This window comes from Paenibacillus rhizolycopersici, assembly GCF_014947195.2.
Lineage (GTDB): Bacteria > Bacillota > Bacilli > Paenibacillales > Paenibacillaceae > Fontibacillus > Fontibacillus rhizolycopersici.
In genome coordinates this window covers 57,672-115,342 of the sequence record NZ_JADCNN020000003.1, presented here as the reverse complement: position 1 = coordinate 115,342, position 57,671 = coordinate 57,672, and the positions used below count along the sequence as shown (strand labels likewise).

The window sequence follows — 57,671 nt, the reverse complement described above, 5'->3', positions numbered from 1 at the left end:
ATGCGTGAGCATCAGCGTTATTTCCCGGTGCTGAACGAACAAGGAAACCTGCTTCCTTACTTCGTGACCGTGCGCAACGGCAACAACACCTCGCTGGATGTGATCGCCCGCGGCAACGAGAAGGTGCTCCGTGCCCGCTTGTCCGACGCGAAGTTCTTCTATGAAGAAGATCAGAAGCTGGCGATCAAGGACGCGTTGTCCAAGCTCGAGAGCATCGTGTTCCATGACGAGCTCGGCACGATCGGGGACAAGGTGCGCCGTATTCGCCGCAATACGGAGAAGCTGGCGGCGATGCTTGGCGCCGATACCGGGACGGCGGAGGCTGCCGCGCGTATTGCGGAAATTTGCAAGTTCGACCTGGTGACGCAAATGGTTTATGAATTCCCCGAATTGCAAGGGGTGATGGGTGAGGATTATGCCCGCAAAGCCGGCGAGCCCGAAGCCGTTGCACGAGGCGTCTTCGAGCATTATCAGCCGCGTTTTGCGGACGATGCCGTGCCGGCTTCTTCCGTAGGCTCGATCGTCAGCATCGCCGACAAAATCGACACGATCGCCGGGTGCTTCTCGATCGGTATCATCCCAACCGGTTCCCAGGATCCGTACGGACTGCGCCGTCAAGCGGCGGGCATTGTCCAGATTATTGTCGAACACCAGCTGTCCGTTTCATTGACCGATATCTTCAAGCTGGCGCTGGAAACCCATCAGCAATTCCGCGGACTTAAACGCAGCGAAGAGGAAGTGCTGAAGGATCTGATGGAATTCTTCGGACTTCGCGTCAGAAAGACGCTTTCGGACGAAGGTCTCCGTTATGACGTCGTGGACGCCGTCCTGTCGGCCGGTTATAACGATGTCGTCTCCTCGGTGGCTCGTGGCAAGGCGCTGATGGATGCTGTTAACGGGAAAGAAGACTTCAAGGCGACGGTTGAATCGTTTGGACGCGTGAGTAACCTCGCAGCAAAAGCCACCGGCGAGAAGGTTCGTTCTGATTTGCTCTCCGAACCGGCGGAACAAACGCTCTACGAGGCATGGCGTTCGGTATCTGAGAAGTACCGGGAGACGCTGGCTTCCCGCGACGCTGCGGGTGCGCTGGAGCTGATTGGCGGCTTGAAGGAAGCGATCACGGTCTTCTTTGAAGCGGTTATGGTTATGGCCGAGGACGATGCCATCCGGACAAACCGCTTGGCACTGCTGGCCGCGATTGATGAAGATCTCAAGTCGTTTGCCGATTTTGGCAAACTGGTTTGGGCATAATAGAAGAAGGAAAGTAAAGCGAATGTGTGGCTGACGGCAAACGAAGGGCTTGCCGTCAGCCATCCATCGCTTATCGGCATAAATCGATAAGATTCGGCGTAACGCTTGTTTAGATTAGGCCATTTCGAGGTTATATTGTATTACATGGAGGCATGGAGGATGCGAATCGTCGTCGATGGGGACTCCTGTCCGGTAAAGGCGGAAATTGCCGAAACTGCAGGCAGGTTCGGCGTGCCGGTGTTGATGGTGGCTTCATATGATCATGTCTTACAACCGGGGCCGGGTGTAAATATCGTTCAGGTTGATCGAAGCGGACAAAGCGCTGATTTGTATATCGCCGCCCATGTGGAGAAGGGCGATATCGTTGTGACCCAGGACTACGGTCTGGCGGCTTTGGTCATCGCGAGAGCTTGCTACGGTTTATCCCCCCGCGGCGACGTCTACCATGCGGATAATATCGACTATTTGCTAGAACGCCGCCACCACCAAGCGAAGGCAAGGCGGGCAGGGCATCACAGCAAAGGGCCGAAGCCGTTTACCGGCGAAGACCGCGAACGGTTTACGGACGCTTTGTCAAAACTTTTGTCACGTTTGCAGGAGAATGTATAGTTTTAGCGAATTACTATTTACGTGTCACCCGAGAACATCAAAATGTCGGTGATTTTGACATTTTGGATGATTCTCACGCGTGAAAGATGAAGGTGATTTGGATGAGTACCGGGCGTGGCATTCCGGAGGAAGTCATCGAGGCGGTTCTGCGTCAGCACGATATCGTCGACACGGTCAGCAAGCACGTTCATCTAACGAAACAGGGGAAGTACATGAAGGGGTTATGCCCGTTCCATTCGGAGAAAACCCCGTCGTTTACGGTAACGCCCGAACGGCAAATCTTCCATTGTTATGGCTGCGGCAAAGGCGGGAACGCCATCAAATTCAGGATGGAAATCGAAGGATTAACCTTTCCCGAGGCAGTCAGAATCATGGCGGAAGAGGCGCACATCCCTTATGAGGATAAGGGGAGAGGTTACGGTGATTCACCGCGTAACCAAGAGTTGGAGCAACTGCTGCAGGCCCATGAATGGTCCTCCAAGCTTTATCATTACTTGCTGAAGAACACCGAATACGGCAAGCCGGCGATGGAGTATTTGAAATCCCGCGGCTTTACCGACAAAGCCATCGATACGTTCCAGATTGGTTACGCACCCGCTAGATGGGATACGCTCGTCCAGTTTTTGGACAAACGATCTTTTGAACTGGAAGCGATGGAGAAGGGTGGATTGCTCTCGTCCAGGCAAGACGGTTCCGGTTTCGTGGATCGTTTCCGTGACCGGGTGATTTTTCCGTTGCACAATCGAAGCGGGAAAGTAATCGCGTTTGCGGGAAGAGTGCTTGGCGACGGACAACCGAAATATTTGAACTCGCCAGAAAGCAAGCTGTTTACCAAAAGCCGAGTTCTCTACAATTTGCATCAAGCGAAAAATGAGATCCGCAAAACAGGTCAAGTTGTCCTGTTCGAAGGTTACGGCGACGTCATTAGCGCGTGGGAGGCCGGGGTTCATAACGGCGTGGCTACGATGGGGACCGCATTAACGGAAAGTCATGCGGCTATCTTGCGTGGCATGGCCGAGGAAGTGTTGGTCTGCTATGACGGCGATTCCGCCGGACAAGCTGCGGCGTTGAAGAGCATTCCGATTCTTGAAGGCGCAGGTTTTTTTCAGGTAAAAATCGCATTGCTCAGCGAAGGGCTGGATCCCGACGAATTCATCCAAAAGTACGGGGCCGAGCGGTTCCGCCATCAAGTTTTGGACGGCGCGGTTTCTTCCGTCAAATTTAGGCTTATATATCTGAGAAAAAACCATATACTGCTAGAAGAAGATGGGAAAGTCGCTTATATCAAAGAGGCGATGCCGATTATTGCGGCGCTTTCCTCCCCAAGCGAACGCGAGATTTATCTAAAGGAACTCTCCGCCGATTTGCAAGTCTCCTTCGACAGCTTAAAGCAGGAATGCAACGAACTGAGAACGGTTATGCAAAAAAAGGCAGATGCCGGGGATAATAAGCCCGAAAGGTGGAATAATGGTAGGCATAAAAAAGGGCAGGCATCCATGCCAACGTTGCTGCCCGCTTTTCATGCGGCGGAACGAAGACTGCTGTCTTTCATGCTGCAGGACGAAGAGGTGTCCCGTTATGTAGGCGAACGCCTAGGGACGAACTTTAACATCGAAGATCATGTGGCGATTGCCGCTTATCTATACGCCTATTACGCACAAGGGAAGAACCCGGATGCTAGTCATTTCATTTCCTCACTTCAAGATGAGCGATTGGAGCAGACGGTCATTTCGATCGCGATGATGGATACGCCAGCCGAATGGACGACGCAGGAGCTGGACGATTGTATTCGTGAAATTCAGAAGGTGCCTTTGCTCGAACAGATCAAGCGCAAGAAAGAGGAAATGGTATCGGCCGAACGAGCCGGAGATTTTATGCGTGCGGCACAAATTGCAAGTGAGATTATTGCCCTAGAGAGACAGTAAGACGAACGGACTTTCGGTGATGTTTCTAGGGAGGAGGGAGCCAGATATGACGAATGACCAACATACTGAACTAGAAACGGAATTAACGCTGGATCAGGTAAGGGATCAATTGATCGAACAAGGGAAGAAAAGGTCATCCTTAACTTACAAAGAAATTATGGAGAAGCTTTCGCCTTTCGATCAAGATCCTGAGCAGATGGACGAGTTTTTTGAGCAATTAGCCGATCTTGGCATTGATGTAACAGGCGACGGCGACGAGGATCACCGGCGCGGCGATGGAGACAACTCGCATGAGGGCGACGATTTCAACTACGATGACGACCTCTCGCTTCCTCCGGGGATCAAGATCAATGACCCTGTACGGATGTATCTGAAAGAGATCGGGCGGGTACCGTTGTTGTCGGCGGACGACGAGATGGAGCTTGCCAAACGGATCGAAAACGGGGATGAAGAGGCGAAACGCCGTTTGGCCGAAGCCAATCTGCGTCTGGTCGTCAGCATCGCCAAGCGTTATGTCGGTCGCGGCATGCTGTTCCTGGATTTGATTCAAGAAGGAAACATGGGATTGATTAAAGCCGTGGAGAAGTTTGACCACAAGAAAGGCTTCAAATTCAGTACCTATGCCACCTGGTGGATCCGTCAGGCGATTACCCGCGCGATTGCCGACCAGGCGAGAACGATTCGAATCCCGGTTCATATGGTCGAAACGATCAATAAGCTGATTCGGGTATCCCGGCAGCTGCTACAAGAGCTGGGACGCGAACCTACGCCGGAGGAAATCGCTGCGGAGATGGAGCTTAGCGTAGAGAAGGTCCGGGAGATCATGAAGATCGCCCAAGAGCCGGTTTCGCTGGAAACGCCGATCGGGGAAGAAGATGATTCCCATCTCGGTGACTTTATCGAAGATCAGGAAGCCTTGGCTCCGGCGGACGCAGCGGCTTATGAGTTGCTGAAAGAACAGCTGGAAGATGTGCTGGACACGCTCACCGAACGCGAAGAGAACGTGCTCCGATTACGCTTTGGACTCGATGACGGACGCACAAGAACCCTCGAAGAAGTGGGGAAGGTATTTGGCGTAACGCGGGAGAGAATCCGGCAAATCGAAGCGAAAGCGCTCCGTAAGCTGCGCCATCCCAGCCGCAGCAAGCGGCTGAAGGACTTCCTCGAATAGGCGTGATCGCCTGCAACCTTGACCTTCTGCAGCTAAGCAGTAAGGTCATTTTTGTTGTATGAGGTGTCCGTTTCTTCTATAGGGCGCCAGTTGCTAGCTTGTAGCCGTTAACGGACCGTAAAGACCTTATTTGCCGATTTCCCGGCAATTTCTCGCTGTAACGGACTCAAAAAGCCTTATTGGGCTTTCCTTACGGTTATTTAACTGATTATGACCGAAATAAGGTCTCTACAGTCCGTTAGAGTTCGGAATTGCCTGGAATCAGGTTAATAACGGCTCTAGTGTCCGTTAGCCGTCGCATCTGTGCTTCTGCTTCGTGATCTAAAGTTGACTAAGTGAACAACCATATGGGAGAAGGTGTTCTGTTGGATCAGGATAAACGCAAGATCATCCTGAAGGAAATCGATCATTGGCGGAGAAGTCGGCTGCTGCCCGAGCAATATTGCGATTTCCTGGAAAACTTATATAAAGATCAGACCGAGGGATCGTCACCCCGCTCAGGCTTCACGCTAAATACACTGATTCAACAGGGAAGCTTGAAACTTTGGTCCCTTTCATTTGGAATAATTTCCTTCTTTTTCTTTATTGTTTTTTATTTTAACGTTTTTCCCTGGGGTTTGCAAATCGCCATAACGCTGTTGCTTTCTGCGGCTTGCTATGCCCTTGCGGCTTATCATCGGCGTGATAAAGCGCTGTTCTCCATGTCGATGGCCGGACTTGGCAGTTTAATGCTGCTAGGCTTCGGCAGTTGGATCATTGCCATCCAGGGTTGGCCGCCCGGTATCGGTACGACGCTGCTAATCGCTTTCTGCGGGTTCGTCTGGCTTGTCTTGGGATACGCGCTGCGGTTTGGTATCATCAGTTACTGCGGATTTGCTTGCGGTATGCTGCTATATGCCTTTTTGCTCGGGCAACTAAATCCGGATGCATCTTGGGGAATGCTGCAAGTGTTTTGGCTGCCGTTGGCAGCAATCTTCTTCTGGCTGAGCTGGCTGGGTTATCATCGGCTTAAAGCGATGGCTCCCGTGTTCTTTGCCGTATCCGTGTCATTATGGTGTATGCCGGAAGCGGATGCTCTCCTACTGCGGGACGCCGAGATAGCAGCTATGCCGGCGCTGATCCTAATGAAGATCGTTGCGGCTTTTCTCCTCTTGTTTGGACTACGTAAAAAATGGGTGGTGTGGATTACTTCATGAAATTGTCAGCTAGATTACAGCATATTGCCGACTGGCTCCCGGCCGGTTGCCGATTCGCCGATATCGGATCGGATCACGCGCTGCTGCCCGTGGCTGCGGTACGCAGCGGGCGGGCGGCCTTCGCTATCGCCGGTGAAGTGAATGACGGCCCGCTCGAGGCGGCTCGCCGTCAGGTGGCCGAAGCCGGAGAGACGGGGCGCATCTCCGTTCGCAAGGGAGACGGACTTGCTGTCATTGCCCCGGGCGAAGTGGACGCGATCACGATCGCCGGTATGGGTGGGGCGTTGATCGCTTCGATTCTAGACGAAGGCCAAGCGAAGCTGGTTGGCGTAAAGCAGCTCGTGCTGCAACCGAACGTCGGCGGAGAATTTGTCCGCCGCTGGCTGCTTAAGCACGATTGGTATTTGGTCGAAGAGGCTATCCTGGAGGAAGACGGCAAAATATACGAGGTGATGAAGGCCGAAGCGCGGACCGATGCGGGCGAACAAAACAACGAGCTGTATCGCGAACGCGAACTGGAGGGGTGTCAGGTCAAATTGACCCGCGAGCTTCAGTTATTGATGGGGCCGAGATTAATGGCGGCTCCGAATGAAGTCTTTTTCGCAAAATGGGAATCGGAGCTGCGCAAGCTGGAGAGTATTCGTCAATCGGTTGCTACGTCGGCACTGGAGACGTCCCGTCAGAAGGAAGCGGAGCTTACCCGGCTATCGGAACAGTTGAAGGAGGTTCTGGCATGTTTGCCAAAGGACAAACCGTAGTGCAGTACATGGAGCTATTGGCTCCCAAGCATGTAGCGATGGAGGGAGACAAAATCGGACTCCAGCTGGGCAGCCTGCAAAAGGAGATTCGGAACGTCCTGGTAGCGCTTGACGTTAATGAAGAAGTCGTAGATGAGGCGATCTCCCTGGAAGCAGATCTGATTATTGCCCATCATGCGATCATTTATCGTCCGCTGCCTCATTTGCAAAGCGATACCCCGATGGGGAAGGTGTACGAAAAACTGATCAAAAACGATATCGCCGTTTATATCGCCCATACGAACCTCGACGTCACAGACGGCGGGATGAACGATTGGATGGCGGAGGTCTTGGGAATCGAAAGCTCCGGTTCGCTCGAAGATGTGCATACGGACAACCTTTATAAGCTTGTCGTCTTTGTGCCGAAGGACCACCATGAGCAGGTACTGAAGGCTATGCTGAACGCGGGCGCAGGCCATATCGGCAACTACAGCCATTGCAGCTTCAACTTGGAGGGCTATGGCACGTTTAAGCCCGGGGAAGGCACTGATCCCTATATCGGGACCGAGGGTAAGCTCGAACGGGTGGAGGAGATCCGCATCGAAACGGTCGTTCCTCATAGCCTGCGTAGTAAGGTCGTCCAAGCGATGCTGAAGCAGCATCCTTATGAAGAAGTAGCTTATGACTTGTACTCGATGGACCTGAAGGGGCGCACTTTCGGACTCGGGCGGGTTGGCAAGCTGTCGGAGCCGGTTACGCTGCGGGACTTCGTGGAGCGCGTCAAAACGCGGCTGGATGTGCCGATGGTTCGGGTCGTCGGCGATCTGGACCGGCCGGTTCGCAAAGCGGCTGTCCTTGGCGGTTCGGGAGGACGATATTGGAAAAGCGCTCAGTTCCGTGGAGCGGACGTGCTCGTGACCGGGGATGTGGATTACCATACCGCGCAGGATGCCTGGATGGCCGGGGTCGCGATCGTCGATCCGGGACACAATGCCGAGAAGATCATGAAGCCTCGCGTTGCGGCTTGGCTGACCGAGAAACTAACAGAGGACAAATACGCAACTCTCGTGCACGTATCCCAGGTCAACACCGAACCGTTCAGATTCATGTAGAGTATCGAAAGCAGCGAGAAAATACGCGACAGAAGCTGGTAGGATACGTCAGGTTTACCGTCAAATCGCTCTTGTCAGCAGGCAGCAATGCCTGTATACTATCAAGTGTTGCCTTTCGAAAGTTTGACAGACAATCGCCGGCGGCTGAAGAGCCGCGGGAGGAAAGTCCGGGCTCCATAGGGCAGGGTGCTGGATAACGTCCAGTCAGCGCGAGCTGAAGGATAGTGCCACAGAAATGGACCGCCGATGGACGACTTCTCACTTAGTGGGAAGGAGTCACAGGCAAGGATGGAACCGAGGTGTAAGAGACCCCGAGGAACGCTGGTGACTTCGTTCCTGGTAAACCCCACTTGGAGCAAGACCTAATGGGACGCAGCTTCTTCGCGAAGCGGCCTTTGCCCGAGGCGCGTCCGGGTTGGTTGCTGGAGCCGCCCAGTAATGTGCGGCCTAGATAGATGATTGTCACTCAACGCGGGAGGGTTGTTCCCGTTCTACCGCAACGAGTACAGAACCCGGCTTACGGCAAACTTTCAACACTAAAGGGAACATGATCTATTTCTATGGATAAAGCCTCCGCATCGCTTGGAATGAATTCCGGCGATGTGGAGGCTTTTGGTTTTAGTGCGTTTATTTGGCGCGGTCCACGGCGCGGTCCATTTTACGCTGAATCGACTGCGGCCAAAACTGCAGCGGCGCCTCGCCGCCTCCGGCGGCTTGCAGCGCAGCGTAAACGTCGATCTGCCCGTATCCGTAATATTTATCGCGTCCGGTATCTCCAAGATCGATGACGTTTTTGCGGATGATGTCCATGACCTCGGTGTTTTTCAGTTCTGGATTCACCGATCGAATCAAGGCGGCAAGGGCTGCAACGTGCGGGCTGGCCATCGACGTGCCGGACAACGCCGCATATTGATTATCCGGATAGGTGCTGGCAATACTTTCGCCTGGTGCCATGACGTCGATGTAATCGCCGTAGTTGGAGAAGGAAGCTTTCTGCAGGTTGTAGTCCGTCGCGGAAACCGACAAGACTTCGGGGTAGGCGGCCGGGTAGCCCGGGCGTTCGGTATTGTCGTTGCCCGTAGCTGCGATCAGCACCACGTCCCGATCATATGCGTACTTGATCGCCTCATGTAAGAACTGGGCGTCTGCGTAGTTGCCCAGACTCATATTGATCACTTTGGCGCCGTGGTCCGTTGCCCAAATGATACCTTGGGCCACCGAATAGGTTGTACCCGAACCTGACTTATCTAGCGCCTTCACAGGCAGGATTTTGCCGCCCCACATCATCCCTGCGATGCCCTCGCCATTGTTCACGTTGGCGGAGATGATGCCAGCCACATGGGTGCCATGCCCAACGTCGTCGGACGGTTCCTTGTCGGGTTCGATGACGTTATAGCCCTTCAGCAACCGACCTTGCAAATCAGGGTGCTTCAAGTCCACGCCGGTGTCGACGATCCCCACGATCACGTCGTTGCTGCCTTTGGACAGCTGCCAGCCGCGGTTCGTTTCGATGATCGGCAGGTTCCACTGGTATTCGGAGAACAGCATGTCGTTCGGAACTTCCGGCGTCTCTTCGGCATAACTCGTATCGTCTTCGTTAAAGAAACTCCCCGGATCGTCCCAATAACTTCCTCCGCTTTCGTTGGTCAAATACAAATAATGCGGCTCGATGTACTTCGGTTGCCATTTATTCAGGAAGTACTGCCGAAGTTGTTTCATGGTCATCGTATCCGAACGAAAAATGTAGGTGCTATTCAGGTTGCGCGGCTCTTTGCCGGAAATCTCCTGCACGATTTGCTTCATTTGCTCCGGAGTCGGCTTGCTGTGGAACGTAACAACGATTTCGTTTTCGTAATAGTGACTCGCTTTTTCGTTATCATGCCCCGTTTTGACGGTGATGTCTTTAAGCGTATCCGCATGCACCGATTCAACCTTGAATTTACCTTCTCTCGGGTAAGGGATCAAACGCAGGTTTTTGTGTTGATGGTCCTGTACCCGTCCTAAGATCCCGATGTCCATCACCGCGATGACCCCTTGCTTCTTATCCTTGGCCGGCTCAGCGGCAACGAAGTATTTCGGCTGCTTCGCCGGGAAAGCAGGCGATTCGTATGCCGTCGATTTGTTCAGCGCTTTTTTGGCATAACTCAAATAAGTGTTCAGCTGCTTCTTCACCGCTGGATCCGGGTTGAAATCTTCTCGCCGAAATTGCTTGGTTTGCCCGCTTGCGGCATCGTACCACAGAATCGCTTGAAACTGCTTATGGTCCTTTTGCAATTCTTGGGCAGAGCCGGGCAGCTTACCGCGCTTACTTTGGCTAAAGTCGGCGGCAAGCGAACGAAGGTGACCCCGGGCGTCCAATCGGGATAACCGTTCGGTTGCGGTCATGTCGCGCTTCAGCATACTCTGCTTCAACTTTTGTTCCTCAGCCGGTTGGGGTACGGAAAGCCGATTTACGGTATTCCGCGGCTTTGCTTTGTCATTGTCCGAGGAAGGGAATAGAAACGAAACCGCGACCACTGTGGCTGCTCCCGCCAGCCCTAAGGCAGCCCATCTGCGCCATTTCATCGGTTAGCCTCCTTTAAGATGTCGATAGCCATAGCGTGAGGTGATGTCCCTGTTTTTATTCCTTGAGGGATACCGTATTCGGTTAAATTGTGTTACGATATTTTCGTTAATGACTATACCGATCATTACAGGTGAAGGAGAATTGTTCGCATGTCACAAGCCAATAACATCAGGCAGTTGTGTGAAGCCACTCGAGAGAATTTGAAACGTGCGGCCGAGAAGCTTGAAGCGTTTTTGAACGAGCATTCGCTGCCGCAGCTTATGGAAGGTCAAGAAGAGGACAGAGCTTTGTTTTACCAAGGATTTTTATCGGATCTCCGGCATCTGCTCGTGTTCAGCGAGGTTTGCTACGAGAAGCTGGGCGTCGCTCTTCGGCGCGGGACCTTTGACGAGGAAGCTGCCGAGAAAGTGCTGTACCATGTATATCATGACTGTGTTAACAATTTCTTCTATCCTAAAAATGAAAGCTATTCCGAAGATGGAAGATATGCTTATACCGGGCAGGATGCGATCCGGTTCCGTAAAAAGCCGGTTCGGGCAGCACGTGATATCGTGTTGGACATTACGGGGATGTTCGAGGAATTACGCGACGACCTGACTTATTATGAAAGCGATTATTTGACCCAACTGCGATTAAATCGTTCCGCCAAATAGAAAATTGAATTAACGACAAGATGCCGAGATCTCGGCATCTTTTTCTTTTGGGAACGATTTGCTAATGGCTTGGCGCATAAGGGGATGGGGGCGAGGAGAAAATGATACGCGAGGTGATCAACATGCCAAATGGGGAAAAACCCATGGTCAAATGTAGCGTATCCAACTGCACCTATTGGGGAGACAAAAATGTATGCAACGCCGACGTCATTATGATCGATGTCGATCAGCATGCGAACAGCCGTTATTCAGCGGAATTTGCCGGCGAAACGTTTGATACGGAACACCGAGACTCCGCCCTGTCGTCCGCCGCTACTTGCTGTCATACGTTTAAGCCTAAATCGAAATCGTCGTAAGTAAAACATTAGTTAACGGAGGTGCTTTTGATGACGGATACCAAATCAGACAAACCGGAACAACTCTCATCCGGCAAAAGCCGCACCGATTATCCGCGCAAAGTTGACCGCGAGTATCACGAGGAGTATGCGGCAGAGGTCACGCCAGCGGGGACGTTTAGCGGTAACGTGGTCCGCGGGGAAAGAGCCGAGAGAACTCGCGATGCAGATCGATCCGATCGTGTCGATGGGGTTCGTACGGCCGGTCGGACGGTAGGCTACGTTGGCGTCGGTCTGGGGATCGCTTCGCTCTTTATGTGGTCGATTATCCTGGGGCCGCTGGCGGCGGTGATGGGCTTTTACGCCTATAGCCAGGGCAACAAAACGTCCGGAGCTTGGGCGATCGGTCTGGGTATCGTATCTACGTTAAGTTATTTCGTGCTCATGCCGTTTACCCGCTAATCCTTCGGCGGTCGTTAACGATGAAATCATGAATGTCATACCCTCAGGCTAACGTCGTCTTACGGACGTTGGCCTTTTTCCCTTTTTGCGAATTTTATCGAAAAAGGGTGGTGCAAGGCGTTGAATGCGTGTAAAATATAGGCATTGAACTAGTTATTCCCGAAAGAGGAGACTTAGAAGGCATGCAAATCGATCCGCGAACGATGGGACAATGGATCCAGCTTCAGTCCTTGAACCCTGTAGACTTGCAAGGAACGTCGGCACAGCGGGCTTCTGGCGATATGGACGGTTCATTGTTTGATATATTGCTGCAAGAAATGATGCTCTCGGAACAGGATTCGCAAGGATCATCCGATTCTGCGGGCGCCAATTCTCGTTCGGTGTTGGAATCGCTTCAGGGGTACCTGTATTCTGGCGGGCTCAATGATACGGACACTTTGGACGGGCTGTTTGCGGAGTTACTTCCTAGTTCCGGGACCGTAGCCGGAATGGGGTCAGCGGAGGATTTCGCGGAAGTGACTTCGGAAGGCACATCGGATTTGCAATCCCTGATTACCCAGGCCAGTGCCAGGTACGGCGTGCCGGAAAGCTTGATCAAAGCCGTGATCGCGACCGAGTCGTCGTTTAACCCGCAGGCGGTTTCGTCCGCCGGTGCCAAAGGGCTGATGCAGCTGATGGACGGGACGGCTAGAGGGCTAGGTGTTAGCGATCCATTTAATCCGGCGCAAAACATAGACGGGGGCACCAAATATTTGTCGTATCAGATCAATCGTTACGGCGGAGACGTTAAAACAGCCCTTGCGGCATATAATGCCGGACCTGGAAGACTGCAACGACTTGGGATCGGCAACGATGAACAATTGATGGAGAAATTCCATTTGTTGCCTCAGGAGACGCAAGGTTATATTGCTAAGATTATGAGAGCACAGGCAAAGTTCGAGGCTTAATGCAGTTTGCAGCTTATCGAATATGGCGTTACATGATAAGAAAGATCAAATGGAAAACGCTCCGACCGCGGTTGTTTCGGGTATACGCGTTTTCAATTTGGTCTTTTTTGAGATGAAGGTGAAAAGATGATTTATTTCGACCACGCAGCAACGACACCCCCTTATGAGGATGTTGCCAAGACCGTAGCGGAAGTGATGGCTCGGCATTATGGGAATCCGTCGTCACTGCATCGGCTTGGCGAGGAAAGCTCGAAGCTGTTGGATAAAGCAAGGGACGTTAGCGCCGCGGCATTGGGAGTTCGACCGCGGGAAATCGTATTTACCGGCGGGGCCACGGAAAGCAACAATATGGCGATTAAAGGCGCGGCCCTTCAGTTTGCCGGACGAGGCAAGCATTTGATCACAACCGAAACGGAGCATCCGTCCGTGCTGGAGAGCGTGAAGCAACTGGTGTCCTGGGGCTGGGAGGCGACCGTTCTTCCGGTTGACGGGAATGGAAACGTAACTGCTGAACAGGTGCGGGAAGCGCTGCGTCCGGATACCGTTCTTGTGTCGGTGATGCATGTCAACAATGAAACAGGAGCCGTACAGCCTGTGGAGGACATTGGTCGACTGCTGAAATCCGCGGCGCCCCGAGTCCTGTTTCATGTGGACGGTGTTCAAGGCTTTGGCAAACTGCCGTTATCCTTGACGGATGGCGGCATTGATTTATACAGCTTGTCTGCGCACAAACTAAGAGGGCCCAAAGGCGTCGGATTGCTGTATGTTCGCGAGGGACTACAGCTTGCACCGCTGCTGGCGGGCGGAGGTCAGGAGGGGGGCTACCGTTCCGGAACGGAGAACATTCCTTATATCGTGGCCTTCTCCAAAGCTTTGCGTTTGGCGGCGGAAGGCCGGGACGCCCGGGCAACCGTGATGTACCGCTTGCGGGAGCAGTTGATCCAAGGGCTAGCGGAGCTCCCGGAGCTAGCGGTAAATTCATCTGCGCAGGGAGCCCCGCACATCGTGCATTTTTCTTATCCCGGTATGAAAGCGGAAGCGTTGCTGCACATGCTGGAGGAGGAAGGATTTTACGTATCGACCCGCTCGGCTTGCTCTTCCAAACGGAGTGAACCAAGCCGCATTCTGCTGGCTATGGGTAAATCCAAGGAAATCGCCTCGTCGGGCATTCGGATCAGTATGGGCGATGAACACGAAGAGCGAGACATAGATGCCTTGCTCGCTGCGTTGAAGCAATCGGTCAAGCGGCTGCAGGCTTTACGATAGGAGAGAAATGTCAAGATGCTGGAATATGATATGCTGTTGCTCCGTTTTGGAGAAATTATTCTTAAAGGGCGGAACCGGTCTCGTTTCGAGAAGGTGGCCCACAAGCACGTTAAGGCGCTGCTGCACCCTTTTCCCCGCGCGGAGATCATCAAGGAATATGGACGGATCTATATTGCCTTAAACGGAGAGCCGCTAGAGCCAATCGTCGCAGCGATGAAGAATGTGTTCGGCGTTGCCTCGATCTCGCCGATCCGGGTTACGCCGTCCCGGCTGGAGGATATCATCCCAACCGCTGTAAATTTCGTTAAGGAGCTTGGCGTCGCACCTGGCACGAGATTTAAAGTAAGCGCCCGCCGGGTCTGGAAGCCATTTCCCCATTCGACGCATGAAATGAATAAGCTGGTCAGCGGCCCGATCCTAAACGCCTGTCCCGAGCTGAAAGTGGACGTACATGACCCCGAATTGGAGCTTCGCGTGGAGATCCGGGAACAGGGCACCTATTTGTTCAGTGAAGTGATTCCCGGTGCGGGGGGATTCCCGCTCGGAACCAACGGTAAAGCGATGTTGCTGCTATCCGGCGGTATCGACAGCCCTGTCGCCGGTTGGTCGGCGCTGCGGCGTGGTTTGGAAATCGAATGCGTTCATTTTCACAGCTATCCGTTTACGAGCAAAAAAGCCGAACAAAAGGTCATCGACCTGGCCACTGTCTTGGCGGGGTTTGCAGGCTCGATCAAGATGCATCTCGTCCCGTTTACCGAGATCCAAACCACATTGGCGCAATCCGGTCAAGAGAACCTGATCATCACTTTGATGCGAAGATCGATGCTGCGCATCGCCACCAAGCTGGCTGAACGTAATGGAGCCTTGGCCTTGGTAACGGGAGATAGTCTAGGCCAGGTGGCCAGCCAAACGTTGTCCAGCATGAATGCGATCGGACGGGTGACCGATCTGCCGTTGCTGCGGCCGTTGGTCATGACGGATAAGGTGGATATTATCGCGATGGCACAGCAGATCGGCACGTATGACTTGTCGATTTTGCCTTACGAGGATTGCTGTACCTTGTTCGTGCCGAAGTCACCGGCAACCAATCCCAATCTGCATGTGCTGGAGAGCGTCGAGCACTCCCTGAAGGATTTGGACCAGATGATTGCCAAGGCGGTGGAGGACACGGAAACCATCGTCATTCGGCCTGGTCGCAGGATCGTGCGGCGGGAATCGACAGAAGCTGACGTCGTCCAGGAAAATTGGTTCTAATGCTACAAAAAAACCGCCAAAGCCATGTTTGAAGGCTGAGGCGGTTTTTACTGCTCTTAACGGGTTGCCGGATGGGTCTGACGGCTATCCGTTTCCTTGCGATGCTGGCGTTTCTTCATGTAACCGGCCAACAGCACGCCGGCGACCACAATCGCGATCAGCAGATAGCGCAGAACCGGATTTTCCTCGAAGAAATGCAAGAAATGGCGTTCCTCGGTAACCATATTGGCGGCAGTGTAAGCCAGTACCGCGGAGCCAAGGTAAGCAATCCAAGGGAACTTGTCCAGCAACTTAATAAAGAGGGTACTTCCCCATACGACGATGGGAACACTGATTAGCAGGCCAATTACGACCAGAACCATATGTTGTTTGGACGCCCCTGCGACCGCGATGACGTTGTCGAGCCCCATCGCCGCGTCGGCAATGATAATGGTACGGACGGCAGGCCACAGTTTGTCCTTGGCTTCGATGTTGTCATGATCGCCTTCATCCGCTAACACCTTGTAAGCGATAAAGACCAACATCAAACCGCCGATGGCCAGCAGCCAGGGGATTTGCAATAACCAGACGACAATAAGGGTCGCGGCGATTCGCAGTACCACAGCTCCGGCTGTCCCGTATAGGATCGCCTTCTTCTGGACCGAGTTGGGCAGCTTTCTTGCCGCCATCCCGATGACGATTGCATTGTCACCCGCCAAAATAAGATCGATAAAAATAATGTTGATCAGGGCGAGAAAAAAAGCAGCACTAAATAAGTCCACGTTATGTCACTTCCTCTATAGACGTATATACGTATTAAATCGCTAAAAGGATTCATTTGTCCAGAGTTGTTTTTGTAAAGTGGCATAGCTTGGCTCCATTCCTCATACAAGTTGTAGGGGAGGGATGAGCTTGGAACAATTGCTGCTGTTGTCGGAAATTCTGATCATCAATTTAGTGCTAAGCGGCGATAATGCCGTTGTTATAGCTATGGCCAGTAAGAACTTGCCGCTTAAGCAACGCAAACGGGCCGTGTGGTGGGGCGCACTGGGAGCTGTGCTGCTGCGCTGCATTTTGACCTGGGTGGCAGTTTTACTGTTGAAAATCCCGTTTATTCATGCGGCAGGAGGCGTGCTGCTAGCGGCCATTGCCTTTAAGCTGCTGCTCCCTCAGGAGGAGCATTCTCGCGTGTCCGGCGCAGGCTCATTGTGGAAGGCGGTGCAGACGATCCTCGCCGCCGACTTCATTATGAGCCTGGATAACGTGCTGGCGATCGCCGCGCTGGCGGAAGGCGACGTATCCATCCTTGTCATCGGGATCGCCATCAGCATTCCGATCGTGGTGTGGGGCAGCAACCTGATCGCCGATTGGCTGCAGCGAATGCCGATCCTCACCTATGCCGGAGCGGGTATCCTCGGATACACTGCAGGGGATATGCTGCTGCAGGACCCTCAACTCGGTCCGGTCCTGGAAGCTGCCATCCCCGCATTGGCACATGCCGTACCTGCGGTGACTGCCGCGGTCGTTATTATGTTCGGCTGGCTGCGAAAATATAACGCTGGACGCGGGTAACTCGCTTCGGCAGTTCCATCCACACGATCCGAAAAAAAACATCCGTCCTAGGCCGTGGGCCGAGTGGTTTTTTGGGCAGATTTCATATAAACTGGAAGGGAAGGGGATGTCGTAATTTGCTGCGTCTTGTCCCTCATTGTCTTCTGGAAGGTGTGTGATGGATATGTCCGACAACAACAAGCTGATGACTGGCGTCTTTATTCTCGCTGCCGGAGTGATTATCCTGCTCGGGAAATTAGGGGTGTTCAGCTTTCTTGGAAAGGCGCTTTGGCCGCTGCTGCTGCTGATTCCGGGGATCGTGCTTCATGTATGGCATTTTTGGCGTAAAGGCCCGGCAGAGCTGTTGCTTCCCGGCGCAATTCTGGTTGTCTACAGCCTCGTGTTTTTCACCGGGGTTATTGGCGGATGGCAAACGCTGAAGTTTACCTGGCCGCTCTTCTTCCTCGGCCTGGCCGTCGGCCTGTTCGAATACGGCTACTTCTCGCCCCAGCGCCAGAACGGAATATTCATCGCCGCTATGATTCTGGGAGCCTTCTCGATCCTTCTGCTCGGCTGGACATTGTTCGCTTCCTCGATTGTATATTTCCTGGCTGCGCTCTTGATTATTGCCGGGATCTGGCTGATCGCCGCCCGCGGCAATCGCCGGAGATCCTGGTAATGTTGGGTTAGTTCTTGAATTATTCAAAATTTCACGTATAATATAAGGGATATGTCAAGCGTCGGCATCTAGTCGACGCTTTGTTTTGTGGTTAATGAGGCTGCACTTGGTCCTGTCGATTAAATACCGTTCGAAGTGCAAACTTTATATATAATTCATTACGCTTGACAACTGCTTGATAATCTATAGAGACGAAAGGATTTGGAGATAAACCTATGCGTGAAGAAAACGAAATTCGCAATATTGCGATTATTGCCCACGTCGACCACGGGAAAACGACGCTAGTCGACAAACTGCTGCAACAATCCGGGATTTTCCGGGAAAACGAGGCCGTACAGGAACGGGCTATGGACTCTAATGATTTGGAACGGGAACGCGGGATTACCATTTTGGCGAAGAATACGGCCATTACGTACAAGGATTACTTGATCAACATCGTGGATACCCCGGGACACGCCGACTTTGGCGGAGAAGTGGAACGGATTATGAAAATGGTCGACGGTGTATTGCTTGTTGTTGATGCCTACGAAGGCTGCATGCCGCAAACCAAATTCGTGCTTCGCAAAGCGCTGGAGCATCACTTGACGCCGATCGTTGTCGTGAACAAAATCGACCGTCCGGCTGCACGCCCGGCCGAAGTCATCGACGAGGTACTGGACTTGTTTATCGAATTGGAAGCCAGCGACGATCAATTGGAGTTCCCGGTTGTTTATGCTTCGGCTTTGAACGGCACATCCAGCCTGGATCCCGAGAAGCAGGACGACAATATGATGGCGTTGTACGAAACGATTATCGATCATATTCCGGCGCCTACGGAGAAGGTAGACGAGCCGCTGCAATTCCTGGTTACGTTGATGGACTATAACGAATATTTAGGCCGGATCGCCATCGGCCGGGTAAACCGCGGCATCATTCGCCAAGGCCAATCCGTGGCGGTTATGACACGCGACGGCGGCAAGAAGACCGCTCGCATCGAGAAGCTGTTCGGATTCCAAGGCCTGCGCCGCGTGGAAATCGAAGAAGCTGGAGCTGGCGATATCGTAGCCATCGCTGGGATCAAGGACATTAATATTGGCGAAACGATTGCCGATCCTAACCAGCCGGAGGCTTTGCCGGTATTGAAGATCGACGAGCCGACGCTGCAGATGACGTTCCTCGTCAATAACAGCCCGTTCGCCGGACGCGAAGGGAAATGGGTGACCTCCCGCAAACTGCGCGAGCGTCTGTTCAAGGAACTTGAAACCGACGTTTCTTTGCGCGTCGAAGAGACGGACAGCCCGGACGCCTTTATCGTATCCGGACGCGGGGAGCTTCACCTGGGCATCCTGATCGAGAATATGCGCCGCGAAGGCTACGAGCTGCAAGTATCCAAACCGGAAGTTATCGTACGGGAAATCGACGGAGTCAAGATGGAGCCGCTTGAACGCCTGCTGATCGACGTGCCCGAAGAAAGCATGGGTGCGGTTATGGAAAGTTTAGGTTCCCGGAAAGCGGAAATGGTCAACATGATCAACAACGGAACCGGTCAAGTTCGCTTGGAGTTCTTGATTCCGGCTCGCGGTTTGATTGGATATACCACGCATTTCCTGACATTGACTCGCGGTTACGGTGTAATGAACCACGCCTTTGACAGCTATGGTCCATTCCTTGGCGGTCAAGTAGGTGGGCGTCATGAAGGGGTATTGGTATCCAGTGAAAACGGCGTTTCGACGCTTTACGGGATTTTGTCGATCGAGGATCGCGGGATTTTGTTCTTGGAGCCTGGTACCGAAATTTACGAAGGGATGATCGTTGGGGAGCATACCCGTGACAACGACATCGTCGTTAACATTTGTAAAGAGAAGCAGTTGACGAACGTGCGCTCGGCCACGAAGGACGACACGGTGAAGATGAAGACGCCACGTCTGTTCTCGCTGGAACAAGCGCTGGAATATTTGAATGATGATGAATATTGCGAAATTACGCCGAAATCGGTTCGCCTCCGCAAGAAGATTTTGAACAAAAGCGAACGTGAACGGGCGGAAAAACATCGCAAAATGTCGGAAGCCAACTTATAATAATTGTAACGTTGCCATTTGAAGGAGGGGTTCGATATGCAGGCCTGGTTTGCTGAGCATCCAGTCGTTTCCTACGTGCTGATCTTCGTGCTGATCGTTTTCGTTTACAATAAAGTATTTCGCGCACAGCAGAAGCTGCCGCTGTTTAAGGAGATCATCCTTTACCTTCTCATGGCGTTGGGTTCGTTCCTGCTGCTCATTTTTCAAATCGACAAACTGCCGATCATTCAATGCTTGCTGGTCGCTGTTGTTCTGATGCTCATGGTACGAATCCGCTATTTTGTCGAGGGACGACGGAACAAGGAGAAAAAGGCAGGTCCGCCGGCTGGAGATAAATCGGCATAATTTGGCTCCCGCCTAAATTCGGTAACTTTTTCGAAACCCGGTACGTCTTTATGGATGCGACAACATTTTTATAGAAATAAGGTGTTTGAGTTCATGAGTTCTAACCGCAGCGGCTTACCTCCTCGGGGGCATAGCCAAAGAGGCTCGGCAAAAGGTGCGAAGAATGGGTCCACCGAAAAAAAGAAGTCCAGCGGCTTTAAACGATTTTTAAAATTTGTCCTGACGCTCCTCATTATCGGGGTGGTTGGGGTTGGCCTTTATGCAGGTTATTTGTTTTATACCGCAGATCAGGTGATCGATGCGACCGGGACCACGGATAAAGTGGCACCGGGAAAATCCGCTAAGGTGAAGCCAATCACGATGCTGCTGCTCGGCACGGATTATCGACCGGAGACCGGCACACATCTTAGCGACGTAATGATGATGATCGCGATGAATCCGGACACGAAGTCCGCTACTGTCGTATCCCTGCCGCGAGACACGAGAGTGAAGATGGACGGATATAAGACAAACAAGATCAACGCGTTTTATCCCAATTTTCTAGCGGCAGAGAAAAAAACGGGTATTTCAGCCACGCAGGAAATGAAAACGATGATGAGCAAGTTTTTTGATATCGATATCGACTATGTTACGGTTCTGAATTTTCAAGGATTCCGTGATGTGGTGGACGCACTAGGTGGCGTCGACGTGAATGTCGATGCAAATATGTGTTACCGCGATACGGCGGACGGTACCGATATCAATTTGAAGCAAGGGGCTCAGCACCTAAACGGGGAAGATGCGCTTGGTTACGTTCGATACCGTAAATCGAACTGCAGCCCTCGAACGAAGGGCTCGGATGACTTTGACCGCAACCGCAGGCAGAATGAAGTGCTGCATGCCCTAATCGACCAAGCGAAGTCGCTTAATGGTGTAATGGGCGCAGGTAAAGTGATCGAGTCCGTCGGCAAGAATATGGATACCGATCTGGAATCGCAGCAGATGAAGAATATGATTCAAGCCTACTGGAGCATTTCCAAGGAAAATGTTGATTTCATGCCGGTAACCGGTGATTGGAAGAGTCCGTACGTTTATTTGCACGAGGATGAACTGGATGCGGCCAAACAAGCCTTAAGGAATCAGATTGCCGGCATCAAAACGTCTGACTCGCAGCAAGGAAATGGCGGGCAAGCGGAAAACGAGCCGGTCAACTGACGATTGAATGCAAGTTTTGCCACATGTTATAATACAATTAACTGACAGGATAGCTGAAGCGTCTTAAGTGGAATCTCATGCAATGCCGTACAGGAGGGCTGGTCGTTATGTCCGAAGTCGTTACCCAATTGTCCGATTCGCTTTATTCGATTTTCCAGTCCGAAACGTTTGTATTGCTGAACACGGTGGATCAGGAATCCGGAGGGCCCACGTCCAGCGCGATCTCTTGGGTTTACGCCGTCGATCATTCGAAGCTGCGGCTCGCTCTGGACCATCGCTCCAGGCTGGTCGGCAATTTGAAGGCCAATCCGCGAGTTACCGTCACGGTATTCGGTCAAGAGACGATTTACTCGATTAATGGCCGTGCTTCCGTTGTGCAAGATCCCCTAGACGGCGTGCCGTTCAATATGTGCTGCTTCGATATTCATATCGATGCCGTACGGAATGCGTTGTTTTATGGTGCGCAACTGGTATCGCCGCCGGAATATGCCAAAGTTTACGACCAGCGTGCTGCGGACATGCTGGATCGTCAAGTGTTTGACGCCATGAAGAAAGCCTAGCGAGGTTATCGCTAGGCTTTTTTTCCATCTTGGGACAAACTTAACGCAAGTTTTGCCGCGTCGTGCCGCCGCCAGGGGCCATTTTCATTTGTTTCGGGTTCACGCCTTCGGGAGGTCGCGTATCGCTCGGGAGCTGAGGAACGATTCGTCCGATGATATCGGCAAGCTCGGTGGCGAAACCGGAAACCGGATGGCCTTCGCGAATTTTCTTGCCGATCTCGGTAATCCGTTGGTTCAAATCCATATCGGCGGTTACGATGGCGCCAGCTCCGTGCGGATCTTTTCGAAGCGCTTCAGCGACTGTATATTTAATGCTCCCAACCCTTGCGCGCTCGAGGCGGCTATCCACATCGATGCCCACGATGGCGGTTTTGCCCATAATGACGCAATGTGCGCCTTTGACGCCGGGAACCTTTTTCACAAGCTGCTCCAAATAGACTTGTCTGTCACGGTCTGACATTGCCCTGTTGCCGTTTGTACCGGTTGTGGCGTAAGGGTCCACGCTTTGCGCTCGGGGCGTATTCTCTGTTTGATTCCTTGGAGAGGGTGATGCCTTTTCAGAACCAGTTCCGCAGCTTGTAAGCAGGGAAGCCGTCACTAACAAACACAGCCATATTCGCATGTTCGATCCGTCCTTTCGGAATTGATCTCTCGTTATCGGAGTTCAGATATCGAGATTAGATTTCCCTGGGCGGAAAAAAATATGTATGAATCACATAAGGCTGCAATGACCGCGGTTGGAGGGGATAATGGTGAAGAAAATCTTTGTATTGGATACGAATGTATTGCTGCATGATCCGGGGGCTGTTTTCGCTTTTGACGAGCATGATGTGGTCATTCCGGCGGTCGTGCTGGAGGAAATCGACACCAAAAAGCGCAATGCTGACGAGATCGGGCGCAACGCGCGAGGCGTATCGCGCTTGCTTGACGGATTGCGGGAAACGGGTCATCTGCACGACGGCGTGCCGCTGGAGGGCGGCGGGCGAATCAAGGTGGAATTAAACCACCGCAGCTTTGTCAAGGTCCAGGAAATGTTCGGGGAGGTCACCAACGATAACCGGATTCTTGCCGTTGCCCTGAACTATCATCTGGAACAGGCGGAGCTGGCTTCGCCGCGTCCGGTCATCCTGGTGAGTAAGGATGTACTCGTTCGGATCAAAGCCGATGTCCTAGGACTGCATGCCGAGGATTACTTGTCGGACCGGACCGTTAGCCCCAGCGATCTGTACGGAGGTTACTCGACCCTCAAGGTTCACCCGTCGGTGATTGATGAATTTTATACGTATCGTTTTTTGCCGATCAAACCGCTTGGACTTAATTATTCCCTTTACCCTCATGAGTTTGTAATATTAAAAGATGAAATGGGCACCGGCAAATCCGCTTTGTTAAAGGTTAACGAAGACGCCACACGCATGGAGCCGCTGTATCTCAGCAACGAGCCGATCTGGGGGATCAGTGCTCGAAATGCCCAGCAACGTATGGCTTTGGAGCTGCTGCTCAATGATGATATCCCGCTGGTTACCATCACCGGTAAGGCGGGTACCGGGAAGACGTTGCTCGCCTTGGCCGCCGGCCTGCTGAAGGTTGAGGACGAACACAAATACAAGAAGCTGCTCATCGCGAGGCCCGTTGTTCCGATGGGGAAGGATATAGGTTACCTGCCCGGGGAAAAAGAAGAAAAGCTGCGTCCTTGGATGCAACCGATTTATGATAACCTGGAGTTCTTGTTCGACACGAAAAAGTCCGGCGATATCGAGAAAATCCTGATGGGACTCGGCAGCATTCAGGTGGAGGCGCTCACGTACATTCGAGGCCGCTCGATCCCGGGGCAGTTCATCATTATCGACGAGGCGCAGAACCTGTCGCGCCATGAAGTCAAAACGATTGTGTCGCGCGTCGGGGAAGGCAGCAAGATCGTCCTGGTCGGCGATCCGGAGCAAATCGACCATCCATATCTCGACGCAACGAGCAACGGCTTGACCAGCTTAGTCGAGCGTTTCCGCGACCAAGGCATCAGCGGGCATATCACGCTGGAGAAAGGCGAACGCTCGAAGCTGGCGCAGCTGGCGGCGGATTTGTTGTAGGAGGACGACTGGTTCCCGGACTCGTCCGGCCGGTCACCGTGGCGGAAACCGTGGTAGCCAAGTCAACGGAAGCAAGTAACGCCCTCGGCCCGCTCTTGTCCGCCGGTTGTCCAATGATGAGATGGAAGGGAGACAACCGGCTCCCAAATGCGGACGTAAACTTCCTCTGGTTCGTTACTTGCTTTCCTGGAGTGGAGAAGGTGCTATTCGAGTGCTCGCCACTCGTCCTTCGCGAAATAATAGTAATAGCCCGGCGAATCGGTATAACGTGATTCGCCGGGCTATTTTGGCCGTATGGAGGAGGGCTAACGGAACGGAGAGACGTTATTCGGTTGCAAATGAGGGAACCTGAGCTCTAACGGAACCAGATGACCTTATTTGGACACTTTTGGCGTCTACAGTTAGGTTTTTGACTAAATAGCGGCTCGTGATTCCGTTAGAACGGGAAATGTCCGGGAAATACACAAATAGCGGCTCTCAGTTCCGTTACTGAATAACATATCGCGCGCGAGCCTCCCTAGGCACAAATTAGTTAGTTTCTTAGTCCGGCGAATCGTTATAACTTGATGCGCCGGGCTATTTTGGCCGTATGGAGGAGGGCTAACGGAACGGGGAGACGTTATTCGGTTGCTAATGGGAGACTCTGAGGTCTAACGGAACCAGATGACCTTATTTGGACACTTTTGGCGACAATAGTTACGTTTTTGGCTAAATAGCAGCTCGTGATTCCGTTAGAACGGGAAATGTCCGGGAAATACACAAATAGCGGCTCTCCGTTCCGTTACAGAAGAAAATTTCGCGTGCGTGCCTCCCTCGGCGCACTTAAGCTAACATAGTAGCAGGCGAATCACTATTTAAGATTCGCCGTGCTTTATTACACCATCGGCGGGAGGAGCCGGAATGGTAAACTCAATTAAGAGCGCGAAAGGCCAGAGGGGGAAATGATTCTGAAGAAACTAAAAGCTTTCTGAAAGAAAGCTACTTCGGAAGCATAGGCTGTGTTCGCCTTTGTGAGCGGATTTCTACTCCATCTGAATTTAGTTCAATCAAAGGAATCCGCGAGCAACAGCGATCGTAAGAACATTTCACCCGGCGGCCCCTAGCGCTCTTGAACTCTTTGTATCGCCCGAATCCTCCCGCGACCTCCCGCCATCTCCCCATATACAATTTTTTACGGGACAATCCATTCCACGATTTGCTACAATACGGAGTATCGGAATGTTTATTGACTTACGCTCCTAAACTGAGGAGAGGAAGAACAGGCGTGAAGCGAAAAAATCATTGGGTGCTTTTTGCAATCCTGCTGCTCGCTTTAATCAATCTGTCCCCTAGCGAAGAAACGACGTTGGTTCGCCCGGAAGACCGCGGTGAGACCTTGCCGTTTACACCGCCCGAAGCGAGTAACCTTCAAGAGACTGGCCATATTCAAGTCGCGGTGCAAATGGACGAGTCCGATTTCCGGCGCTTGGAGGAAATGAACCGGCAGTTTACGGTGATCCATCCGGTGGAGGTCGATCTGGTGAATGTACCGGCAGAGGAGACCTATGCTTCTTTTCAGCGACAACTCATGAAGCTAGGGGATTCGCCGGACGTGCTGCTATTGGACAATGTCTGGATTCGCCGCTTTGCTGCGGATGGTTACTTGCTGCCCACAGAGGGATATTATTCAGGTTCATTGTCTGGAGAAGTGTTAAGTGCTTCCTTGATTCCTAACGAATGGAACGGTTATGTCTGGGGAGTTCCGCTGGACGTAGACCCCTATGTGATGGTCTATAACCCGGCCAAGCTAAAGCAGTTGGGCCTGGAGCATCCGCCAGCATCGGTGGACGATTGGAACGCCTTGTTATCCGCTTATAAAAAACAACGTTCCCAACCCTACCTATTGGGCTTGGATTATCGCGATCCATATGCGGCGGCAACGCTGCTTTGGCAAATCGGGGGAGGCTGGAAGCCGGGGGGGACCGAGCCGTTTTTTGCGGTAAAGGGCAACATGCCGTTCTCACTGCAACAGATGGAGCAGATTCAACCTTGGCTACTGGATTCGGGTGCGGCGGGAGCTGATGCGTGGGAGAAATTGAATAGCGATGAGTTGGCCATGATGATCGTCCTGGCAACTGACGCCCAGAAGCATACGCATCCCCAAATGAAAGTGTGGATGCCGGAGGTGCAGCCGAATTTGGCGTCATCCTGGATACGAGGACGTAGTTATGCCGTCTCCTCCCAAACGGACAATGCCGAAGCGGCAGGTTTGTGGATCTCGGAGATGACCTCCGCGTTAAATCAGATGCGCTGGCAGGAATCATCGGGGCATCTTCCGGTAGTGAAAACCATTTATTACGAAGCTGCTCGAAACGAGCTGCCGGCTTGGATTCCCGCTACATTGGCTGCCGGGGCCGGAGCTGCACTCCCGGCGAGTCCGGCGTTGCCAGGACAGCTTGAAGCGTTCGCGACACTCACTTACGATTATTTGAGTGGGGCGATAACCGCCAAGCAATATCGCGGCCGGTTGGCTGAGCTTAGCCAGTAACGCCGCTTTACTTACAAAGCCAATTTTAATTTCACCGTCAACGTTCCCTCGGAGATGGCCGCATCGGTGGCCTCAACGAAGGGGACGATTTTTTTAGGATAAAATCCGAGATCAAAATCCCGTTCCAGCTCGGCCCGCGTCGTATCCGGCAGCGCCAAGCCGTTAAACAACAGGCGGTCAACGTGAAAGACGATTGAATTCTCCGGTTCTTGCTCTACCGTATAATGTCCCTCAACCTCGAGCTTCAAGCCCTCCCGGCTGCCTCGCGCAACGATCTTATCTTTTTCGAAGCGAAAACTCATATCTTTCAACAGCTCGTTTTGACTATATAGAAATGCATTAAGCTCTTCTTCGCGGATTTCCAGGCGATAACCGCCTTTTTCGGCAATCAAGCTGTTCTCGTTTTGCTGCAGGAAGTCGGGAAAGTGCGACATGGCGGAACTGAGTGCCTGAAAATACTTCCGCAACTCATATAATCCGACATTCTCCCAATAAGCCGTGAGCTCTTGAATCAGCGCTTTGAGCTTTTCGGGGTCGGCACTGAGCCCAAGCGTTTCATCGACCCTTTGCTGAAGAGCGGCAACACGGCTACGTTGGAGCTGAAGCTCTTCTTTCATGCGAGCCAATTCAATGGAAGTATCATCCAGTTTCTGTTTTGTACGCTTTAGCTTGGCGTAGTCCGACTTGTATTGGTTTAATACGGCGCGATCCCGATCCATAATGAGTTGGTAATAGTCCAATACGGTAAAAAAATCCTTAAGGTTGTTCACGCTCAGCAAAGCGTACATTAGATTTTCCCGTTCTCCCATATAATAAGCACGCAGCCTTAAGCCGGCTTGATCCCGGCTGACGCGAATTTGTTTATTTTTATCGGAAAGCTGTTCCTGCAAATCACGAATGGCCGATTCTGTCTCCTGCTGGCGGGACTCAATCCGTTCGATTTCCCGGTCGATTTCCTGAATCGACAAGCTTTGCTCCAGGATTTGTTGTTCTTCGGCGGTGAGCGGTGCGGCAACGGCTGGCATGCCGGTAATATGGAGGGCAGTCAATGAGAGCAATAGACAGAGCGATATGAGGCGTTTCTTCAACAGCGATCCTCTCCCGTCAATAGTTGTACTATATATATGATAACAGGTTCGGAAATAGCAGAAGCAACGAAAAAAGGCGTTCCGGCCCACAGCCGAAACACCCTTTTGGAACACTTATGAACGCTTGGGATTAGAGGGGCAAACCCATTTTAAAGATCGTCCAGTAGCTGAAACCGGTAAAAGCGACGATCATGTATCCCCAAAACAGCAGGATATAGGTTCTCTCGGTAAACTTCAAGTAGCCGAAAAGTACGAAAAAGGCGGTTTGCAAGAAAAATAGCAAGGCCATTTCCGTCATATCGCCCGCAAAGGCCATAAGCCCAATAGCCAAAGTGAAGAAGCCAAGGACGCGGAACATGCGTGCCACGAGGTAATCCCCCTTTCTTATGTATCAACGAACCTTCCATTTCTTTTCTCATTATACCCGTTAGGCCGAAAAGTGTAAACGAAAAGTCAATATTAAGCCAGATTCTGCAAATGACAATGTGAGCAATATAACAGTATTATCGACCGTCATATGCTTATGTTATTCGTTTCCGCGAACGTCATGTATGGAGTTCCTTGATTTTGGAAATACATTTTAGTATCAAATAGATTCTATGAACTCTATGAGAGGCATAGAAATGGAGTAAGAAGCATTTTACCCATACGCCTGCCGGAGACCGCCGGTTGGAAGACGGTTAGACTAGGATGTCGTTAGGAGGTTTTTATAGCATGACAGCTGTGAGACAAGATGCATGGAGCGCAGAAGACGATTTGATTCTGGCCGAGGTGACTCTTCGGCATATACGGGAGGGCAGCACCCAATTAAACGCTTTCGAAGAGGTCGGGGAACGGATTGGCAGAACGGCGGCGGCCTGCGGTTTCCGATGGAATAGCTGCGTACGGAAAAAATACGAAGCGGCCATCAGCATCGCCAAAGCACAGAGACAGAAACGGAATTATATGAAAAAGCAAACCCCGCTCATCGCGGGTTCCGGCATGGCTTCTCTCGCTTCCGTCGAAATGGACGACGGCGGTTATCGCGGCAGTGATGGAGTAACCGAGGAAACGATATCCATCGATGCGGTGATCCGTTTTTTGCGCGGATGGAAAAGTACGGTTCAGGAGACGAACCGTCAAATGAAATCGCTCGAGAAGGAGCTGCGTGAGAAAGAAGAGGAGCTTGCCGCACTTCGCGAAGAAAACGAACGGTTATCGACGCAGGTCAATGAGGTACAGACCGATTATCGGGTCGTCAACGACGATTATAAGGCGTTAATTCAGATTATGGACCGGGCCCGGCGGTTGGCTTTTTTGAACGAAGAGGACGAGGAAAGTAAATCTCGATTTAAAATGGACGCGAACGGAAATTTAGAACGAATTGAATAAGAGGGACGAGACAGAAAACTCCTGCCGAAACGGCAGGAGTTTTGTGTTTTAGGGGAAGGGTTTGGTATAAAGGGAATAGGAGGAAAGAAAGGACGTGGAGCTTCAATGCAATTTGATATTATTGGCGCAGGAGCGCTGGGGTTGCTTTTTGGTGGCAAGCTAGCGTCGTCCGGCGAGTCCGTTCGATTTTGGACAAGGACTCCCGAGCAAGCCATTTCGCTGAAGCAGGAAGGAATCCGGCTCGACGAACCGAACGGGACCTCATTCAACGTAGAGGGAAATCAGTTCGAAGCTTATTATATGGAAGAAAGCGGTTCGATTGAGATCGCCAAACGAGCCGATTGGCTGCTGCTAACGACAAAACAACGGCATCTGGATACCAAGCTGCTGAATTCCGTCGGCCAACTTGCGGGTCCGGAGACGAAGGTCGTGTGTTTCCAAAATGGAGTAGGACACATGGAGTTGATTCGCAGCGCATTGCCTGGCGTACCGGTATATGCGGCGATCACGACGGAAGGCGCGAAACGGATAAACGAATATAGCGTCGTCAGGGCCGGCCATGGGACAACGCAAATTGGCGAGAGCGGTAGCTCGCACGATCAAGTCGGGTATGGAGAAAGTTTGGTAAAAATGCTTGAGACAGCAGGATTTACCGCCCTTTTGTCGAAAGACATCGAGAGGGAAATCTATAAGAAGCTACTGATCAATGCCGTCATCAATCCGTTAACAGCTCTATGGAGGGTTGCGAACGGACAGTTGCTTGAAAAAGAGGAGCGACTCCTCCTGCTGCGGCAGTTATGCGAGGAAGGTACTGCAATCTATAACTCCAACGGGATTCCCTGCGATAATGACATGTTTGATCAAATCGTAGCGGTATGCCGGGCAACAACCACCAATATCTCATCGATGTTAAAGGATGTGCAACAGGGCACGCCGACGGAAATCGATTATATTAACGGGCGATTGGTCGAAATGGCACAAACCAAGGGGATTTCAGCCCCCGGTCATGAAATGGTATGGCGGCTGGTCCGCGCATTATAACCTGACATGAATATAAAAATATAGTTACTTACTTGGCAAGTCATCTTTTTAATTACAAATTGATGTGGAGGTGGGGCTTTGGAAGCGTTGGTCTCTTCCTTTATCGTGTTGGCCATGATCCCAATCATTCCTTTTGGGCTGGTTTATTTCATTCATTTCCAAGTGAGACGGGATAAAAAAGCGGCGCTGAAGCTAGCTATGGACGTGACGACGCTGTTTCTGATCTTTTCAGTATCCGCGTTGTTCAATAACGTGTTTCATTCAACCTTTGGCTTCTATCTCATTCTCATCATTCTGCTGGTTGTCGGAGGGTTGATTGGCGGCGCACAGACTCGCCTGAAGGGGAAGGTTGACGGTCGTAAGCTGTTTCGCGTAGTTTGGCGCCTGGCGTTTGCGGGAACCGGTGTGGCTTATGTCCTGTTATTTTTGATTAGCTTCATTACATATATTACAGCGGCATAGATCAAACTACGGATACAGGTGAATACCGAATAAATGAATGACATCTTTGGTTAATTGTTAAGGAAAACAAATGTCAATATTGTATATTGGACTATTTTGTTAAAGAAAAGCGCTGAATTTATCAAATCGCGCGAAAAATCTTTAAATTTATGTTGGATTTTTTTGACCGCTGGTTGTATAATCTAAAAACATATACCAAAACATTTTAAGGGGGATATTGCTAGATGAAGAAGAGTAAAAGTCTTTTGCTTCTTCTGACGCTCGTTCTTGCAGTCGGCACTTTGCTTGCCGCATGCGGTTCGAACGGCGGGAACAATGGCGCTGCCAATAACGGCGCAGCTAACGGAGGCAATACAGCTTCCGACAGTGGCAACAGCGGTGGAGAGAAATTGGCCGCGGATCAAACGCTTAGAATTAACCTGAGCGCGGAGCCGCCAACATTCGACCCGGCTCAAGCTCAAGACAGCCAAGCCAACACCGTTCTGAAGTTGATGTACGAAGGACTTACGCGCCAGGACGAATCTGGTCAAGTCATCCCCGCTGCAGCTGAAAGCTGGGACATCGACGGTACGAAGTATACGTTCCACCTGCGTAAAGACGCGAAATGGAGCAATGGCGACCCTGTAACCGCGAACGATTTCGTCTTCGCATGGGAACGCGTCCTGAGCCCGAAGACAGATCCGGCTGCACCTTATGCATACCAATTGTGGTACCTGAAAAATGGTCAAGAATATAATGAAGGAAAAGTTACGGATTTCAGCCAAGTCGGCGTTAAAGCAGTTGACGACTACACGCTGGAAGTTGATCTGGTAGCTCCGACACCGTACTTCTTGGGTCTGACTTCTTTCTATACGCTGTATCCGGTTCACCAATCCGTGAAGGATGACCCGAAATGGGCGGTTGACCAAAGCAAAATGATCGTGAACGGTGCGTTCACCTTGACCAACTGGGTGAAGGGCCAAACGATTGAAGTGGCCAAGAATGAAAGCTACTGGGATGCAGCCAACATCAAGTTGAGCAAAGTTACGATGTCCTTGGTAAACAGCAGCGCGACTGAGCTGGCATCTTACCAAAACAACGAATTGGATCGTGCCGGTGCGCCTAACGGTGAAATTCCGACCGACCAAATCCCGATCCTGAAGGATCAATTGAAAGATGAATTGGAAATCAAAGGTATTTCCAGTACGTACTACTATGAATTTAACGTAACAGCTAAACCGTTCGACAATGTGAATATCCGCAGAGCATTCTCGATGGCTGTCGATCGTCAAGCAATTGTTGATAACGTAACACTTGGCGGCCAAGTACCGGCGTTTGGCTTTGTACCTCCGGGTATCAAAGGCGTTAACGATGAATATCGTAATGAGCACAAAGACGACTACTTCACAGAAAACCTGGAAGAAGCGAAGAAGCTTTTGGAACAAGGGATGAAAGAAGAAGGCTACACCAAACTTCCTGAAATCACTTTGATCTACAACTCCAGTGAAGCTCACAAGAAAATCGCGTTGGCTGTTGCTGACATGTGGAAGAAAAACCTGGGCGTTGACGTGAAATCGGAAAACCAAGAATGGGCGGTATTCATTGAAAACCGTCAAAACTTGAACTACCAAGTCGCTCGTGCAGGTTGGAGTGCTGACTACAACGATCCGATGACTTACTTGGATATGTGGGTAACTGGCGGCGGTAACAACGACACTGGTTTCTCGAATGAAGAGTATGACAAGCTGATCCAAGAAGCGAAAACTAGTGACGATATGGCGAAACGCGATGCAAACTTCGCAAGAGCCGAAGAAATCTTGATGAAGGACAATCAAGTCCTGATGCCGCTCTACTACTACACGAACGTTTCGGCTACGAAACCGTACCTGAAAGGCGTAGTATTGGACTTCAGTGGCGCGATCGATTACAGCCGCGCTTACCTGTTGGAGCATTAATCGGTAAGTATCAAACTTCATAGGAATTTCGGGATATATATGTGGGTATTCCATATATATCCCGTTTTTTTTGTGCGCGGATTTCTTCCAAGCATTTCGTCCTTATACAATTATATGGAATAGACAAAGTGGTTTTTTTCACCTAAAATCGATATATGTCGAAATTTATAAGAAGGAGGTGTGAACGGGCATGGTGCGTTATATTGCCAATAAGTTTTTCTATATGTTGGTTTCGCTGTTTATACTCATTTCGGCGACCTTCTTTCTGATGAAAGCCATTCCGGGGAGCCCCCTGACATCGGAGAAGCAGGTGCCACCGGCAATCAAAGAACGACTAGTTGAACAGCTGGGACTCGATAAGCCCGTTTATCAGCAGTATCTGAAATATTTGGGTGAGATTGCGCAGGGCGATTTGGGAATTTCCATGAAACAGATCAATCAGGATGTTTCCCACATTATCGGTCAAACGTTTTCAGCGTCCTTGAAGCTGGGAGCCGTAGCTATCGTCGTCGCGTTAGTTGTCGGGGTGGTACTTGGTATGCTGGCAGCGCTGTATCATCGCAAATTGATTGACAATGTGGCGATGGTGTTAGCGGTGCTGGGCATCGCGGTGCCGAGCTTCGTCGTCGCTTCCTTGCTGCAATATGTATTCGCTTCGAAGTTGCACTGGCTGCCGACGATGGGCTTTAAGGGACCGTTGTATTACGTGTTACCGGTGGCGGCCCTAACCGCGCAACCGATTGCGTTTATCGCGAGGTTAACCCGCTCTAGCATGCTGGAGGTCTTGCATGCCGATTATATCAAAACCGCCAAGGCAAAAGGCCTCGGTTGGATGGCTATCCTGTTCCGCCACGTGATCCGCAACGGCATTATGCCGGTCATCACCTATATGGGACCGATGACTGCGAACATTGTTACCGGTTCTGTGGTAATCGAACAAATCTTCGGGATCGGCGGCATTGGCAAACAGTTCGTGCAAGCGATCAGCGTCCGCGATTATCCGCTGATTATGGGGATTACGATCTTCTATGGTGTATTGCTGATGTTGGCTCGTTTCATCACAGATATTCTCTATGTGATCGTGGATCCAAGAATTAAACTTTCGAAAGGGAAGGAGGGATAATGCGCATGGAATCGAATCCGATCAAAATGATGCCAACTCCAGCCGATCTAACAGCGGACGATTTTCGCAAAATCGGCACGGACGAGAAAGAAGCCGAAGTAATCCAACGCGAAAGTATATCCGCCTGGCGCGACGCTTGGCAACGGTTACGCAGCAACAAGCTGGCGATGACGGCTTTGATCATCTTGGCATTGATTACGCTAACCGCGATTATCGCTCCTTGGCTCGTCGGCAAGATTTACGGCTATAACTATTATTCGAACGATCTCTTGTATACCAACAAAGGCCCCTCGGCTACGCATTGGTTTGGAACGGACGACCTCGGTCGCGATATGTTCATCCGGACCTGGATGGGGGCGCGCATTTCCCTGATCGTCGGTTTGGCTGCAGCCTGTATCGACCTGTTGATTGGCGTCATTTACGGCGGTATCATGGGCTACTATGGCGGCCGTGTCGATGAAATTATGAATAAGTTTTCTGAAATCCTGTACTCCATTCCTTACCTGCTCGTTACGATTCTTTTGCTGGTCGTGATGGAGCCAAGTTTGGGTACAATTATCCTGGCATTAACGATTACCGGCTGGATTAACATGTCGTGGATCGTGCGCGGTGAAATTATGCAGTTGAAAAACCGCGAATACGTGCTCGCTTCCCGCTCGATGGGCGCAGGCCATGGACGCTTGTTGTTCCGCCACCTGTTGCCGAATGCGGTGGGCCCGATCATCGTTACGGTCACGTTGTCCGTGCCAAACGCGATTTTCGCCGAAGCGTTCCTAAGCTTCCTTGGTCTGGGCGTACAGGCTCCGGTTGCTTCGCTGGGTTCGATGATCAACGATGCGCTGACCGGTTGGTTGTACTACCCATGGCGTATGCTGTTCCCAGCAATTCTGATCAGCTTGACCATGTTATCGTTTAACATTTTTGGCGACGGTCTTCGCGACGCGCTGGATCCTAAATTGAAGAAATAGGAGGTGGAATGAATGGAGCCGATTTTACAAGTCAAAGATTTGCATGTTTCCTTCCAAGTCAAAGGTGGAGAAGTGAAGGCCGTCCGCGGCATGAACTTTGAAGTGGGGAAAGGTGAAACGGTTGCGATCGTCGGCGAATCCGGCAGCGGCAAAAGCGTCACGGCCCAAACGATTATGCGCCTGATTCCATCCCCTCCTTCCATCATTAAACAAGGTGAAATTGTTTTTCAAGGGCAAGACCTATTGAAGAAAAGCGATAAGCAAATGGAATCGATCCGCGGGAAAGATATTGGCATGATATTTCAGGACCCGATGACCTCCTTGAATCCTACGATCAAAGTAGGCCGACAAATTACTGAAGTATTAATCAAACATCAGAATATGTCAGCGGGCGAAGCGAAGAAACAGGCTGTCGAAATGCTCAAGCTTGTTGGCATCAAGAATGCGGAAGCCCGCTTTAACCAATATCCACACGAATTCTCCGGGGGCATGCGGCAGCGTGTTATGATCGCCATTGCCCTGGCTTGCCGGCCTTCACTGCTGATCGCGGATGAACCGACGACGGCGCTCGACGTTACGATCCAGGCCCAAATCATGGACGTGATGAAAGAAATGCAATCCCGGCTTGGAACTTCCATCATTCTGATCACCCATGACCTTGGTGTCGTGGCAGGCATGTGTGACCGCGTTATCGTTATGTATGCCGGGGAAGTGGTGGAAACCGGGACGAAATGGGAGATCTTTAAGAACCCGCAGCATCCTTATACAAAAGGTTTGCTCCGTTCGATGCCTCGTTTGGACCAAAAGAAAGGCGAACCGCTTATTCCAATTATCGGCACGCCACCGGATTTGATTAAGCCGCCAATCGGTTGTCCTTTCGCTGCTCGCTGCGACCAGGCGATGAAGATTTGCGAACGCATCGATCCAAGCGCGACCGTATTCAGCGAGACGCATACGGCTCGCTGCTGGGATCTTCATCCGATGGCCAAGGAGGTACAGTCGTCATGAGCAAAGGCAAAACCTTGATTGAAGTTGAAGGTTTGAAAAAATACTTTAATGTCGGCGGCGGCAACGTTCTGAAAGCCGTTAACGATATTAGCTTTTCGATCGCTGAAGGCGAAACGCTTGGCCTCGTTGGTGAATCGGGTTGCGGTAAATCGACCGCAGGCCGTACGATCCTTCGTTTGTATGAACCGACAGCCGGCAGTGTCCGCTTTAACGGCGTGGATATCAACCAATTGTCGCCGAAGAAGATGAAGGCCATGCGCCGCGATATGCAGATGATCTTCCAGGATCCATATGCATCGCTGAATCCGCGCTTTACCGTTACGGATATCATCGGCGAAGCGTTGGATATTCACGGGATGGCCGGTTCTCACGCGGAACGCAAAAAACGCGTCGAAGAGTTGCTCGATATGGTTGGTTTGAACCCGGACCATGCAACGCGTTATCCGCACGAGTTCTCCGGGGGTCAACGTCAACGGATCGGGATTGCCCGCGCGCTTGCGGTAAATCCGAAGTTCATCATCTGCGATGAACCGATCTCGGCGCTCGACGTATCCATCCAAGCGCAGGTCGTCAACCTGCTTGAAGATCTTCAGGATCGCCTGGGATTGACGTATCTGTTTATCGCGCATGACTTGTCCATGGTCAAACATATCAGTGACCGGGTTGCGGTAATGTACCTCGGCCGGATCGTGGAACTTGCAGATAGTGAAGAACTGTATGCAAACCCGATGCACCCCTATACGAAAACGCTCTTGTCCGCGATTCCGATCCCGGACCCGGAAATTGAAGCCAACAAGAAACGGATCCAGTTAGAAGATACCGCAAGCGGCCCGATCGGCAAAGAAGGCACATCCGGCGGCGGATTGTTCGATTTGGACAACTCTGAGCTGGTTGAAGTGTCCAAAGGACATTTCGTCTCCATGCCAAAGAAAGGCTGATTGAACCTGCGAGCTCCCGCAGCCGTAAATGACGGTTGCGGGAGTTTTTTTGCGCTTAATGGTTACGGAAAGTTAGAAGTTTCGCAAAAGTAAGGATTTCTTTGACGGAGCGGCCGGACATCCGGTACAATCAAGGAAGGTTTTGATGCAGACAGGAGGACGCTACCTGATGAATGTCGTTCAAGAGCAACTTTCGTTCGCGGGGCCGCTGGCTGAGGTATATATCAATCAGTTCTCCGCGGTTGAACTATTATATGAGAGCGATCCGAGCCAGTCCGAAAGTTGGACTGAACGGGCCGTGTGGTTAGATCAAACGGAACATACACGCGTGGATCGGAAGGCTTTGGCCACCCGACTACGTGAATATAACGGACGTTATAACCCCGATCCGGCCGTTGGACGGGCGATCGGCCAACTGGAGTTGCCCGGTACAGCGGTGATTGTTGGTGGACAGCAGAGCGGGGTATTCACCGGTCCGCTGCTCGTCGTCTATAAAGCGGTGACGATCCTTAAAGCGGCAAAAGCGGCTTCGGATCGGTTAAACCGCCCGGTTGTGCCGGTATTTTGGATCGCCGGCGAGGATCACGATTGGGACGAGGTCAATCATACCTATGTGTTATCGCAGGATTTGCAAGTGCGTCGAATTCGTATGCACCGTGGGGCGATGGACCGGCTGCCGGTTAGCTTTACGAAGGTGGAGGCCGAAGCTTGGGATAAGGCCGTGTCAGAACTGGAGCAGCTGCTTCCGGACAGCGAGCATAAGGCGGGCATCATGGAACTGGTACGATGTTGTTCAGAGGATGCGGATAATTTGACGGCGCATTTTGCCAAGTTGATCGGGGCCTTATTCGGAAAGCATGGCCTGGTGCTGCTGGATTCGTCGGATCCTGAGTTGCGCCGACTGGAGATGCCGGTGTTCGAGCGGATGATCCGTCAAAATGATGAGCTGGAGTCGGCTTACCATGAGACGGTACGCGATATGGCAGGGTTGGGGTACGAACCGTCCGCGGAAGTGGCCGAAAACGGGGCTAATTTGTTCTACATAAGCGAGCGGGAACGTCTATTGTTGTTTAAGCGGAACGACCGGTTTGAAGACCGCAAGGGCAAGGTTACCTTTACGGCTGACGAATTGTTGGAGGAGCTAAGGAAACATCCGGAGCGATTCAGTAATAATGTACTGACTCGCCCGCTGATGCAAGACAGCCTGCTTCCTGTTCTAGGCTCGGTGCTGGGCCCCGGCGAGATCGCCTACTGGGGGCTTACGCGCAAGGCGTTTCAGAAGCTTGGGTTGAAAATGCCGCTGCTGCTGCCCCGGGAATCTTTTACCGTGATTGACGGGACGATACAGAAGCATATGAAGAAATACGAGCTTAGCTGGAATGATGTAAAGGATCCTGAGGTCTTCCATCGCAAACGGAGCGCTTGGCTCGCTGCTCAGGAGCGTATGCAGGTCGACGAACGGTTCGATGAAGTTGTTGCTGCGTTTGGGGAACTGTATGCGCCACTCCTTGAGGAACTAGCCGGGGTCGAGAGCGGGTTGTCTCGACTTGGGACGGTGAACAGGGACAAAATTCTCGATCAAATCGATTACCTACGCGGCAAGGCGAAGGATGCGATGGAGAAAATCCATGAAACCGGCCTGCGTCATTTTGACCGGATTCAATTGTCGTTATTCCCTTTGAACAAGCCGCAGGAGAGAGTTTACAATCTATTTGATACTTTGAATCGGTTCGGAATGGATTGGATCGAAGACCTGCTGGATATTCCTTATGAGTTGACTGGCAAACATCGAATTATTTATTTATAGGAGGAGACGAATATGAGCTCAGAAGCAATTCAGAACAGTATCATCACCGACTTGAAGCTAGCCCCGGAAGGACATTTGAAAATCGATTGGGTGGAAGCCCATATGCCGGTGCTGAACCGGGTTCGTAAGCAATTCGAGGCCGAGCAACCATTTAAGGGATTGAAAGTCACGATCTCGCTTCATTTGGAAGCGAAAACGGCTTATTTGGCCAAGGTCGTGCAAGCAGGCGGTGCTGAGGTGACCATTACCGGAAGTAATCCGCTGTCGACGCAGGACGACGTCTGTGCGGCATTGGTTGAAGATGGCGTGACGGTTTATGCCAAATATAATCCTGAGCCGGAAGAATATAAGGCGTTGTTGATCAAAGCGCTTGAAACAAAACCGGATTTGATTATCGACGATGGCGGCGATTTGGTCACGATTTTGCACTCGGAACGGACGGATTTGCTGGAGAACGTACGGGGCGGCGCTGAGGAGACGACGACCGGTATTTTGCGGCTGAAAGCGATGGACAAAGAAGGAAAACTCAAATTCCCGATGGTGGCGGTCAATGATGCCTATTGCAAATATCTGTTCGACAACCGCTACGGAACCGGTCAATCGGTGTGGGACGGAATTAACCGGACGACGAATCTGGTGGTGGCCGGCAAAACCGTCGTCGTGGTCGGTTACGGCTGGTGCGGGAAAGGCGTAGCGATGCGAGCCAAGGGCCTTGGCGCGAACGTCGTCGTCACGGAAATCGACGCGATCAAAGCGGTCGAAGCCGTCATGGATGGCTTCCAAGTGATGCCAATGCTGGAAGCGGCGAAGGTTGGCGATTTCTTCATCACCGTGACCGGTAACCGAGATGTCATCCGCGGCGAGCACTATGATGTCATGAAGGACGGCGCTATTTTGTCCAATGCGGGTCATTTTGACGTGGAAGTGAACAAGCCGGAACTTAAAGAGCGTTCCGTATCGATCCGCACCGTACGCCGCAACATCGAGGAATATCAACTGAAGGACGGGCGCAAAATGTATCTGCTCGCGGAAGGCCGTTTGGTCAATTTGGCTGCGGGTGACGGACATCCAGCCGAAATCATGGACATGACGTTTGCGCTGCAAGCCTTGTCCCTTAAATACGTAAACGACCGTTATAAGGAAATCGGAGAAACGGTCGTCAACGTCCCTTACGAGCTCGACGAGCAAGTTGCCCGCTTCAAGCTGGAAAGCCTTGGCGTAAATATCGATACATTGTCCGCCGAGCAGCGCGCTTACCTGGATAGCTGGCAAGAGCATTAATTCGGTTGATCCTTGGGGCTTGAGCGGAGTTGAATTTATAGCTGCGTCGCATCGGGGGAGAATTTACGGTATTTTGCACCGCTAATTATTGCTTTTCAGCCGGTAGATGATAATTAACGGTAAATCGTACCGCTAATTCACCGGTTTGGGCAAAGTCGGGCGATGATGAAAGAAATAACGCTACAAATTCCCGTTAATTCAGAATTAGGACGATCTCGTGCAGAGGAATCTGCCGGGATCGTCCTTTTTGTCGTGTTTTGGCGATCGCTGGCTCCGCCCTTCAATAGTCACGCTAACGCCACTTCAAAAAAAATTATGAACAATAGAAGGATTTTCTCTTCCAATGTGGAATAGTTACATATCACGGTGGTGTAAAGTGGTGCAAAGTGGGGGAAAGAGGTAAGGAGTGAGTCACCAATGTTTATGGGGGAATTCCAACATAGCATTGACGATAAAGGCCGGATTATCATACCGGCTAAGTTTCGTGATCTCCTCGGCAGCTCTTTCGTCGTTACCCGCGGCTTGGACCAGTGTCTTTTCGTTTATCCGATGCAGGAGTGGGAAGTCCTGGAGCAGAAGCTGAAGGCACTGCCGTTGATGAAGTCCGACGCCCGCGCATTTACCCGTTTCTTTTTCTCAGGAGCGACGGAATGCGAATGGGATAAACAGGGAAGGGTAAACTTGCCAGGCAGTTTAAGACAGTATGCCAAGCTGGAGAAGGATTGCGTTGTTCTCGGCGTGTCGAACCGGGTAGAAATATGGAGTAAAGACACTTGGGAGCAGTACTTCCAGCAGTCGGAAGATACTTTCAATGAAATTGCTGAAAAATTGGTCGACTTCAATTTCGATCTTTAAGCGCGTGTTCAAAAAGTCAGGTTCTCAAGATGACTTTTTGAACAACCTCTTTAAAATGAATTCAGGTTTGGGGGCGTAAGTCTTGTTCCATCACATCACGGTACTCAAAGAAGAAGCGACAGAAGGGTTACGCATCAAGCCGGACGGCATTTACGTGGATTGTACGCTGGGGGGCGGCGGTCACAGCTCAGTGATCTTGTCCAAGCTGGGTCCAGGCGGAAGGCTGATTGCTTTCGACCAGGATGACTGGGCGCTGGACAATGCCAAAGAGCGGCTCACAGCCTACGCAGACAAATTAACTTTGGTAAAAAGCAATTTTCGCTATATCGAGCAAAAACTGCTGGAGATCGAGGGAGTGCCACAGTTAAACGGGATTCCCCAAGTGGATGGCGTTTTGTTCGACCTCGGCGTTTCCTCTCCCCAATTTGATGAGGGGGAGCGGGGGTTTAGCTATAACGCGGACGCGCCGCTCGATATGCGGATGGATCAGTCCGCGTCCCTGACGGCGCGGGAGATCGTCAATTCGTGGCCGGAACGTGAAATTGCTCGTATTTTGTTTCAATACGGCGAAGAGAAATTTTCCAGGCGAATCGCTAGAGTCATCGTGGAACGGCGCGAGCAGGAACCAATCGAAACGACGGAGCAGCTTGTCGAGCTGATTAAGGAAGGGATCCCGGCGGCGGCAAGGCGGACGGGCGGACATCCGGCCAAACGCAGCTTTCAGGCGCTGCGCATCGCCGTGAACGACGAGCTGGGAGCCTTCGAGGAAGGGCTGCATGCGGCCATCCGCTGTTTAGCGCCGGAAGGCCGGGCTTCGGTCATCACCTTCCATTCGCTTGAGGACCGAATTTGCAAGCAGATTTTTGCTAGCTATGTTGAGAAATGTACTTGCCCACCCGACTTTCCGATGTGTGTGTGCGGAGGCAAAGGTTCACTGAAATTAATCAATCGGAAACCGCTAGTCCCGTCGGAGCGGGAACTGGCAGATAATCCACGGGCCCGCTCGGCGAAATTGCGCGTGGCGGAGAAATTGCAAACTGGTGTGGAGGTATCGTAAATGGCTTATACGCGAGGGAATCTGGCAGTTAAAGAGAAGCAAACGGAACGCAGCTATCAATCGCAGCGTTATCGGGAAACGACGAAGGTGGTCACCCGCCGATCGCCGCTGCCGGTTCGTGAGAAGCTTTTGTATATGATGACGGTCCTGTTTTGCGTGGCGATCATGGGCGGATTGCTATGGCAAAATGTGTCACTTTACAACATAAAGCGGCAAATGTTTAATTTGAATACGGACATTCAAACCATTAACGCCGAAGTGAAGGAATTGTCGATCCAGAAGGAAAAGCTGGAGGAGCAGATTCCGTTGAAGGCGAATGAGCTCGGTTATGTACAGCCTGAGGTGGAAGGTTTCCACGTCCAAGTTCCTACGGGAACTGACGAGAATAACGGCGTCAACGCGGGCACCGAAACGGCGGCTGCGGCAGATGGCGTGGCTACGGCCAAGAAATAAAGTCTAAAGAGGTTTTGCCATGATCAAGCGAATAAAGCTTCGAACACTGCTGATAGGGGGATGTATTACCCTCTTTTTTGCTGTATTGATGGGTAGAGCGTTCTGGTTGCAGGTTGTGCAGGCTGATTTTTGGCAGGCGCATGCAGAGGAACTCTGGTCAACCAAAAAGCCGCTGCCGGCGACACGGGGAACGATCACCGATCGAAACGGCGATGTTTTGGCGGTGGACGCTCCGGCCTATACGGTGGCCGTGAATCCTGAACTCTTAAACAAATACGACCTTCAGGACGAGGTGGTTGAAGGACTTGGCAAAGTCCTCGGGAAAGACGAGAACGAGTTGCGGGACATCGTAAACGCCAAGAAAGAATCCGGCGAGTATTTTACGCAACGCGAAGTTCGGAATGAAGGTTGGAAAATTGACCAGGACTTAAGAGACCAGGTACAAGCCTTCATCGGCGAGTTGAAAGAAAAACATCAAGACATGCAAGACGTCGGCATTTATATCATCAAGGATCAAAAACGCTATTATCCGAAGCAAAGCTTAGCTTCCCACGTTTTGGGTTATCTCGACCGTGAAGGTAAGGCGGTATCCGGACTCGAAGCTTTTTACGACGAGCAGTTGAAAGGCGTTGACGGTTCGATCGAATACAAGCGCGATGGTCGCGGTATTGAAATTCCGAAGGCGAGTGAGATTTATACGCCGGCGAAAAACGGGGATAATCTGAAGTTAACGATCGATTATACCATTCAATATTATATCGAGCAGGCGATGATAGAAGCTTACGCTCAGCTGCAACCGATCAGTATGACGGTGATCGCAGCCGATCCGAACACGATGGAAATTCTCGGCATGGCCAATATGCCTACATATAACCCAAACGAGTACTGGGCGGACGTCGATCAGAAGAATTTTTATAACCATGCGATCAAGTCGGTCTACGAGCCGGGCTCCACATTTAAAATCGTGACCTTGGCGGGAGCGGTACAGGACGGCTTGTTCAATCCGAACGCAACGTACATGTCCGGGAGCATCCGGGTACCGGGACAAACCATCCATGACTTGAAGCGATCCGGTTGGGGCGAGATCACTTATTTGGAGGGCGTCAAGCGCTCCAGTAACGTTGCTTTCGTCAAACTCGGTTACGAGATGCTGGGACCGGAAAGGCTGAAAACTTACGTTGACCAATTTGGATTCGGCAAAAAGACGGGCATCGAGCTTCCGGGCGAATCCAAAGGGATCGTGGATCCGGTACAGCAAGCCGACTTTGCGGCGATGGCATACGGTCACGGCAAGCTGCTCGTCACGCCGCTGCAGCAAATCGTAGCGGTATCGGCGATCGCCAACGGCGGAAAGCTGATGGAGCCCCATATCGTGAAGTCGATTACGGATCCGCAAACCGGTGAAGCGCAGGACACCAAACCCAAGGTCGTTCAACAGATCCTCACGCCGGAAAAGGCTAAAGAAGTCGGAACCTATTTGGAACAGGTCGTCTCGGACCAAAAGATCGGGACCGGACGCCACGCCTACATTGACGGCTACCGGATTGCCGGCAAGACCGGGACCGCGGTAAAAGTTGTGAATGGACAATACGACTATACGAAGCAGGTCGTGTCGTTTATTGGCTACGCGCCGGTGGACGATCCGAAAATTGCGGTCATCGTTTTGATCGACGAACCGAAGGATTCCGAGCTGGGCGGGGGAACCGCAGCGGCTCCGGTATTCAAGAAGATCGTGAATCAAACGCTGCAGTACATGGGAGTTCCGAAAAAATTGGAAGGCGGCGCGGCCGATGCGCAGTTGAAGACCAGCGTTACGGGGCCGAAGGTGCCTGACGTGGGCGGTCTTGCGGTCCAGCAGGCGAAAGATAAGCTGACGGCAAGCGGCATTTCCTATGCCACTTATGGGAAAGGGACGGAAATTATTTCCCAATTCCCTAAGGCGGGAAGTACGCTGAAAACCGGACAATTCGTTTACCTGCTCACTGAGAAAGGATCGGATATCAACGTACCGAACCTGCAAGGCGAATCGCTGCGCGATGCGATGGAACTGCTGTCCGTGCTGCAGATCCCGGTCACAGCGGAAGGTGAAGGGTATGTCGTTTCACAGGAAGTCGTTAATGAAAACGGAGGGAGACGTGTCATTCTTACACTGGAACCTCCTGACAAAGAGGAAGTATCTACCGACGACGGACAGACGGAAGATACCGGCACCGATGGCGGAGAAGGCGATGGTACGGGCGGAAATGCGGTCCAGGACTCGCCATAGCTTGTTCTAACCCCTGGTTGTCCTGAATAGTCATGTGATGAGTACACTCATGATGAGGTTTCAGGATGGGTTAGGAGGGCGACCTGTGAAAGTATCCAAGTTTACCGTCAGACGAAGATTGTTCTGGCTGTTAATGGTGTTGTGTTTGCTGTTTGCGGCTCTGGCAGTACGTCTTGCCTACGTTCAAATCGGAAAAGGCGCCGAATTGTCTGCCAAAGCGGAGGATTCCTGGCGCCGAAACATTCCCTATTCGGCAAAACGGGGCGAAATCAGCGACCGTAACGGCAACGTGCTCGCTTATAATATTACGACGCCAACGGTGATGGCTATTCCGGTGCAGATCAAGAATCCGGAACAGACGGCCAAGAGTCTGGCGCCGCTCCTAGGGATGACCGAGGAATCAGTTCTGAAGTCGATTACCAAGAGACAATCCATAGTCAGGCTGCAACCCGGCGGACGCAAAATTACGATGGAAAAAGCGCAGCAAATTCGTGATTTGGCTCTTCCGGGTATTGTTGTCGCTGAAGATAATAAGCGCTACTACCCATTTGGCGGACTTGCCGCACATATTTTGGGCTTTACCGGCGGGTACAACCAGGGGTTGACCGGTGTGGAAAGTAAATACGACAGCTTGCTTAGCGGGATGAACGGCAGCGTATCTTATTTGTCGGACGCCGGCGGGCGGTTAATGCCGGGCTCCTCAGAGAAATATGTAGAGCCGAAGGACGGCTTGAATCTCAACTTGACGATCGACAAAACGATCCAGAGCATTATCGAACGCGAGCTGGATCAGGCCATGGACCGGCTGCAAGCCGATTCGGCGCTGACGATCGCGATGAATCCGAAGACGGGCGAAATCCTCGGCATGGCCGCCAGACCGGGGTACGAGCCGGGAACCTACCAGGAATACGATTCGGCGGTTTATAACCGGAATTTACCGATCTGGATGACCTACGAGCCGGGTTCCACGTTCAAGATCATTACACTGGCGGCGGCGCTGGAGGAGAAGAAGGTCGACCTACTGAATGACCGGTTCTTCGATCCCGGTTACGTCAAGGTCGGCGGGGCGACGCTCCGCTGCTGGAAGAAAGGCGGCCACGGCAGTCAAACGTTCCTTCAAGTTGTGGAGAACTCCTGCAACCCCGGTTTCGTAGCCTTAGGCCAACGGCTGGGTAAAGAAACGCTGTTCCAGTATATCAAAAACTTCGGGTTCGGCAGCAAAACAGGGATTGATCTGAATGGGGAAGAAAACGGGATTTTGTTTAAGCTGCCCCAAGTTGGCCCCGTCGAACTGGCGACAACCTCGTTCGGACAAGGCGTATCGGTCACGCCGATTCAGCAAATTACCGCGGTGTCCGCGGCGATTAACGGAGGCAAGCTGTTCAAGCCTTTCGTCGCCAAGTCGTGGACGAATCCGGATACGGGCGAGGTCGTTTCCGAGACAAAGCCGCAGCTGGTGCGGCAGGTGATTTCGGAGGAGACCTCCAAGCAGATCCGCACGGCGCTGGAAAGCGTCGTAGCCAACGGGACAGGCGGGAACGCGTTTATCGATGGTTACCGGGTCGGCGGGAAGACGGGGACGGCGCAAAAGGTCGTGAACGGACGTTATTCGCAAAATGAACATATCGTTTCGTTTATCGGCTTCGCCCCGGCAGACGATCCGCAAATCGTCGTTTATACCGCAGTCGATAACCCGCAGGGTATCCAGTTCGGCGGCGTGGTGGCAGCGCCGATCGTACGTAACATCATGGAAGACGCGCTGGAATATATGAAGGTTCCGCCGCGTCAGCAGCAGGTCACGAAGAAATACAAATATGGGGAGATCCCGATCGTTACGGTGCCTGACCTTATCGGCCACACGACGCAAGAGATCTACGAGGATATGAACATGAACTTTAATCTAGCTAGATCCGGCGCCGGCAACGTGGTCATTAACCAAGCGCCGAAAGCGGGATCTCGGGTGGAGAAGGGCTCTACCATCCGCATCTACATGGGCAGTGAAGCTGAAGCAGAACTACAACATGATCATAATCCGATCACAAGTGAATAATATTCCTGAACTGAGCAATTTTTGGTGATAATATAGAATAAGTGTGTAGAGCACGTAGTTGAAAGACGGAGGGGTATCCTATGCTGCTTAAGGAACTGGCAACTTATTTAATGGCTTCGCAGATCAGAGGGGATGGGGAAACGTCCTGCACAGGGATCGCCATCGATTCGCGCAAGGTAGAACCGGGAGATCTGTTTATCTGCCTTCCCGGCCACACCGTGGATGGTCATGATTATGCTCGGCAGGCTGCTGAGCAAGGCGCGACTGCACTTGTGGTGGAACGTTGGCTGGATAACGCCGGGCTGCCTCAGCTTAAGGTGAAGGACAGCCGACTGGCGATGGCTGTGCTTGGAGGCGTGTTTTTCGGTTCGCCGAGCTCGCGACTGAAGGTGATCGGCGTGACCGGCACGAACGGCAAGACGACCACGACCTATTTGATCGAGCGGATTTTGCAGGATCAGGGCCGGGAAACGGGCTTGATCGGCACGATCCAACGCCGGTTTGCCGGGCAAACCTATCCAATGTCGGGAACAACGCCGGAATCGCTTGAACTGCAAAATTATTTGCATGATATGGCCAAAGGCGGCGGAGAGTATTGCGTGATGGAGGTATCCTCCCATGCGCTGGACCAGGGCCGTGTCAAAGGCACTCGCTTCCGTACCGCCGTATTCACGAACTTGACCCAGGATCATCTGGACTATCATAAAACGATGGAGGACTACCGGGGGGCCAAGGCATTGTTCTTCTCCCGGCTTGGCAATACGTATGCGGAGAACCCGGAGGAGCGCAGCTATGCGGTGCTGAACGCCGACGACCCGGCAAGCGCCTTCTTTGCTAAACAGACGGCGGCAGAAGTGATTTTTTACGGAGTGGAACAGGAGGCGGATGTGCGAGCCTCAAACATCTCCATTACCGCCCGGGGGACGTCCTTCCATGTAGATTCGTTCTGCGGTAGCACGGATATCTCTTTGCGGATGGTTGGCAAATTTAATGTCTACAATGCGCTCGCAGCCATCTCTGCAGCTTTGCTGGAAGGCATTTCGCTGGAGCAGATCAAAGCTAGCCTCGAATCCGTCAAAGGCGTAGAGGGTCGGGTGGAGGCCGTCGACGAAGGTCAAGAATTCGCCGTGATCGTCGATTACGCACATACTCCGGACGGCTTGGAGAACGTGTTGCGCACGGTAAATGAATTCGCTAAAGGACGGGTCATTTGCGTGTTCGGCTGCGGCGGGGATCGGGATCGTACGAAACGACCGATTATGGGACGCATTGCCGCGAAATACGCGCAGCAGGTGATTGTCACCTCCGACAATCCGCGGACCGAAGATCCGGATGCGATTTTGCGTGATATCGAGCAGGGATTGCTAGACGACAGCGTAGATCAAGAGCGTTACGAGTTGATCGTCGACCGCCGCGAAGCCATCCAAAAGGCTATTGAAATGGCAAGCCGTGAGGATGTAGTATTGATTGCGGGGAAGGGACATGAAACCTACCAATTGATCGGATCCAAGGTGCTCGATTTTGATGATCGAATCGTAGCAAAAGAAGCGATAAGGGGTTTGGCAAAGTGATTAGAAGAAACTTAGCGGAAATTGCCGCGATGTGCGGCGGACAGATTCGAGAGGCGGGCGATGCCGGCATCCTGGTGCGAGGCGTGGTTACGGACTCCCGGCAAATAACGGAAGGCTGTTTGTTTGTACCGCTGGCGGGAGAACGGTTCGACGGCCATGATTTCGCCGCGGACTGCCTGCAGGCGGGAGCAGGCGCATGCCTATGGGCTCGATCGAAGGGAACGCCGCCGGGTCCGACCGTACTCGTGGACGATACGCTGATCGCGCTGCAGGCGCTGGCCAAATCGTACTTGACCGAAACCGGGGCCAAGGTGGTCGGCATTACCGGGAGCAATGGGAAGACGACAACCAAAGACCTGGTATACGCTCTCTTGTCTACAACCTATAAAGTGCATAAAACCAAAGGGAACTTTAACAACCATATCGGCCTTCCGTTGACGCTTCTGGCCATGCCGGAGGATACTGAAATCGTCGTGCTCGAAATGGGCATGAGCGGCCGTCATGAAATCGAGTTGCTCTCGAAACTGGGCGAACCCGAAACGGCGGTGATCACCAACATCGGTGAATCCCACCTGCAGCAGCTCGGCTCCCGGGAGGAGATCGCAAGGGCTAAGCTGGAGATCCTGGCGGGCATGAAGGCGGGAGGGCTATTCGTATACAATGGGGACGAACCTCTGATCCCTCAGGTGTTGGCCGAGCCGTCCACTGCGAAGCCGGAAGGGTTGCAAACAGCAACGTTTGGGCTTCAACCGGGAAATGACGCCTATCCAACCGGCATTCTCTTCACCGACAATCGAACATTGTTTACGCCGCATGGCAGCGAAGGGGAGCCGCCGTTTGAGCTGCCGCTCTTAGGTGAGCATAACGTCACCAACGCGCTCGCCGCCATTACCATTGCCCGTCACTACAAGGTGAGCGAGTCGGCGATCCGCGAAGGCTTCAGCAACGTGGAGCTCACCGGGATGCGCATCGAGGTCGTTGTCGGCCGCAGCGGCATTACAATCCTGAATGACGCCTATAACGCTAGTCCCACCTCCATGAAGGCGGCAATCGGCGTTTTGGATCATATGAAGGGGTACCGCAAGAAGGTAGCTGTGCTTGGCGATATGCTGGAGCTTGGCGCTTCTGAGTTGGAGTACCATCGTGGAATCGGAGAAATGTTGACGCCGGGCATGGCGGATCTGCTGTTCGCTTACGGCCCGCTCTCCCGCCAAATCGCCGAAGGAGCCAAGAAACAGATGGACCCGGACTGCATTTTTGCATATACTGATAAGTCTGAACTGATCCGTAAGCTGGTTTCACTGCTGCATCCGCAGGACGTCGTCTTGGTTAAGGCTTCCCGAGGCATGAAACTCGAAGAAGTCGTCGAAGCGATCAAAACTAGTGAGCTCACACCATAATACCAGCGAAAGGGGGGGATCCCATGGATTTTGGACTTATCTTGTTAACGATCGGCGTATCCTTTATTCTGGCGGTCATCTCGGCTCCGCTGGTGATTCCGCTGCTGAGACGGCTCAAATTCGGCCAGCAAATCCGCGGCGAAGGGCCGCAAAGTCACTTGAAAAAGGCCGGAACGCCAACGATGGGCGGCATGATCATTCTATTGGCGTTTACGCTGGCCTATCTGAAATTTTCGGTCGTGAATACCGACTTCTATGTGCTCTTGGTCGCTACACTTGGCTTTGGGCTAGTTGGGTTTCTCGATGATTACATCAAAATTGTGTTTAAACGGTCTTTGGGTCTCACGCCCAGACAGAAATTGATTGGACAATTGCTATTCTCCGGCATCATGTGCGTTTTGCTGATCTCGGAAGGTCACAGCACCGCGATCAGCGTTCCGGGAACGCAGTTTGCGTTGGATTGGGGGCCGTGGTTCTATTATCCGTTTATTGTCATTATGATGATGGCGGTGACCAACGCGGTTAATTTTACCGACGGGGTGGACGGCTTGCTGTCCGGCGTCAGCGCGATTGCATTGGGTGCGTTTGCGGTGATCGCCATGCAGGTGACCTCGCTTCCAGCTGCAGTTTGCGCGGCGGCCATGATCGGTGCCGTGTTGGGCTTCCTCGTATTTAACGCCCACCCGGCCAAGGTGTTCATGGGCGATACCGGTTCGCTGGGCATCGGCGGGGCGATCGGAGCGATTGCCATCGTTACCAAAACCGAGCTGCTGTTCCTGGTGATCGGCGGAATCTTCGTGATCGAAATGCTGTCCGTCGTCATTCAAGTGGTCTCATTTAAGACGCGCGGCAAACGGGTATTTAAAATGAGCCCGATCCACCATCACTTCGAGTTATCCGGATGGTCGGAATGGCGTGTCGTCGTTACGTTTTGGTCGGTTGGACTGGTGTTGGCGATCATTGGACTTTACTTGAACAAGGGGTTGTAAAAGATGAATCATCCAGAAGATTACCGGGGGCGTCAAGTCGTCGTTCTCGGTTTGGCGAGAAGTGGCGTTCAGGTCGCCAAAACCCTGCACAACTATGGCGCCCTCATTACGGTCAACGATAAAAAGGAAAGAGATCAGTGTCCCGAAGCATCCGAATTGGAGGCTTTGGGAATTTCTGTTGTATGCGGCGGTCACCCGGAGGGGTTGATCCATGAAGGGATTTCGCTGGTTGTCAAAAACCCTGGAATCCCATACACCGCTCCTCCTGTGGCCCGCGCGCTCGAGCTTGGCATCGAGGTAGTAACGGAGGTCGAGGTAGCCTATTTGCTTAGCCCGGCACCAATCCTCGGCATCACCGGTTCCAACGGGAAGACGACGACGACAACCTGGATCGGCAACATGCTGGAGGCTGCTGGGATGAGACCGATTGTCGCCGGAAATATCGGAACTCCACTGTGTGAGGCTGCGGAGGAGGCGGATGCAGGCAACTGGCTTGTCGCCGAGCTGAGCAGTTTTCAGTTGAAGGGCACGAGGGAGTTTCGACCTGAAGTAGCTTGCCTATTGAATGTCGCGGAAACGCATCTGGATTACCACGGAACGATGGATGATTACATCTCGTCCAAAGCCAAGCTGTTCGCGAACCAACGAAAAACCGACCGCGCCGTCATCAATTGGGACGACCCTGTGTGCCGGGAGCTTGTGCCATATATTCACGCGCAGCTGATTCCCTTCTCGATGACCGAGGAATTGAAATCGGAGGGCGTCTATGTCCAGCCGGCGTACATACCGGACGTAGAGGATGGGTTGGCCCGTCGCATCATGTATCGAGGAGCCGACGGCGAGGTGCGCAGTATCGTCGATATCGCCGATATCGCCTTGCCGGGGCGCTTTAACGTCGAGAACGCGCTGGCGGCCGTTGCGGCGTCGATTGCCGCAGGAGCTGCGCCCGAGGCGCTAGCTGAGCCGCTGCGGACCTTCCGCGGCGTGGAGCATCGCTTGGAGTACGTGGACGAGAAGCAGGGCGTCGCGTACTATAACAACTCCAAAGCGACCAATTCGAAGGCGACGGTCATGGCCCTGGGCGCGTTGCAAGCGCCGATCGTATTGATCGCCGGCGGTTTGGATCGGGGTTCCGATTATATGGAACTGCTGCCGGTTTTCAAAGAGAAGGTGAAAGCCGTCGTTACCCTCGGCCAGACGAAGGAAAAAATCGCTAGAGTTGCCGAGCTGGCGGGTCTAGCGAACATCGTGCTGGTCGATACTGTGGACAGCGCCGCGGAAACGCTGCGTACCGCGCTGAAGGAGGCGTCCGGCCTGGCGGAGCAGGGAGACGTGGTTCTACTCTCGCCGGCATGTGCCAGCTGGGATATGTTCCCTTCCTATGAAGAGCGTGGACGCATTTTTAAAGAGGCGGTGCATACCCTTTAAGTAGGGGGGTGGAAAAGCCCCTACTTTCTGTCAAGAGGTGGCATCCACGATGGGCAAGAGCCGTACTGCGCCGGACTTTTGGCTGGCGGCCAGCATTCTAGGACTGCTGGCGATCGGAATCGTGATGGTATACAGCGCGGGTTCGGTACTCGCTTTCCATGATTACGGCGATTCATTTTATTTTGTCAAAAGACAGCTGTTGTTTGCCGTGCTCGGATTAATCGCGATGGTTCTGATGATGAATCTGGACTACCGCTTGTTGCGGAAATACGCCAAAATCGGGCTGTTTCTCTGTTTTGCCCTGCTCGTCATCGTGCTGATTCCCGGTATCGGGGTCGTGCGCGGAGGGGCGCGCAGTTGGCTGGGGATCAGCTCGTTTGGCATCCAGCCGTCCGAGTTCATGAAGCTGGGGATGATTTTGTTTCTATCCTACTGGCTCAGCAAAGAAGATTACAAGATCACGCATTTTACCCGAGGATTGCTGCCGCCGCTTGGCATCATCGGACTCGCCTTCGGCTTGATCATGCTGCAGCCCGATTTGGGGACAGGCACGGTGATGCTGGGCGCGTCCCTGTTAATTGTGTTTACCGCAGGCGCGCGCATTCGGCATTTGGCCGGCTTGGCTGCGGTGGGCGGGTTAGGTTTCGTTGGCTTGATCCTGGCAGCGCCTTACCGGCTGAAACGCATCACCGCCTTCCTGGACCCGTGGTCGGATCCATTGGGCGCGGGTTATCAGATCATTCAGTCGCTGTACGCGATCGGACCGGGAGGGTTGGCCGGGTTGGGGCTCGGAATGAGCCGGCAAAAATACAGTTATGTGCCGGAGCCGCAAACGGATTTTATTTTCTCCATCCTAGCCGAGGAGTTGGGCTTTATTGGCGGACTCTTAGTCCTGTTGTTGTTTTTGATTTTGGTGTGGCGCGGCATGCGCGTGGCAATGACGATCGAGGATACCTTTGGCAGCTTGCTGGCTGTCGGTATTGTCGGGATGGTCGGCGTACAGGTCGTGATCAACATCGGCGTCGTTATCGGCCTCATGCCGGTCACCGGCATAACGTTGCCGCTGATCAGTTACGGGGGGTCGTCGCTTACGCTGATGCTGACCGCGCTAGGCATTTTACTTAATTTATCCCGTTACGCGAGGTGAGGATATGCGCGTCGTACTTAGCGGCGGCGGAACCGGGGGTCACATCTACCCGGCACTAGCCGTCGCCAGCCAATGCGCCGAGGAATTTCCCGGATCCGAGTTTTTGTACATTGGAGGCAAGCGCGGGTTGGAAAGCTCGCTGGTCCCCAAGCAGGGAATTCCGTTTGAAGCGATTGATATTACCGGCTTCCGTCGGAAGCTGTCGTTCGATAATGTGAGAACGATCATGCGTTTTCTCAAGGGAGTGCAGACGTCCAAAAAGCTACTTAGGGAGTTTAAGCCCGACGTAGTCATCGGAACAGGCGGTTATGTCTGTGGTCCGGTCGTTTATGCCGCGGCCAAGCTGGGTATCCCTAGCATCATCCATGAACAGAATGCCATCCCGGGTTTGACGAACCGGTTCTTGAGCAAATACGTGTCGACGGTTGCCGTCAGCTTCGAGGGATCGGGTTCCGCATTTCCTTCGGCCCGACATGTCGTATATACGGGGAATCCGCGAGCAACTACCGTTTACGCAGCGGATAAACGAAAGGGCTTCGAAACTCTTGGGCTACCGGAATCCAGCTTTGTCGTGCTGGTCGTCGGTGGCAGTCGCGGCGCCAAAGCGATCAATGAAGCGATGGTAGAGATGGCACCGTTGTTGAAGCAATCGGAGCATTTACAATTCGTTTATGTGACCGGGGACAGCTACTATACCTCGACGGTGGAAGCGATCAAGGCGAAGACCGGTGAATTGCCCGCCAATTTGCAAGTCCTTCCTTATGTCCACAACATGCCGGAGGTCCTGGCCTGCACTTCGTTGATCGTAAACCGCGCCGGGGCTTCTTTTTTGGCGGAAATTACGGCGCTGGGCATTCCAGCTATCCTGATTCCTTCGCCGAACGTCACAAACAACCACCAGGAGAAAAACGCCCGCACGCTGGAGAGCTCTGGCGCGGCGGAGGTGATTCTGGAGCCGGAACTGACGGGGGGCAGCTTGTATGCATCTATAGAGCGCGTGATGAACGATCTGCCACGGCATACCGCCATGTCAACCGCCTCTCGTGCGCTAGGCAAGCCGGATTCCGCCCATCTCGTTGTAGAGCAGATGCGGAGACTGTCGCAAAACCGTCAAAGCCGCAGCTAGCGGCGGACAGCCTGGTTCCCATGGTCTGGGCGATTGTCACACTCTCCGTGAGGGAGGCATAAGATACTCTATAAATCGTGACAACCAAGCGGGGAGGGCTATCCCCCTCCGCGGGACCCGGGCTCCGGCAGTCGTTGACTGCCGATTTGGAACAGCGGCACCCGGCGTTTGACGCCGAAGGAATCCGCCATACAAGTCAAGGAGGGTTATACGATGCAGCAGTGGATATCACATTTGACCAGGCTGGAAGCCTTAGAGGTCTTGCCGAATGAGCCAATGTCAAAGTACACAACATGGAAAATCGGCGGACCGGCGGATGCGATGGTCGTTCCGGAGAATTCTCAACAGCTTGCTGAGCTGATGCGTCTACTCTATGCGGAGGGAATTCCGTGGATGATCATCGGAAAAGGCTCCAATCTCCTTGTTTCTGACAAGGGAATCCGAGGCTGTGTCATTCGGTTGGGAGCAGGGCTGGAACAGATTGCTTTCACCGGCACGGAAGTCTGCGCTGGAGGCGGGGCGTCCGTCGTCAGACTCAGCATCATGGCGGGCAAAGAGGGGTTAACCGGGCTGGAATTTGCCGGAGGAATCCCGGGAACGGTCGGCGGCGCCGTCTACATGAATGCTGGTGCCCACGGGTCCGATGTGTCACGTATATTTAAATCCGCTGACATTGTTCTGGAGACAGGTGAATTGGTCACATACACAGCGGAGGATATGAAGTTTGCCTACCGGCATTCCGTCCTGCATGAACAGCGAGGGATCGTGGCACAGGCATGTTTTTCGCTTGCCGTGGGCGATCGGCTGGAAGTCGCGGCGGCTATGGCGGCCTATAAGGACCGTCGCCGTAAAACGCAGCCGCTGACGCAGCCTTGCGCAGGCAGCGTATTTCGCAATCCCCCCGGAGATCATGCCGCGAGGCTGGTCGAAGCGGCGGGACTCAAAGGGACGAAAGTCGGCGGGGCCGAAGTATCCACGCTGCACGCCAATTTCATCGTCAATACCGGGCAAGCGACAGCAGAGGACGTTCTTGCGCTCATGGAGCAAGTCAAGGCCACCGTCCAAGGCAAGTTCGGCGTGGCGCTGGTGCCGGAGGTCTTCTTCGTGGGTGAACGGTAAACTCGGAGGTGATACATTGGACAAATTGGTGATCGAAGGCGGGAAACCCCTATCAGGAACCATTCGTATCCATGGAGCGAAAAATGCCGCACTGCCGATTCTGGCCGCATCGCTGTTGGCGGAAGGCAAAGTACAACTTCGAAATGTCCCCCGCCTGCTCGATATTGATGTCATGTTAGGTATCCTCGGCCGATTGGGCTGCAGAGCCGTCCATTTGGGAGATACGGTGACCGTAGATACGTCAGGAGCGGACTCCAGCCATGTGCCGGAAGATTTGATGAAACAGATGCGCTCTTCCATTTTTTTGATGGGGCCGCTCCTCGCGCGTTTCGGGGAAGTGTGCATTTATCAACCGGGCGGCTGTGCGATCGGAGAACGGAAAATCGATCTGCATTTGAAGGGACTTGAAGCTTTAGGGGCGAAGATTGAGGAGTACGATCAGCAAATTTGGTGCAGAGCCGGAAAACTGATCGGTACGGATATCCATTTGGATTTTCCCAGCGTAGGTGCGACCGAGAACATCATGATGGCTGCTGCGCTGGCCGAAGGAACCACCATTATAACCAATGCGGCGCGGGAGCCGGAGATTCAAGATTTGCAGAACTTTTTGAATGCCATGGGCGCAAGCATTATCGGCGCCGGGACCGACACGATTACGGTCAAAGGGGTGGAACGACTTCTCCCTTGCGATTACGAGATTATCCCAGACCGTATCGTTGCAGGAACGGCATTGATTGCCGTCGCCGCAACCCGCGGCAGCGTGACCCTCACCCATAGCAACCCTTCGCATCTGGTATCCCTGCTGCATGTGCTGAAGCGGGCTGGTGTTCAAATCGGAGTGACGGATGATATAATAACGTTGAGCAGCGCGGGCCGCCCCAAAGCGGTTGAGCGGATCGTCACATCACCTTACCCTTCTTTTCCTACCGATCTACAGTCTCAGGTGATGGTGCTGTTATCTTTAGCAGATGGTTTGAGCGTCATGAAGGAGACCGTGTTCGAAGGCCGGTTCAAGCATGTCGACGAGCTTGTCCGCATGGGGGCCGATATTACGGTGGACTTGAATTCTGCGTTCATTCGCGGGGTTCCCCGGCTTTACGGCGCGACCGTGGAAGCGACCGATTTGCGAGCAGGTGCGGCGCTGGTCATCGCTGGTTTGGCAGCCCAAGGGCAAACGGTGGTTGAGCAAGTTCATCATATTGACCGCGGCTACGATCGGATTGAAACGATGTTTCAGCGTTTAGGTGGCGTAGTGCGCCGAGAGTCTCCTGCCATGCGGCAGTTGGATTTGGCCTAAGCTGAAAGGCTTTCTGATTTCGCGAACCTTCATTGGTGATAGCCCAAAACTTTTGTCCCCTCCCCTGGAGGGGATAATAGGCTTTGTAATACTTATTCAGAAAGTTGCGGAGAAATGACATGCCAAAAGCAAATGTACCCGTCCTAAAAGAACCCGCGCCTAAGAAGAAAAGCGGCCGGAAAATCAAAACGATTCTCATCTTGCTGTTCCTCGCCCTGCTGTGCGTCCTTTTCTTTCGTTCATCTCTTAGCAAAATTTCCGCAATTACGTTTGAAGGCAATACGTATACGACCGAAGCAGAACTCCTAGGCGTTACCGGCCTTCAGGTCGGTTCCCCGTTCTTTGCTGTCAGCGCGGATCATATCGCCCGCAAGCTGGAAGACGTTTCCTCGGTGAAGCAGGCGACAGTGGACAAGACGTTTCCCGGCAGCGTGAATATTCGTATCGAGGAATATCCAATCGCGGCCTATGCATTGACCGGAGAAGGTAAACTGCAGGGGTTACTCGCCAATGGGACGCGAATCGAACTCAAGGACGGATCGATGCCGGTGGACAAGCCAATCTTGACCGGTTGGAAGGCGGATGACGAAAGTCTGGTCAAACTTTGCCGAACGTTGTCGCAAATTCCGGACGAGCTGACCGCCGATATTTCCGAGATTGTCCCATCGCCTACGTTATCCTATCCGGACCGGATTAAGCTCTATACGAGGTCCAAATTTGAAATCATCTCGGCTACATCGCTTCTGGCTAAAAAAGCGGAATACATGAACGAGATTCTGCAAACCCAGGACCCCGGTAAGCTGACGATGCTCGATGCCGATTCCTATGTTCCCTACTCCACGGCGGAGAACGAGAACGATGGACAAAATGATACTACTCATGATTGAAAAACAATGTTAAAATACATTTTATGGGCTAGTTGACGTTCTCCCTCTTTTTTCTTCTAATTTTGCAGATATGGCCAGGATCCTATTCCGTAGGATCATCGAACTTCCGCCTATTGGATGTAAAACTTGGAAGTCAAAAAATTTGTAGAAAAAAGAGGGAAAGGTTAAATGGCGTTGAATTAAGTAGATAGTGAATCTAACACGGTAAGTATATTTGATGGGGAAATAGGAGGTGCCAGGGGCTTGAGCAACAATGACATCATTGTTAGTTTGGACATCGGTACATCCAAAGTTCGTGCTATTATTGGGGAAATTAGTAATGGAACCTTTAATATTATTGGGGTTGGATCTGCCGACTCGGAAGGAATACGAAAAGGCGCGATTGTAGATATTGACCAGACGGTGCAGTCGATTCGCAGCGCTGTGGATCATGCGGAACGGATGGTAGATATTCAGATATCGGAAGTGTATGTCGGCATTTCGGGAAATCACATCGGACTCCAAACGAGCCACGGGGTAGTAGCCGTACAAAACGAAGACCGAGA

General features: G+C 52.4%; 51 protein-coding genes and 1 other RNA gene (2 of these 52 cut by a window edge). 47 read left to right on the top strand and 5 right to left on the bottom strand.

Going from position 1 to position 57,671, the window contains the following annotated elements:
* The 8 genes from glyS to rnpB form a co-directional block, all read left to right on the top strand.
* Positions 1 to 1,251, top strand: partial view of a glycine--tRNA ligase subunit beta gene (glyS, locus tag IM700_RS04360; RefSeq protein WP_193416374.1) — the 3' portion only. Its footprint begins 831 nt before the window's first position; 1,251 of the gene's 2,082 nt are visible here — the last part of the coding sequence; its start codon lies off the left edge, out of view; its stop codon occupies positions 1,249 to 1,251.
* 159 nt (positions 1,252 to 1,410) lie between these two features.
* Positions 1,411 to 1,860, top strand: a complete 450-nt coding sequence (locus IM700_RS04355) for a YaiI/YqxD family protein (protein ID WP_239483591.1) — start codon at positions 1,411 to 1,413, stop codon at positions 1,858 to 1,860.
* 101 nt (positions 1,861 to 1,961) lie between these two features.
* Positions 1,962 to 3,785, top strand: coding sequence for a DNA primase (gene dnaG / locus IM700_RS04350; RefSeq protein WP_155608719.1), 1,824 nt, complete (start codon positions 1,962 to 1,964; stop codon positions 3,783 to 3,785).
* Positions 3,786 to 3,831: 46 nt separating this feature from the next.
* Entirely contained in the window at positions 3,832 to 4,956 is a 1,125-nt protein-coding gene (gene rpoD, locus IM700_RS04345; protein WP_155608720.1) for an RNA polymerase sigma factor RpoD, read from the top strand.
* Positions 4,957 to 5,321: 365 nt separating this feature from the next.
* Complete coding sequence (locus IM700_RS04340) at positions 5,322 to 6,152, top strand: hypothetical protein (RefSeq protein ID WP_193416373.1); 831 nt, start codon at positions 5,322 to 5,324, stop codon at positions 6,150 to 6,152.
* Positions 6,149 to 6,910, top strand: coding sequence for a tRNA (adenine(22)-N(1))-methyltransferase (locus IM700_RS04335; RefSeq protein WP_155608722.1), 762 nt, complete (start codon positions 6,149 to 6,151; stop codon positions 6,908 to 6,910). Before IM700_RS04340 ends, IM700_RS04335 begins: the two co-directional genes overlap by 4 nt.
* Positions 6,886 to 8,001 (top strand): Nif3-like dinuclear metal center hexameric protein, encoded by a 1,116-nt coding sequence (locus IM700_RS04330; RefSeq protein ID WP_155608723.1) that lies wholly within the window; start codon positions 6,886 to 6,888, stop codon positions 7,999 to 8,001. The genes IM700_RS04335 and IM700_RS04330 overlap by 25 nt, the downstream gene beginning before the upstream one ends.
* Before the next feature lie 118 nt (positions 8,002 to 8,119).
* Positions 8,120 to 8,536, top strand: an RNA gene (gene rnpB, locus IM700_RS04325) — RNase P RNA component class A.
* A gap of 92 nt (positions 8,537 to 8,628) precedes the next feature.
* Here rnpB and IM700_RS04320 read toward each other — a convergent pair.
* On the bottom strand, positions 8,629 to 10,566 hold the full coding sequence (locus IM700_RS04320; RefSeq protein WP_193416372.1) for a S8 family peptidase: 1,938 nt from the start codon (positions 10,564 to 10,566) through the stop codon (positions 8,629 to 8,631).
* A 150-nt stretch (positions 10,567 to 10,716) separates the two neighbouring features.
* Here IM700_RS04320 and IM700_RS04315 point away from each other — a divergent pair, with 150 nt between their 5' ends.
* The 6 genes from IM700_RS04315 to thiI all read left to right on the top strand — a co-directional run bounded on the left by IM700_RS04315 (position 10,717) and on the right by thiI (position 15,484).
* The gene (locus IM700_RS04315; protein WP_155608725.1) at positions 10,717 to 11,220 is read left to right on the top strand and encodes a YpuI family protein; all 504 of its coding nucleotides are present in this window, start codon (positions 10,717 to 10,719) and stop codon (positions 11,218 to 11,220) included.
* Between the two features lie 143 nt (positions 11,221 to 11,363).
* Positions 11,364 to 11,576, top strand: coding sequence for a DUF1540 domain-containing protein (locus IM700_RS04310; protein ID WP_155608726.1), 213 nt, complete (start codon positions 11,364 to 11,366; stop codon positions 11,574 to 11,576).
* 30 nt (positions 11,577 to 11,606) lie between these two features.
* A complete protein-coding gene (locus tag IM700_RS04305) occupies positions 11,607 to 12,017 on the top strand; it encodes a hypothetical protein (protein ID WP_155608727.1) in 411 nt (136 codons plus the stop codon).
* Positions 12,018 to 12,199: 182 nt separating this feature from the next.
* On the top strand, positions 12,200 to 12,964 hold the full coding sequence (locus tag IM700_RS04300) for a lytic transglycosylase domain-containing protein (RefSeq protein ID WP_193416371.1): 765 nt from the start codon (positions 12,200 to 12,202) through the stop codon (positions 12,962 to 12,964).
* A gap of 126 nt (positions 12,965 to 13,090) precedes the next feature.
* Complete coding sequence (locus IM700_RS04295; RefSeq protein WP_193416370.1) at positions 13,091 to 14,230, top strand: cysteine desulfurase family protein; 1,140 nt, start codon at positions 13,091 to 13,093, stop codon at positions 14,228 to 14,230.
* Positions 14,231 to 14,248: 18 nt separating this feature from the next.
* Positions 14,249 to 15,484: a tRNA uracil 4-sulfurtransferase ThiI gene (gene thiI / locus IM700_RS04290; RefSeq protein ID WP_193416575.1), complete on the top strand. Its 1,236-nt coding sequence runs from the start codon at positions 14,249 to 14,251 to the stop codon at positions 15,482 to 15,484.
* Between the two features lie 56 nt (positions 15,485 to 15,540).
* On the opposite strand, the gene IM700_RS04285 is transcribed toward thiI, so the two are convergent.
* Positions 15,541 to 16,245 (bottom strand): TerC family protein, encoded by a 705-nt coding sequence (locus IM700_RS04285; RefSeq protein ID WP_193416369.1) that lies wholly within the window; start codon positions 16,243 to 16,245, stop codon positions 15,541 to 15,543.
* A gap of 130 nt (positions 16,246 to 16,375) precedes the next feature.
* Between IM700_RS04285 and IM700_RS04280 the strand changes: the two genes are divergently transcribed.
* From IM700_RS04280 to IM700_RS04255, 6 genes are all read left to right on the top strand, one after another.
* Positions 16,376 to 17,035: a TerC family protein gene (locus IM700_RS04280; protein WP_155607775.1), complete on the top strand. Its 660-nt coding sequence runs from the start codon at positions 16,376 to 16,378 to the stop codon at positions 17,033 to 17,035.
* Positions 17,036 to 17,192: 157 nt separating this feature from the next.
* Complete coding sequence (locus IM700_RS04275; protein ID WP_155607774.1) at positions 17,193 to 17,693, top strand: hypothetical protein; 501 nt, start codon at positions 17,193 to 17,195, stop codon at positions 17,691 to 17,693.
* A 215-nt stretch (positions 17,694 to 17,908) separates the two neighbouring features.
* Positions 17,909 to 19,750, top strand: a complete 1,842-nt coding sequence (gene typA, locus IM700_RS04270; RefSeq protein WP_155607773.1) for a translational GTPase TypA — start codon at positions 17,909 to 17,911, stop codon at positions 19,748 to 19,750.
* 36 nt (positions 19,751 to 19,786) lie between these two features.
* Entirely contained in the window at positions 19,787 to 20,095 is a 309-nt protein-coding gene (locus IM700_RS04265; RefSeq protein ID WP_155607772.1) for a YlaH-like family protein, read from the top strand.
* A 93-nt stretch (positions 20,096 to 20,188) separates the two neighbouring features.
* On the top strand, positions 20,189 to 21,289 hold the full coding sequence (locus IM700_RS04260) for an LCP family protein (RefSeq protein WP_193416368.1): 1,101 nt from the start codon (positions 20,189 to 20,191) through the stop codon (positions 21,287 to 21,289).
* 107 nt (positions 21,290 to 21,396) lie between these two features.
* The gene (locus IM700_RS04255; protein ID WP_155607770.1) at positions 21,397 to 21,849 is read left to right on the top strand and encodes a pyridoxamine 5'-phosphate oxidase family protein; all 453 of its coding nucleotides are present in this window, start codon (positions 21,397 to 21,399) and stop codon (positions 21,847 to 21,849) included.
* Positions 21,850 to 21,889: 40 nt separating this feature from the next.
* On the opposite strand, the gene IM700_RS04250 is transcribed toward IM700_RS04255, so the two are convergent.
* Positions 21,890 to 22,471, bottom strand: a complete 582-nt coding sequence (locus tag IM700_RS04250; RefSeq protein WP_193416367.1) for a YhcN/YlaJ family sporulation lipoprotein — start codon at positions 22,469 to 22,471, stop codon at positions 21,890 to 21,892.
* A 130-nt stretch (positions 22,472 to 22,601) separates the two neighbouring features.
* On the opposite strand from IM700_RS04250, the gene IM700_RS04245 reads away from it, so the two are divergent.
* Both IM700_RS04245 and IM700_RS04240 read left to right on the top strand, forming a co-directional pair.
* Positions 22,602 to 23,933 (top strand): PhoH family protein, encoded by a 1,332-nt coding sequence (locus IM700_RS04245; protein WP_193416366.1) that lies wholly within the window; start codon positions 22,602 to 22,604, stop codon positions 23,931 to 23,933.
* 1,264 nt (positions 23,934 to 25,197) lie between these two features.
* Positions 25,198 to 26,460 carry an extracellular solute-binding protein gene (locus tag IM700_RS04240; RefSeq protein WP_193416365.1) on the top strand — a complete coding sequence of 421 codons (1,263 nt, stop codon included), beginning with the start codon at positions 25,198 to 25,200 and terminating at the stop codon, positions 26,458 to 26,460.
* Positions 26,461 to 26,471: 11 nt separating this feature from the next.
* Here IM700_RS04240 and IM700_RS04235 read toward each other — a convergent pair whose 3' ends face one another.
* Both IM700_RS04235 and IM700_RS04230 read right to left on the bottom strand, forming a co-directional pair.
* The gene (locus IM700_RS04235; RefSeq protein WP_239483589.1) at positions 26,472 to 27,548 is read right to left on the bottom strand and encodes a coiled-coil domain-containing protein; all 1,077 of its coding nucleotides are present in this window, start codon (positions 27,546 to 27,548) and stop codon (positions 26,472 to 26,474) included.
* Between the two features lie 130 nt (positions 27,549 to 27,678).
* Entirely contained in the window at positions 27,679 to 27,915 is a 237-nt protein-coding gene (locus tag IM700_RS04230; protein ID WP_193416364.1) for a DUF2626 family protein, read from the bottom strand.
* A 347-nt stretch (positions 27,916 to 28,262) separates the two neighbouring features.
* On the opposite strand from IM700_RS04230, the gene IM700_RS04225 reads away from it, so the two are divergent.
* The 25 genes from IM700_RS04225 to ftsA form a co-directional block, all read left to right on the top strand.
* The gene (locus IM700_RS04225; RefSeq protein ID WP_155607767.1) at positions 28,263 to 28,919 is read left to right on the top strand and encodes an RsfA family transcriptional regulator; all 657 of its coding nucleotides are present in this window, start codon (positions 28,263 to 28,265) and stop codon (positions 28,917 to 28,919) included.
* Positions 28,920 to 29,024: 105 nt separating this feature from the next.
* Positions 29,025 to 29,960 (top strand): ketopantoate reductase family protein, encoded by a 936-nt coding sequence (locus IM700_RS04220; RefSeq protein ID WP_193416363.1) that lies wholly within the window; start codon positions 29,025 to 29,027, stop codon positions 29,958 to 29,960.
* Positions 29,961 to 30,038: 78 nt separating this feature from the next.
* Entirely contained in the window at positions 30,039 to 30,422 is a 384-nt protein-coding gene (locus tag IM700_RS04215; protein ID WP_193416362.1) for a DUF3397 domain-containing protein, read from the top strand.
* A 224-nt stretch (positions 30,423 to 30,646) separates the two neighbouring features.
* Positions 30,647 to 32,356 (top strand): peptide ABC transporter substrate-binding protein, encoded by a 1,710-nt coding sequence (locus IM700_RS04210; RefSeq protein WP_155607765.1) that lies wholly within the window; start codon positions 30,647 to 30,649, stop codon positions 32,354 to 32,356.
* 190 nt (positions 32,357 to 32,546) lie between these two features.
* Entirely contained in the window at positions 32,547 to 33,479 is a 933-nt protein-coding gene (locus IM700_RS04205; protein WP_155607764.1) for an ABC transporter permease, read from the top strand.
* 5 nt (positions 33,480 to 33,484) lie between these two features.
* On the top strand, positions 33,485 to 34,447 hold the full coding sequence (locus IM700_RS04200) for an ABC transporter permease (RefSeq protein WP_155607763.1): 963 nt from the start codon (positions 33,485 to 33,487) through the stop codon (positions 34,445 to 34,447).
* A gap of 12 nt (positions 34,448 to 34,459) precedes the next feature.
* Entirely contained in the window at positions 34,460 to 35,455 is a 996-nt protein-coding gene (locus tag IM700_RS04195) for an ABC transporter ATP-binding protein (RefSeq protein WP_155607762.1), read from the top strand.
* On the top strand, positions 35,452 to 36,393 hold the full coding sequence (locus IM700_RS04190; protein ID WP_155607761.1) for an ABC transporter ATP-binding protein: 942 nt from the start codon (positions 35,452 to 35,454) through the stop codon (positions 36,391 to 36,393). The genes IM700_RS04195 and IM700_RS04190 overlap by 4 nt, the downstream gene beginning before the upstream one ends.
* Before the next feature lie 169 nt (positions 36,394 to 36,562).
* Positions 36,563 to 38,200, top strand: coding sequence for a bacillithiol biosynthesis cysteine-adding enzyme BshC (gene bshC / locus IM700_RS04185; protein WP_193416361.1), 1,638 nt, complete (start codon positions 36,563 to 36,565; stop codon positions 38,198 to 38,200).
* 12 nt (positions 38,201 to 38,212) lie between these two features.
* Positions 38,213 to 39,481 (top strand): adenosylhomocysteinase, encoded by a 1,269-nt coding sequence (locus tag IM700_RS04180; protein ID WP_193416360.1) that lies wholly within the window; start codon positions 38,213 to 38,215, stop codon positions 39,479 to 39,481.
* Positions 39,482 to 39,898: 417 nt separating this feature from the next.
* Positions 39,899 to 40,336: a division/cell wall cluster transcriptional repressor MraZ gene (mraZ, locus tag IM700_RS04175; protein WP_155607758.1), complete on the top strand. Its 438-nt coding sequence runs from the start codon at positions 39,899 to 39,901 to the stop codon at positions 40,334 to 40,336.
* 82 nt (positions 40,337 to 40,418) lie between these two features.
* The gene (rsmH, locus tag IM700_RS04170) at positions 40,419 to 41,393 is read left to right on the top strand and encodes a 16S rRNA (cytosine(1402)-N(4))-methyltransferase RsmH (RefSeq protein ID WP_193416359.1); all 975 of its coding nucleotides are present in this window, start codon (positions 40,419 to 40,421) and stop codon (positions 41,391 to 41,393) included.
* Complete coding sequence (locus IM700_RS04165) at positions 41,394 to 41,846, top strand: hypothetical protein (RefSeq protein ID WP_239483587.1); 453 nt, start codon at positions 41,394 to 41,396, stop codon at positions 41,844 to 41,846.
* Positions 41,847 to 41,865: 19 nt separating this feature from the next.
* A complete protein-coding gene (locus IM700_RS04160; RefSeq protein WP_193416358.1) occupies positions 41,866 to 44,112 on the top strand; it encodes a penicillin-binding transpeptidase domain-containing protein in 2,247 nt (748 codons plus the stop codon).
* 85 nt (positions 44,113 to 44,197) lie between these two features.
* Complete coding sequence (locus IM700_RS04155) at positions 44,198 to 46,162, top strand: stage V sporulation protein D (protein ID WP_193416357.1); 1,965 nt, start codon at positions 44,198 to 44,200, stop codon at positions 46,160 to 46,162.
* 80 nt (positions 46,163 to 46,242) lie between these two features.
* Entirely contained in the window at positions 46,243 to 47,733 is a 1,491-nt protein-coding gene (locus IM700_RS04150; RefSeq protein WP_193416356.1) for a UDP-N-acetylmuramoyl-L-alanyl-D-glutamate--2,6-diaminopimelate ligase, read from the top strand.
* Positions 47,733 to 49,133, top strand: coding sequence for a UDP-N-acetylmuramoyl-tripeptide--D-alanyl-D-alanine ligase (locus IM700_RS04145; RefSeq protein WP_418888764.1), 1,401 nt, complete (start codon positions 47,733 to 47,735; stop codon positions 49,131 to 49,133). Before IM700_RS04150 ends, IM700_RS04145 begins: the two co-directional genes overlap by 1 nt.
* A 23-nt stretch (positions 49,134 to 49,156) precedes the next feature.
* A complete protein-coding gene (gene mraY, locus IM700_RS04140) occupies positions 49,157 to 50,122 on the top strand; it encodes a phospho-N-acetylmuramoyl-pentapeptide-transferase (RefSeq protein WP_155607754.1) in 966 nt (321 codons plus the stop codon).
* A 3-nt stretch (positions 50,123 to 50,125) separates the two neighbouring features.
* Positions 50,126 to 51,550 (top strand): UDP-N-acetylmuramoyl-L-alanine--D-glutamate ligase, encoded by a 1,425-nt coding sequence (gene murD / locus IM700_RS04135; protein ID WP_193416354.1) that lies wholly within the window; start codon positions 50,126 to 50,128, stop codon positions 51,548 to 51,550.
* A 49-nt stretch (positions 51,551 to 51,599) separates the two neighbouring features.
* Positions 51,600 to 52,697 carry a stage V sporulation protein E gene (gene spoVE / locus IM700_RS04130; protein ID WP_193416353.1) on the top strand — a complete coding sequence of 366 codons (1,098 nt, stop codon included), beginning with the start codon at positions 51,600 to 51,602 and terminating at the stop codon, positions 52,695 to 52,697.
* A 4-nt stretch (positions 52,698 to 52,701) separates the two neighbouring features.
* Positions 52,702 to 53,823 (top strand): undecaprenyldiphospho-muramoylpentapeptide beta-N-acetylglucosaminyltransferase, encoded by a 1,122-nt coding sequence (gene murG, locus IM700_RS04125; protein WP_193416352.1) that lies wholly within the window; start codon positions 52,702 to 52,704, stop codon positions 53,821 to 53,823.
* Between the two features lie 213 nt (positions 53,824 to 54,036).
* Entirely contained in the window at positions 54,037 to 54,942 is a 906-nt protein-coding gene (murB, locus tag IM700_RS04120) for a UDP-N-acetylmuramate dehydrogenase (RefSeq protein WP_193416351.1), read from the top strand.
* Between the two features lie 16 nt (positions 54,943 to 54,958).
* Positions 54,959 to 56,239: a UDP-N-acetylglucosamine 1-carboxyvinyltransferase gene (gene murA / locus IM700_RS04115; RefSeq protein ID WP_239483585.1), complete on the top strand. Its 1,281-nt coding sequence runs from the start codon at positions 54,959 to 54,961 to the stop codon at positions 56,237 to 56,239.
* Between the two features lie 119 nt (positions 56,240 to 56,358).
* Complete coding sequence (locus tag IM700_RS04110) at positions 56,359 to 57,126, top strand: cell division protein FtsQ/DivIB (RefSeq protein ID WP_193416349.1); 768 nt, start codon at positions 56,359 to 56,361, stop codon at positions 57,124 to 57,126.
* 243 nt (positions 57,127 to 57,369) lie between these two features.
* Positions 57,370 to 57,671, top strand: the 5' portion of a protein-coding gene (ftsA, locus tag IM700_RS04105) for a cell division protein FtsA (protein WP_155607747.1). 949 nt of this gene lie beyond the right edge of the window; the window shows 302 of its 1,251 coding nt (coding positions 1–302); its start codon is at positions 57,370 to 57,372; its stop codon lies beyond the right edge, outside the window.

Bases quoted from the DNA above. Each gene is read 5' to 3' on its own strand.
- murB (WP_193416351.1), top strand. From the start codon at position 54,037: ATGCAGCAGTGGATATCACATTTGACCAGGCTGGAAGCCTTAGAGGTC.
- IM700_RS04260 (WP_193416368.1), top strand. From the start codon at position 20,189: ATGAGTTCTAACCGCAGCGGCTTACCTCCTCGGGGGCATAGCCAAAGA.
- IM700_RS04330 (WP_155608723.1), top strand. From the start codon at position 6,886: ATGTTTGCCAAAGGACAAACCGTAGTGCAGTACATGGAGCTATTGGCT.
- IM700_RS04265 (WP_155607772.1), top strand. From the start codon at position 19,787: ATGCAGGCCTGGTTTGCTGAGCATCCAGTCGTTTCCTACGTGCTGATC.
- IM700_RS04225 (WP_155607767.1), top strand. From the start codon at position 28,263: ATGACAGCTGTGAGACAAGATGCATGGAGCGCAGAAGACGATTTGATT.
- IM700_RS04150 (WP_193416356.1), top strand. From the start codon at position 46,243: ATGCTGCTTAAGGAACTGGCAACTTATTTAATGGCTTCGCAGATCAGA.
- IM700_RS04205 (WP_155607764.1), top strand. From the start codon at position 32,547: ATGGTGCGTTATATTGCCAATAAGTTTTTCTATATGTTGGTTTCGCTG.
- IM700_RS04310 (WP_155608726.1), top strand. From the start codon at position 11,364: ATGGTCAAATGTAGCGTATCCAACTGCACCTATTGGGGAGACAAAAAT.
- IM700_RS04195 (WP_155607762.1), top strand. From the start codon at position 34,460: ATGGAGCCGATTTTACAAGTCAAAGATTTGCATGTTTCCTTCCAAGTC.
- IM700_RS04355 (WP_239483591.1), top strand. From the start codon at position 1,411: ATGCGAATCGTCGTCGATGGGGACTCCTGTCCGGTAAAGGCGGAAATT.
- IM700_RS04220 (WP_193416363.1), top strand. From the start codon at position 29,025: ATGCAATTTGATATTATTGGCGCAGGAGCGCTGGGGTTGCTTTTTGGT.
- IM700_RS04110 (WP_193416349.1), top strand. From the start codon at position 56,359: ATGCCAAAAGCAAATGTACCCGTCCTAAAAGAACCCGCGCCTAAGAAG.
- mraY (WP_155607754.1), top strand. From the start codon at position 49,157: ATGGATTTTGGACTTATCTTGTTAACGATCGGCGTATCCTTTATTCTG.
- IM700_RS04255 (WP_155607770.1), top strand. From the start codon at position 21,397: ATGTCCGAAGTCGTTACCCAATTGTCCGATTCGCTTTATTCGATTTTC.
- IM700_RS04320 (WP_193416372.1), bottom strand. From the start codon at position 10,566: ATGAAATGGCGCAGATGGGCTGCCTTAGGGCTGGCGGGAGCAGCCACA.
- IM700_RS04305 (WP_155608727.1), top strand. From the start codon at position 11,607: ATGACGGATACCAAATCAGACAAACCGGAACAACTCTCATCCGGCAAA.
- IM700_RS04315 (WP_155608725.1), top strand. From the start codon at position 10,717: ATGTCACAAGCCAATAACATCAGGCAGTTGTGTGAAGCCACTCGAGAG.
- IM700_RS04275 (WP_155607774.1), top strand. From the start codon at position 17,193: ATGGATATGTCCGACAACAACAAGCTGATGACTGGCGTCTTTATTCTC.
- mraZ (WP_155607758.1), top strand. From the start codon at position 39,899: ATGTTTATGGGGGAATTCCAACATAGCATTGACGATAAAGGCCGGATT.
- IM700_RS04180 (WP_193416360.1), top strand. From the start codon at position 38,213: ATGAGCTCAGAAGCAATTCAGAACAGTATCATCACCGACTTGAAGCTA.
- IM700_RS04335 (WP_155608722.1), top strand. From the start codon at position 6,149: ATGAAATTGTCAGCTAGATTACAGCATATTGCCGACTGGCTCCCGGCC.
- IM700_RS04250 (WP_193416367.1), bottom strand. From the start codon at position 22,471: ATGCGAATATGGCTGTGTTTGTTAGTGACGGCTTCCCTGCTTACAAGC.
- spoVE (WP_193416353.1), top strand. From the start codon at position 51,600: ATGGGCAAGAGCCGTACTGCGCCGGACTTTTGGCTGGCGGCCAGCATT.
- typA (WP_155607773.1), top strand. From the start codon at position 17,909: ATGCGTGAAGAAAACGAAATTCGCAATATTGCGATTATTGCCCACGTC.
- IM700_RS04200 (WP_155607763.1), top strand. From the start codon at position 33,485: ATGGAATCGAATCCGATCAAAATGATGCCAACTCCAGCCGATCTAACA.
- bshC (WP_193416361.1), top strand. From the start codon at position 36,563: ATGAATGTCGTTCAAGAGCAACTTTCGTTCGCGGGGCCGCTGGCTGAG.
- IM700_RS04160 (WP_193416358.1), top strand. From the start codon at position 41,866: ATGATCAAGCGAATAAAGCTTCGAACACTGCTGATAGGGGGATGTATT.
- murD (WP_193416354.1), top strand. From the start codon at position 50,126: ATGAATCATCCAGAAGATTACCGGGGGCGTCAAGTCGTCGTTCTCGGT.
- murG (WP_193416352.1), top strand. From the start codon at position 52,702: ATGCGCGTCGTACTTAGCGGCGGCGGAACCGGGGGTCACATCTACCCG.
- IM700_RS04295 (WP_193416370.1), top strand. From the start codon at position 13,091: ATGATTTATTTCGACCACGCAGCAACGACACCCCCTTATGAGGATGTT.
- rpoD (WP_155608720.1), top strand. From the start codon at position 3,832: ATGACGAATGACCAACATACTGAACTAGAAACGGAATTAACGCTGGAT.
- IM700_RS04165 (WP_239483587.1), top strand. From the start codon at position 41,394: ATGGCTTATACGCGAGGGAATCTGGCAGTTAAAGAGAAGCAAACGGAA.
- IM700_RS04300 (WP_193416371.1), top strand. From the start codon at position 12,200: ATGCAAATCGATCCGCGAACGATGGGACAATGGATCCAGCTTCAGTCC.
- IM700_RS04210 (WP_155607765.1), top strand. From the start codon at position 30,647: ATGAAGAAGAGTAAAAGTCTTTTGCTTCTTCTGACGCTCGTTCTTGCA.
- IM700_RS04190 (WP_155607761.1), top strand. From the start codon at position 35,452: ATGAGCAAAGGCAAAACCTTGATTGAAGTTGAAGGTTTGAAAAAATAC.
- dnaG (WP_155608719.1), top strand. From the start codon at position 1,962: ATGAGTACCGGGCGTGGCATTCCGGAGGAAGTCATCGAGGCGGTTCTG.